General features: G+C 67.4%; 57 protein-coding genes, 1 other RNA gene and 2 pseudogenes (1 of these 60 running past the window's edge). 32 read left to right on the forward strand and 28 right to left on the reverse strand.

Annotated features, from left to right (window positions below; all coding sequences use genetic code 11):
• Positions 1-163 precede the first annotated feature (163 nt).
• The 11 genes and pseudogenes from NM2_RS21820 to NM2_RS21865 form a co-directional block, all read left to right on the forward strand.
• A complete protein-coding gene (locus NM2_RS21820; RefSeq protein WP_067671886.1) occupies positions 164-5,536 on the forward strand; it encodes a phage tail family protein in 5,373 nt (1,790 codons plus the stop codon).
• Between the two features lie 10 nt (positions 5,537-5,546).
• Complete coding sequence (locus tag NM2_RS49225; protein ID WP_157121235.1) at positions 5,547-5,696, forward strand: hypothetical protein; 150 nt, start codon at positions 5,547-5,549, stop codon at positions 5,694-5,696.
• Positions 5,697-5,699: 3 nt separating this feature from the next.
• Positions 5,700-6,956, forward strand: a complete 1,257-nt coding sequence (locus NM2_RS21825; protein ID WP_067671889.1) for a hypothetical protein — start codon at positions 5,700-5,702, stop codon at positions 6,954-6,956.
• Positions 6,953-7,966 carry a hypothetical protein gene (locus tag NM2_RS21830; protein ID WP_084531406.1) on the forward strand — a complete coding sequence of 338 codons (1,014 nt, stop codon included), beginning with the start codon at positions 6,953-6,955 and terminating at the stop codon, positions 7,964-7,966. The genes NM2_RS21825 and NM2_RS21830 overlap by 4 nt, the downstream gene beginning before the upstream one ends.
• Entirely contained in the window at positions 7,963-8,631 is a 669-nt protein-coding gene (locus tag NM2_RS21835; RefSeq protein ID WP_067671892.1) for a hypothetical protein, read from the forward strand. Before NM2_RS21830 ends, NM2_RS21835 begins: the two co-directional genes overlap by 4 nt.
• A 1-nt stretch (position 8,632) precedes the next feature.
• Entirely contained in the window at positions 8,633-9,250 is a 618-nt protein-coding gene (locus NM2_RS21840) for a DUF7172 family protein (RefSeq protein ID WP_067671895.1), read from the forward strand.
• Positions 9,247-9,834 carry a DUF7172 family protein gene (locus NM2_RS21845; protein ID WP_084531407.1) on the forward strand — a complete coding sequence of 196 codons (588 nt, stop codon included), beginning with the start codon at positions 9,247-9,249 and terminating at the stop codon, positions 9,832-9,834. Before NM2_RS21840 ends, NM2_RS21845 begins: the two co-directional genes overlap by 4 nt.
• A complete protein-coding gene (locus tag NM2_RS21850; RefSeq protein ID WP_067671898.1) occupies positions 9,831-10,439 on the forward strand; it encodes a DUF7172 family protein in 609 nt (202 codons plus the stop codon). The genes NM2_RS21845 and NM2_RS21850 overlap by 4 nt, the downstream gene beginning before the upstream one ends.
• A 151-nt stretch (positions 10,440-10,590) precedes the next feature.
• Positions 10,591-11,187 (forward strand): hypothetical protein, encoded by a 597-nt coding sequence (locus NM2_RS21855; protein ID WP_157121236.1) that lies wholly within the window; start codon positions 10,591-10,593, stop codon positions 11,185-11,187.
• A 65-nt stretch (positions 11,188-11,252) separates the two neighbouring features.
• Positions 11,253-11,927: a hypothetical protein gene (locus tag NM2_RS21860; protein WP_067671904.1), complete on the forward strand. Its 675-nt coding sequence runs from the start codon at positions 11,253-11,255 to the stop codon at positions 11,925-11,927.
• 20 nt (positions 11,928-11,947) lie between these two features.
• Positions 11,948-12,217: pseudogene (locus NM2_RS21865) on the forward strand (DUF7240 domain-containing protein); the annotation flags it as partial.
• 7 nt (positions 12,218-12,224) lie between these two features.
• Here NM2_RS21865 and NM2_RS21870 read toward each other — a convergent pair.
• Positions 12,225-12,440: a helix-turn-helix transcriptional regulator gene (locus tag NM2_RS21870; RefSeq protein ID WP_067672058.1), complete on the reverse strand. Its 216-nt coding sequence runs from the start codon at positions 12,438-12,440 to the stop codon at positions 12,225-12,227.
• A 205-nt stretch (positions 12,441-12,645) separates the two neighbouring features.
• Between NM2_RS21870 and NM2_RS50945 the strand changes: the two genes are divergently transcribed.
• The gene (locus NM2_RS50945; protein WP_245718152.1) at positions 12,646-13,557 is read left to right on the forward strand and encodes a peptidoglycan recognition protein family protein; all 912 of its coding nucleotides are present in this window, start codon (positions 12,646-12,648) and stop codon (positions 13,555-13,557) included.
• Between the two features lie 326 nt (positions 13,558-13,883).
• On the opposite strand, the gene rnpB is transcribed toward NM2_RS50945, so the two are convergent.
• Positions 13,884-14,292, reverse strand: an RNA gene (gene rnpB, locus NM2_RS21880) — RNase P RNA component class A.
• Positions 14,293-14,429: 137 nt separating this feature from the next.
• Between rnpB and NM2_RS21885 the strand changes: the two genes are divergently transcribed.
• The 3 genes from NM2_RS21885 to NM2_RS21895 all read left to right on the forward strand — a co-directional run bounded on the left by NM2_RS21885 (position 14,430) and on the right by NM2_RS21895 (position 16,559).
• Positions 14,430-15,317, forward strand: coding sequence for an alpha/beta hydrolase (locus NM2_RS21885; protein ID WP_067671910.1), 888 nt, complete (start codon positions 14,430-14,432; stop codon positions 15,315-15,317).
• Between the two features lie 78 nt (positions 15,318-15,395).
• Positions 15,396-15,869 carry a GNAT family N-acetyltransferase gene (locus NM2_RS21890; RefSeq protein ID WP_067671915.1) on the forward strand — a complete coding sequence of 158 codons (474 nt, stop codon included), beginning with the start codon at positions 15,396-15,398 and terminating at the stop codon, positions 15,867-15,869.
• A gap of 171 nt (positions 15,870-16,040) precedes the next feature.
• Complete coding sequence (locus tag NM2_RS21895) at positions 16,041-16,559, forward strand: TrmH family RNA methyltransferase (protein WP_067671918.1); 519 nt, start codon at positions 16,041-16,043, stop codon at positions 16,557-16,559.
• An 18-nt stretch (positions 16,560-16,577) separates the two neighbouring features.
• Here NM2_RS21895 and NM2_RS21900 read toward each other — a convergent pair whose 3' ends face one another.
• The 9 genes and pseudogenes from NM2_RS21900 to NM2_RS21945 all read right to left on the reverse strand — a co-directional run bounded on the left by NM2_RS21900 (position 16,578) and on the right by NM2_RS21945 (position 25,443).
• Positions 16,578-17,765, reverse strand: a complete 1,188-nt coding sequence (locus tag NM2_RS21900; RefSeq protein WP_067671921.1) for a bifunctional RNase H/acid phosphatase — start codon at positions 17,763-17,765, stop codon at positions 16,578-16,580.
• A gap of 7 nt (positions 17,766-17,772) precedes the next feature.
• Entirely contained in the window at positions 17,773-18,510 is a 738-nt protein-coding gene (locus NM2_RS21905; protein WP_067671924.1) for a zinc ribbon domain-containing protein, read from the reverse strand.
• Positions 18,511-18,706: 196 nt separating this feature from the next.
• Positions 18,707-19,314, reverse strand: a pseudogene (locus NM2_RS21910) (ABC transporter permease); the annotation flags it as partial.
• Positions 19,315-19,390: 76 nt separating this feature from the next.
• The gene (locus NM2_RS21915; protein WP_067671927.1) at positions 19,391-20,542 is read right to left on the reverse strand and encodes a Nif3-like dinuclear metal center hexameric protein; all 1,152 of its coding nucleotides are present in this window, start codon (positions 20,540-20,542) and stop codon (positions 19,391-19,393) included.
• Between the two features lie 198 nt (positions 20,543-20,740).
• Entirely contained in the window at positions 20,741-21,850 is a 1,110-nt protein-coding gene (gene cobC / locus NM2_RS21925; RefSeq protein WP_084531418.1) for an Rv2231c family histidinol phosphate aminotransferase CobC, read from the reverse strand.
• A 109-nt stretch (positions 21,851-21,959) separates the two neighbouring features.
• Positions 21,960-22,424, reverse strand: a complete 465-nt coding sequence (locus NM2_RS21930; RefSeq protein ID WP_245718153.1) for a DUF7144 family membrane protein — start codon at positions 22,422-22,424, stop codon at positions 21,960-21,962.
• A gap of 205 nt (positions 22,425-22,629) precedes the next feature.
• Positions 22,630-23,643, reverse strand: a complete 1,014-nt coding sequence (dmpG, locus tag NM2_RS21935) for a 4-hydroxy-2-oxovalerate aldolase (protein WP_067671933.1) — start codon at positions 23,641-23,643, stop codon at positions 22,630-22,632.
• Positions 23,640-24,611, reverse strand: coding sequence for an acetaldehyde dehydrogenase (acetylating) (locus tag NM2_RS21940; protein WP_067671936.1), 972 nt, complete (start codon positions 24,609-24,611; stop codon positions 23,640-23,642). Before NM2_RS21940 ends, dmpG begins: the two co-directional genes overlap by 4 nt.
• On the reverse strand, positions 24,604-25,443 hold the full coding sequence (locus NM2_RS21945) for a 2-keto-4-pentenoate hydratase (protein WP_067671939.1): 840 nt from the start codon (positions 25,441-25,443) through the stop codon (positions 24,604-24,606). The genes NM2_RS21940 and NM2_RS21945 overlap by 8 nt, the downstream gene beginning before the upstream one ends.
• Before the next feature lie 153 nt (positions 25,444-25,596).
• Between NM2_RS21945 and NM2_RS21950 the strand changes: the two genes are divergently transcribed.
• Both NM2_RS21950 and NM2_RS21955 read left to right on the forward strand, forming a co-directional pair.
• On the forward strand, positions 25,597-26,319 hold the full coding sequence (locus NM2_RS21950; RefSeq protein ID WP_067672067.1) for an IclR family transcriptional regulator: 723 nt from the start codon (positions 25,597-25,599) through the stop codon (positions 26,317-26,319).
• 56 nt (positions 26,320-26,375) lie between these two features.
• Positions 26,376-26,822, forward strand: a complete 447-nt coding sequence (locus tag NM2_RS21955; protein WP_067671942.1) for a GNAT family N-acetyltransferase — start codon at positions 26,376-26,378, stop codon at positions 26,820-26,822.
• Between the two features lie 163 nt (positions 26,823-26,985).
• Here NM2_RS21955 and NM2_RS21960 read toward each other — a convergent pair whose 3' ends face one another.
• On the reverse strand, positions 26,986-27,945 hold the full coding sequence (locus NM2_RS21960) for an amidohydrolase family protein (RefSeq protein ID WP_067671945.1): 960 nt from the start codon (positions 27,943-27,945) through the stop codon (positions 26,986-26,988).
• Between the two features lie 118 nt (positions 27,946-28,063).
• On the opposite strand from NM2_RS21960, the gene NM2_RS21965 reads away from it, so the two are divergent.
• Positions 28,064-28,717, forward strand: coding sequence for a TetR/AcrR family transcriptional regulator (locus NM2_RS21965; RefSeq protein ID WP_245718154.1), 654 nt, complete (start codon positions 28,064-28,066; stop codon positions 28,715-28,717).
• 277 nt (positions 28,718-28,994) lie between these two features.
• Here NM2_RS21965 and mhpA read toward each other — a convergent pair whose 3' ends face one another.
• From mhpA to NM2_RS21980, 3 genes are read right to left on the reverse strand one after another with little or no spacing between them, the layout of a single operon-like run.
• Complete coding sequence (gene mhpA, locus NM2_RS21970) at positions 28,995-30,719, reverse strand: bifunctional 3-(3-hydroxy-phenyl)propionate/3-hydroxycinnamic acid hydroxylase MhpA (protein WP_067671952.1); 1,725 nt, start codon at positions 30,717-30,719, stop codon at positions 28,995-28,997.
• Complete coding sequence (locus tag NM2_RS21975) at positions 30,716-31,798, reverse strand: VOC family protein (protein WP_084531409.1); 1,083 nt, start codon at positions 31,796-31,798, stop codon at positions 30,716-30,718. Before NM2_RS21975 ends, mhpA begins: the two co-directional genes overlap by 4 nt.
• The gene (locus NM2_RS21980) at positions 31,795-32,655 is read right to left on the reverse strand and encodes an alpha/beta fold hydrolase (RefSeq protein ID WP_067671955.1); all 861 of its coding nucleotides are present in this window, start codon (positions 32,653-32,655) and stop codon (positions 31,795-31,797) included. The genes NM2_RS21975 and NM2_RS21980 overlap by 4 nt, the downstream gene beginning before the upstream one ends.
• Before the next feature lie 455 nt (positions 32,656-33,110).
• On the opposite strand from NM2_RS21980, the gene NM2_RS21990 reads away from it, so the two are divergent.
• The 3 genes from NM2_RS21990 (at position 33,111) to NM2_RS22005 (ending at position 36,593) form a co-directional block, all read left to right on the forward strand.
• Complete coding sequence (locus tag NM2_RS21990; RefSeq protein ID WP_281182526.1) at positions 33,111-33,659, forward strand: low molecular weight protein-tyrosine-phosphatase; 549 nt, start codon at positions 33,111-33,113, stop codon at positions 33,657-33,659.
• A 5-nt stretch (positions 33,660-33,664) separates the two neighbouring features.
• Entirely contained in the window at positions 33,665-34,648 is a 984-nt protein-coding gene (locus tag NM2_RS21995; RefSeq protein ID WP_067672070.1) for an SURF1 family cytochrome oxidase biogenesis protein, read from the forward strand.
• A 454-nt stretch (positions 34,649-35,102) separates the two neighbouring features.
• Positions 35,103-36,593, forward strand: coding sequence for a cation:proton antiporter domain-containing protein (locus tag NM2_RS22005; RefSeq protein ID WP_067671967.1), 1,491 nt, complete (start codon positions 35,103-35,105; stop codon positions 36,591-36,593).
• Positions 36,594-36,601: 8 nt separating this feature from the next.
• On the opposite strand, the gene NM2_RS22010 is transcribed toward NM2_RS22005, so the two are convergent.
• Positions 36,602-37,543 carry a cobalamin biosynthesis protein gene (locus tag NM2_RS22010; protein WP_067671971.1) on the reverse strand — a complete coding sequence of 314 codons (942 nt, stop codon included), beginning with the start codon at positions 37,541-37,543 and terminating at the stop codon, positions 36,602-36,604.
• Between the two features lie 279 nt (positions 37,544-37,822).
• Between NM2_RS22010 and sigJ the strand changes: the two genes are divergently transcribed.
• A complete protein-coding gene (gene sigJ, locus NM2_RS22015) occupies positions 37,823-38,743 on the forward strand; it encodes an RNA polymerase sigma factor SigJ (protein ID WP_067671974.1) in 921 nt (306 codons plus the stop codon).
• 30 nt (positions 38,744-38,773) lie between these two features.
• Here the strand turns inward: sigJ and ald are convergent, their stop codons facing one another.
• From ald to NM2_RS22030, 3 genes are all read right to left on the reverse strand, one after another.
• A complete protein-coding gene (gene ald, locus NM2_RS22020) occupies positions 38,774-39,892 on the reverse strand; it encodes an alanine dehydrogenase (protein WP_067672074.1) in 1,119 nt (372 codons plus the stop codon).
• A gap of 201 nt (positions 39,893-40,093) precedes the next feature.
• The gene (locus NM2_RS22025) at positions 40,094-40,297 is read right to left on the reverse strand and encodes a hypothetical protein (protein WP_067672077.1); all 204 of its coding nucleotides are present in this window, start codon (positions 40,295-40,297) and stop codon (positions 40,094-40,096) included.
• Positions 40,294-40,611 (reverse strand): hypothetical protein, encoded by a 318-nt coding sequence (locus tag NM2_RS22030; protein ID WP_157121237.1) that lies wholly within the window; start codon positions 40,609-40,611, stop codon positions 40,294-40,296. Before NM2_RS22030 ends, NM2_RS22025 begins: the two co-directional genes overlap by 4 nt.
• A 139-nt stretch (positions 40,612-40,750) precedes the next feature.
• Between NM2_RS22030 and NM2_RS22035 the strand changes: the two genes are divergently transcribed.
• Positions 40,751-41,482, forward strand: a complete 732-nt coding sequence (locus NM2_RS22035) for a helix-turn-helix domain-containing protein (RefSeq protein WP_067671979.1) — start codon at positions 40,751-40,753, stop codon at positions 41,480-41,482.
• A gap of 10 nt (positions 41,483-41,492) precedes the next feature.
• Complete coding sequence (locus NM2_RS22040; protein WP_067671981.1) at positions 41,493-41,975, forward strand: NUDIX hydrolase; 483 nt, start codon at positions 41,493-41,495, stop codon at positions 41,973-41,975.
• On the opposite strand, the gene NM2_RS22045 is transcribed toward NM2_RS22040, so the two are convergent.
• Both NM2_RS22045 and NM2_RS22050 read right to left on the reverse strand, forming a co-directional pair.
• The gene (locus NM2_RS22045) at positions 41,951-42,478 is read right to left on the reverse strand and encodes an HD domain-containing protein (RefSeq protein WP_169816219.1); all 528 of its coding nucleotides are present in this window, start codon (positions 42,476-42,478) and stop codon (positions 41,951-41,953) included. The genes NM2_RS22040 and NM2_RS22045 overlap by 25 nt on opposite strands.
• Before the next feature lie 62 nt (positions 42,479-42,540).
• Positions 42,541-43,113: an LURP-one-related/scramblase family protein gene (locus NM2_RS22050; protein WP_218025963.1), complete on the reverse strand. Its 573-nt coding sequence runs from the start codon at positions 43,111-43,113 to the stop codon at positions 42,541-42,543.
• A gap of 129 nt (positions 43,114-43,242) precedes the next feature.
• Between NM2_RS22050 and NM2_RS22055 the strand changes: the two genes are divergently transcribed.
• From NM2_RS22055 to NM2_RS22065, 3 genes are all read left to right on the forward strand, one after another.
• The gene (locus NM2_RS22055; protein WP_067671988.1) at positions 43,243-43,758 is read left to right on the forward strand and encodes a gamma carbonic anhydrase family protein; all 516 of its coding nucleotides are present in this window, start codon (positions 43,243-43,245) and stop codon (positions 43,756-43,758) included.
• A gap of 152 nt (positions 43,759-43,910) precedes the next feature.
• On the forward strand, positions 43,911-44,090 hold the full coding sequence (locus NM2_RS22060) for a hypothetical protein (protein WP_067671991.1): 180 nt from the start codon (positions 43,911-43,913) through the stop codon (positions 44,088-44,090).
• Positions 44,091-44,174: 84 nt separating this feature from the next.
• Positions 44,175-44,795: a TetR/AcrR family transcriptional regulator gene (locus NM2_RS22065; protein ID WP_067671994.1), complete on the forward strand. Its 621-nt coding sequence runs from the start codon at positions 44,175-44,177 to the stop codon at positions 44,793-44,795.
• Positions 44,796-44,802: 7 nt separating this feature from the next.
• On the opposite strand, the gene NM2_RS51740 is transcribed toward NM2_RS22065, so the two are convergent.
• The 4 genes from NM2_RS51740 to NM2_RS22085 form a co-directional block, all read right to left on the reverse strand.
• A complete protein-coding gene (locus tag NM2_RS51740; RefSeq protein WP_245718160.1) occupies positions 44,803-47,019 on the reverse strand; it encodes an Eco57I restriction-modification methylase domain-containing protein in 2,217 nt (738 codons plus the stop codon).
• A gap of 162 nt (positions 47,020-47,181) precedes the next feature.
• A complete protein-coding gene (locus tag NM2_RS22075; RefSeq protein ID WP_067671997.1) occupies positions 47,182-48,030 on the reverse strand; it encodes an MspA family porin in 849 nt (282 codons plus the stop codon).
• A gap of 23 nt (positions 48,031-48,053) precedes the next feature.
• Entirely contained in the window at positions 48,054-48,653 is a 600-nt protein-coding gene (locus NM2_RS22080) for an MspA family porin (protein WP_245718155.1), read from the reverse strand.
• A 197-nt stretch (positions 48,654-48,850) separates the two neighbouring features.
• Positions 48,851-49,645: a nuclear transport factor 2 family protein gene (locus tag NM2_RS22085; RefSeq protein ID WP_067672003.1), complete on the reverse strand. Its 795-nt coding sequence runs from the start codon at positions 49,643-49,645 to the stop codon at positions 48,851-48,853.
• A 141-nt stretch (positions 49,646-49,786) separates the two neighbouring features.
• Here NM2_RS22085 and NM2_RS22090 point away from each other — a divergent pair, with 141 nt between their 5' ends.
• Positions 49,787-50,500, forward strand: coding sequence for a SanA/YdcF family protein (locus NM2_RS22090; RefSeq protein WP_084531413.1), 714 nt, complete (start codon positions 49,787-49,789; stop codon positions 50,498-50,500).
• Positions 50,501-50,574: 74 nt separating this feature from the next.
• Here the strand turns inward: NM2_RS22090 and NM2_RS22095 are convergent, their stop codons facing one another.
• Positions 50,575-51,129, reverse strand: coding sequence for a TetR/AcrR family transcriptional regulator (locus NM2_RS22095; protein ID WP_067672082.1), 555 nt, complete (start codon positions 51,127-51,129; stop codon positions 50,575-50,577).
• Between the two features lie 156 nt (positions 51,130-51,285).
• On the opposite strand from NM2_RS22095, the gene NM2_RS22100 reads away from it, so the two are divergent.
• On the forward strand, positions 51,286-52,128 hold the full coding sequence (locus tag NM2_RS22100; protein ID WP_067672085.1) for an oxidoreductase: 843 nt from the start codon (positions 51,286-51,288) through the stop codon (positions 52,126-52,128).
• Positions 52,129-52,216: 88 nt separating this feature from the next.
• Here NM2_RS22100 and NM2_RS22105 read toward each other — a convergent pair whose 3' ends face one another.
• A complete protein-coding gene (locus NM2_RS22105; protein ID WP_067672006.1) occupies positions 52,217-52,741 on the reverse strand; it encodes a hypothetical protein in 525 nt (174 codons plus the stop codon).
• A gap of 419 nt (positions 52,742-53,160) precedes the next feature.
• On the opposite strand from NM2_RS22105, the gene NM2_RS22110 reads away from it, so the two are divergent.
• Both NM2_RS22110 and NM2_RS22115 read left to right on the forward strand, forming a co-directional pair.
• A complete protein-coding gene (locus NM2_RS22110; RefSeq protein WP_245718156.1) occupies positions 53,161-54,147 on the forward strand; it encodes an ADP-ribosylglycohydrolase family protein in 987 nt (328 codons plus the stop codon).
• Between the two features lie 156 nt (positions 54,148-54,303).
• Positions 54,304-54,969, forward strand: a complete 666-nt coding sequence (locus NM2_RS22115; RefSeq protein ID WP_067672009.1) for a VC0807 family protein — start codon at positions 54,304-54,306, stop codon at positions 54,967-54,969.
• 4 nt (positions 54,970-54,973) lie between these two features.
• Here the strand turns inward: NM2_RS22115 and NM2_RS22120 are convergent, their stop codons facing one another.
• Positions 54,974-56,014: an NAD(P)-dependent alcohol dehydrogenase gene (locus NM2_RS22120; protein ID WP_067672090.1), complete on the reverse strand. Its 1,041-nt coding sequence runs from the start codon at positions 56,012-56,014 to the stop codon at positions 54,974-54,976.
• Positions 56,015-56,381: 367 nt separating this feature from the next.
• Between NM2_RS22120 and NM2_RS22125 the strand changes: the two genes are divergently transcribed.
• Positions 56,382-56,867: the 5' portion of an OsmC family protein gene (locus NM2_RS22125; protein WP_067672012.1), read on the forward strand. It continues 30 nt past the right edge of the window; only the first 486 of its 516 coding nucleotides appear in the window; it begins with the start codon at positions 56,382-56,384; the stop codon falls past the right edge of the window.

Raw genomic sequence — 56,867 nt, forward strand, 5'->3', positions numbered from 1 at the left:
CGCCCACCCCCATGGATTCCTACGCCGACCCACCAACTCCCATACCCACCCATAGCCCACCTATAGACCCGCCCATCCACGCTCGTCATCACCTTCGTGTGCGAAACACGGATGCCGGTGGAACCTAAAAAGGTGATGCACCCCGTTTTGCGACCGTGCGCGGGTGACAGCGCCCAGCGGAATCCGCATCCCGATCACTGCTGACGGCCGCGGGTTCGACGCCGAGCTGACCCGCGTCGTCATCGCGGCCATGCGGAACGTCCAAATCCGTTTGGACGCACAGCCGTTGAACATCGGCATCAACGTGGATCTGGACGCCGACGCGGCCACCGCTCACATGCGCACGCTGCGGGAACAGCTCGAACGCGAAGCGAAACCGATCACGCAAGAGATCAATGTCCGGGTGAATCTCGACCGTGCGGGCACTCCGGAGGAGTTGCGGGCGCTGCGAGAGGAGTTGCAGCGCGAGGCCCGTCCGATCGTCCAGCAGGTGCGGGTTCAGACGGACCGCACCGGTATAACGACGCCGAATGTCGACAGCAGCTCGACCTCCAGTGTCGAACGGCTCGCACGCAGCGCTGACAGCGCCGGGATGTCGTTCTCCAAGCTCTCCGGATCCATCGGGTCCGTTGCTGCGACTGCGGGCAAGCTCGGTCTGGTCACTGCCGCCGTGGCCGGAATCGGTGGCGCGGCCAGCGCGGCGGCCGGTCTCGTGGGCGGTTTGGTCGGTGCTCTGGCGGCGGTCGGTCCGGCGGCCGGTGCTATCGCCGCGACCGCTGTGGTGGGGCTGCACGGTCTGGCGGATGCGTTCAAGGCCGCGTCCACGTTGTCGGACAACGGGCCGAAGGAAGCGGCGGCCCAGACGAAAGCTGTTGCGGCAGCACAGGATCAGTTGGCGAATGCGGCTGACTCCGTGCAGTCGGCGCAACGGTCGCTGGCGTCGGCTCAGAAGGATGCCACGGTCGCGGCGAAGGCGGTCGGTGACGCCTATAAGCAGGCTGGACGTGATCTCGAGGACGCCCAGTTGCGGGCGCGGGGAGCGACGATCTCCCAGAAAGAGGCGGCCATCGACTTGCGCGAGGCCACCAAGGAGGCCAACGACACCGTTTTCGACCCGTCCGCGCACGAACAGGCCCTGGTCCGGCTCGAACGAGCACAGCTGAACTACGACCAGGCTGTCGAGTCCAACAAGCGGGCCACCGAGGACGCGACTACCGCCCAGGCCAAGGGCATCGAAGGCTCGGACGCAGTGGTGTCGGCGAAGGACCGCCAGCAGGCCGCCGAGGACCGGGTAACCGACGCCCAGCGCACCGCCGCCAAGGCTGCTGCCGATGTCGCGAAAGCCGCGCAGGCCGTCTCTGACGCCCAGAATCAGGCCACGCCCAGCGCGGAGAAGTTCGCGGAGGCGATGGGCAAGCTGTCCCCGAACGCCCAAGGGTTCGTCACCGCGGCCCTGGGGATCAAACCGGCGCTGACCGACGCCGGAAAGGCTGTCCAGGACGCCACGTTCGCGAACCTGGGCACGGAACTGACCGACGTGTCCACGCGGGTGATTCCGGTGCTGAAGACCGGGATGGCCGGTGTCGCGGGCGAGATCAACGGCGCGGCATCGAGTTTCCTGAACTTCCTGGGTACCGCGCAAGGACTGTCCGGGCTGCAATCGGTGTTCGCGGGCGCGACGAACCTGCTGCACGGATTGCGTTCCGGCACAGGCGATGCCACGCAGGGGATGTTGGATCTGGTCCACACGGCCGAGCCTGCGCTGGAGGGGATGGGCAAGGCGTTCGCTGGGATCGGTGACTCGATCGGGCAGGCGTTCTCGATCGCGTCCCGGACCGGGGCACTATCGAGCCTGTTCACCGGGCTCACTCAGGCGTTGCAGGGTGTGGGGCCGCTGCTGGGCGGCCTGGTAACGGCGCTGATCACCATCGGCAGCGACGTCCTGCCGACCTTGCAGCCGTTGTTCACTCAGCTCGGCGCGGCCCTGGTCGCGATCGCGCCTGCGTTGGGGCAGCTCGGCGCGGTGTTCGCGAACTCGCTGACGGCGCTGATGCCCACGCTGGCATCGTTCATCTCGGCCCTGGCCACGGGATTGACCCCGATCCTGCCGGTGCTCTCGACCCTGCTGACCGTCATCGGACAAGCCGTCACCCCGTTGATCGGGCCGTTGTCGCAGATCGCGACGACGATCGGGACCGCGCTGGCGGGCGCGATCCAGGCCCTCGCCCCCGCGCTGCCTCCAATCGCGCAAGCCTTCGCTTCGCTGGTGAACGCGCTGGCGCCGCTGATCCCGCTGATTGCCAACAACTTCTCCGCTGTCCTGCAAGCCCTCGCCCCGGCGCTGACGACGGTGTTCAACGCGTTGGGGCCGGTGATCGCGCAGTTCGCGCAGCAGATGACGCCGGTGATGCAGCAGATCGCGCCTGTCCTGGCCCAGGTCGCGCAGACGATCGGGCAGGCGCTGGCGAACGCGCTCACCCAGATCGCGCCGCTACTGCCGCAGTTGATCAGCGCGTTCGCGAATCTCGTGCTGGCCGTGGTGCCGCTGCTGCCCCAGCTGGTGAATCTCGCGGTCCAGGTGATGCCCACGGTGATCGACATCATGAAGGTGCTGATCCCGATCGTCACCCAGATCATCGAGGCCTTCACCCGGTTCGTCTTCGACATCCTGCAGAAGATCGTGATCCCGGCGATTCAGTGGCTGGTCGACCAGTGGAAGACCATGAACGACGCCCTGAGCAAGGGAGCCGACTTCCTGACGCAGACCGTGTTCCCGGCGATTGGCAGCGCAATCGACAAGGTCAAGGGCTGGTTCCGGGACGGCGTCGACGGCATCAAGACAATCTGGGACGGGCTGCGCGACGCCGCCGCGACCCCGGTCCGGTTCCTGGTCAACACGGTCTGGAACGACGGACTCCGCAAGGCGTGGAACGCGGTCGCGAAGTTCCTGCCCGGCGTCGGCGAACTCGATCCCGTCACGCTCGGATTCAAAACTGGCGGTTCGGTATACGGGCCGGGGACGGGCACCTCCGACAGCATCCTGGCGCGGCTGTCCACCGGTGAGCACGTCGTCACGGCCGCCGAAGTGCTCGCGGCCGGCGGGCAGAACATCCTCTACGCGATCCGCGACATGATCGCGCGCGGTATCCCGTTCACCTGGGACAACGGGCGGATCATCACCGATCTGGGGCGGGACAACCTCGACGCGTACGGGGCGGCCGTGGCGTCGAAGGGCATCGGCAACGTCTCGCCGGAGGGCCTGTTCGACCGGTTGCAGCCGCGGTTCGCGAACGGTGGTGCGGTGCTGCCGTGGATGCTCCAGTTGCAGAAGGGCCACGACTTCGCGAAGGCGCAGAGCGGGAAGGCGTATCAGTGGGCGGGGCCGCGGTTCACCGGCGACTCGTTCGACTGCTCGGGGTTCCAGGGCTCGATCATCGCGGCCATCCTCGGCCTGAACCCGTGGCAACGGTATTGGTCCACAAGCACTTTCGCCGGTTACCCACAGGTCGGCGCGCAGGGGTTGGTGAAGAACCTCACTAATGGTGTCGGGATGCTCGTCGGCATCACCGACGACCCGGGCGGCCCCGGCGGCGGGCACACTGCGGGCGAGCTGCGCCCTATCCCCGAACTCGGCTACCCGGCGGCGCGCGTGGAGTCCGGTGGAGCGCTGGGCAATGTCCACTACGGGACCGGTACCCCGGTCGGGAATTTCGCGTCCCTGTACGGGTTGCCGATCGGCGCGAACGGGTTCTTCCAGCCCAGCACCGGCGGCGGGTCGGTCGGTCCGTCCACCTCCGATCAGCACGGATTCCTGAACAGCCAGATCCGCAAGGCGTTCTCGGCGGTGCTCGATCCGATCCGGAAGCGGATCGATACCGAGGTGGGTCCGCCGCCGCCGGAGTTCCGGAAGATCCCCGGCGAGATGCTGACCACGTTCGAAGACGGGTCGGTGCACTACCTGTCCGGCCTGGCGGACGGGCTGACCGATCTGCTGCCTTCGGCGTGGTCCAAGGCAAAAGAGGTCGGCGGGGACGTGCTGAATGCGCTGAACCCGTTCGACTCTGGTGGTGTCGCGACCGGGACCGGGTTCCTGGCGAAGAACGTGGTGGATCCCGAACGCGTGCTGTCTCCGGAGCAGACTCGGTTGTTCGATGCGCTGGTGGTGTCCCTCCAGCAGCTCGCGGGCAGCGGCAGCACCGGCACCATGCCGGATCTGTTGACGAACTCGGTGTTCTCGCAGGGTGTGGATACGCTGTCGCAACTGCTGGGTGTGCAGGTCCCCACACGCAAGTCGCCGGAGGATCAGGCGCAGGAGCAGCGCACGCAGGCCGCGATCGATACGACCGGCCGCATGGTGGCCGATACGCGGGATCTGGTGCAGCGCACCGAGTCCAGCCAGGAGACGGTGACCGAGCAGCAGACCGAGCAGCTGCGCGCCGTGCTCACCGACATCTCCAACCGGCTAACCGGTGGCGTGCTGACCCCGATCATGCAGTCCGCGTTCGATGCGTCCCTCGGTGTGGTGAAGGACTGGCTGGGCAGCGGGTTCGGGCTCGTCACGGATGCGGCGAACAAGACCACGCAAGCAGTGAACAACCTGTCCGGGCAAGTCGCGACCACACCGGGCGGGAACAACCCGGGTGCGGGGGCGACATCGCCGTTCGGTGCGCCAGGGTCGGCATTCGACGCGACGGCCGAGATCAGCAAGGCTGTGCAGTCCGTGGCCCAGGCCGCGACCAGCGCGTTTCAGCAGGTCGCGCAGCAGGTGGCGAACGCTGCTCTTGCGCAACAGAATTCGACGGTCTCGAACTCGAAGGGCCAGCTGGGCAAGGACATCTCCGGCGGAGAGGTAGCCGACCTGATTGTTCGGTTGACCGGCGTGGAGATCGACATCCGGGACAACCTGATCAACACCACCGACGCGATCAAGAAAATGCGCGGTGATCAAACGAAGTCGTTCGATACGACGGGCCGGATCATCTCCGACACCGCAGACCTGATGCAGCGCAACCAATCCTCTGCGGAGCTGGTGGTGGCCGAGCAGAACCGCATCAACCAAGCCCTGGTCAAATCCGTTCTGCGGTACCTGATCACCAGCATCTTGATCCCGATCATCACCGCGATCCTGTCGGCGATGATCACGCTGGTGGTAACCGCGATCGGCGCGGCGATCGGTTCCATCATCCCCGGTGTCGGTACCGCGATCGGCGCGGCGATCGGCGCTGTCGTCGGCGCGGCCCTGGCGGGTGTGGCCGCTGTGGTGGTGTCCGGGCTGGCGGTCGGGGCCGCTGCCGCTATCGACTCGTTCGATTCCGGTGGTATCGCAGTCGGCAAGGGCTACATGCCCAAGGACATCGTGGAACCCGAACGCGTGCTGTCCCCTGGGCAGACCAAGTTGTTCGACCGCATGGTCGCCTCCCTCGAGCAGGGACAGCGAGGGAACCGGAACACGACGGTGAACGCGCCGATCCAGGTTGTCGGCGGCGGACCGGGCACCGGGGCCGCGGTGCAAAACCATCTGTTGGCGTTGCTGTGAGGAGACCGTGATGGATGCGCAATCTCTGGCGGAGCTGGGGCAAAGGACGGTGTCGGATCACGATGCGGTACCGGCCGACACCGAACCCCAGCCCGGCCCGTGGCTCGGCGTGATCGGTGCCGTGGAGCCCGGTTCGCCGTTCGTGGACGGCGGGGAGTAGCCGGTGTTCCGTGGCTGGCTCGCCCTCGCGGGCGAGGAACTGACCAACACGTCCCGGCTGGTCGCTACCGCCCGGCCGGGTGTGCCGTCCTCGATGGAGGAAGCGCTCGCACAGTGCCGGTGCGCCGGGCCGAGAGACTACGTGCGGTATGACGATTCGTGGCCCGGCCTGGCCGAGTTCCTCGGCGATGACCCGTACGTCCTGACGAACGCACCCTGGTACGACCCTGCCATCCCTCAATCCGCCGAGTTCCTGGGGATCTGGGTGACCAAAACCGATGGATTCGGTGCGGCTCCGGTCGACCGGAACATCAATGACGCGATCTGTGCGGGCGGGGTGACCGGCCCGCACCGCGACAAGGCCAGGGGGCTCACGTTCGAGGCGATCCTGGTGGGCTGCACCAACGCCGGGGTGACCTACGGGGCCGAGTGGTTGGCGTGCCAGCTGCGGGCCGCGACGGCGCTGTCGGGTGTGACGCTGGAATACCTTGCCGCGCACCCGGAGGACTCCGCCGCCGACCCGGCGATGTTGCGGCGCATCATGTCCCGCGTCGTCCTCACGCGCGAGCTGCGGACGAATACCTCGTTCGGCACCCGGGGCGTGGAGAACCGGCAGGGCGCGGTGCAGACGGTCGATTGGGAGATGGGCGTCCTGGACCCGTACGTGTACGGTCCTGTTGTCTCCCAAACAATTTCGTGGGCCTCCAGCGTCACCGAACAGATCCAGTGGGCGCATCCACCGGACTGCGAGGACCCCGAATCATGTTCGGAGATACCGGTTTTAGCGTCGGCGACTTGTATCCCGAATATGGTGGATGTGTCGCCGGTGCAGCCGCCGGTCTGTGCGGGCTGTATTCCGGTGTGCCAGATGCAAACCCGGGTCGCGACGGTGCCGGGCGCGGCGGGGGTGATGTGCCGCGACCAGACCGTCACGCTGACCGTGACGGCCGGTGCGGAGCCGGTGTCGGTGAATTTCTGGTTCCGGCCGTGTGGCAGCACAGCGATGTGTGATCGGACCGGGTTCGTGTCCCTGGCTGGTCTGCCTGCTGGCGGGACGGTGGTGGCTGATTCGGTGGCCGGGCGGCCGTATGGGTTGGTGGACGGTCAGCAGGTGCGACAGGTCGGGATCGTGCACACCCCGTCCGGTGCGCCGTGGACACCGACCGTGCTCGACGCGGGCCAATGCTGGGAGCTGGTCGCCCAGCACGAACCAGGGATCGATTTCACGGTGCAGATCCAGGTTCGGGGGCGGCAGTCGTGAAGCTCGAACAGGCCGCGTTCGCCGTGCACTCCATCGCTGACGGTTCGATGGTCGGCGCGCTGGAGTGCCCCACCGGCTACACCTGGTCGCGGGAGTTGAACGAGGTCAGCCGGTGCCAGGTGCAGGCCCCGCTACAGGAGTTGTCGACCCTGGTGACGCCGTGGGTGCATTGGGTGTCTTGCTGGCATGGGCAGTCGTTGCAGTGGTTCGGGCCGATCCAGGACGCCACCCGCGACCGGACCGGGATGACCGTCGACGCACGGGATGTGTCGGTGCTGATGTGGCACACCCGCACTCAAACGACGAAGGCATGGGATCAGCTCAACGTGGCCCCGATCGCGGCCGACATGTGGCGAGACATGCTGCGATTCCACAGGATCGACGCCGAACCGGTCGTGATGCCCGCCCTCGCATCAGCGGCCCGCTACGACGTGTCGGTGACCGCCGATCTGCGGTACGTGCAACAGGACATGGCGGACCTGGCGAAGCTCGGGTTGCGGTGGACGGTGGTGCGGGGGCGGCCGATCCTGGGCACCCAGCCGACCGATATCGCCGCCGAGCTGTCGGACTGCGATCTGACCACCGGTGCCACAATCCACCGGTCCGGGTCGAAGACCGCGAACGACGTTCGGGTGCAGGGCAAGAACGGCGCGTACACGCAGCGGCAGGAACTCGCGGGCCTGCACCTGCAATCCATCGTCAGTCTCGATGATCTGTTCGGGGTGTCGAACATCCAGCGCGCCGCCGCCGAATACGTCGGACGTACGGCGGTAATCCGGGACGAGCTGGTGGTGCCGCAGAACGCCACACTCACCCCGGACGCACCGGTGGAGCTCGACATGCTGGTGCCGGGGATCAATATCACGGTGTCTGCGCTGGATCTGCGTACGATCCTGCGCCTGGACCAGGTCACCGTGACCGGGTCGCCAACCGGTATCGAGGTGGCGCTGTCGCTGTCCACGCCGGACAACCCGACTCAGCTCGAGAAGGCCGGAGGGACGGTGCAATGAGCGGAACCGCGGAGCCGGTACGGCGGGCCAAGACGGATGCGGAGTGGGCGCGCGACACCGATCGGCGCATCAACTCGGTGGAAAACCCGACCAGTCAGCGGGTCGGCCAGTGGGTGATATCCACGTCGCCGGACGGCAACCTGATCGCCTCCCACGTGGAGGGCGGGTCGGTCATTCTGGCGCGTAAGCCGGAGGGCGGGGAGAACGACCCGGACACCATCACCGACACGACCGCGCCCGCGTGCACGGTGACCCGGACCGCGAACCAGTCCATCACCAGTTCCGGGGCCGCGATCATGTTCGACGGCACAGCGATCGAGGTCGGCGGCAACTGGACCGGCGGGAAACGGAACCTGGACTCGGTGATCGTGCCGGTATCCGGCGTGTACAACCTCACCGCGACCGCGTTTTTCGACTCCGGCCGCGCCACGCTCAGCTGCGCGGTCATGGTCAACGGCAACCCGCAAATCGGTGGCCGCATCAACGACGGGTCCGGTGATGCGTGGATGGAAGCCAACTGCGCCGGGCAAGTCCGGCTCAACGCGGGCGACAACGTGAGCTTGGTCGCGGTCGCGACTGGTGTGACCCGCAATGTCGGTGCCGCAACGGTTTTCACCACACCGGTCCCGACGTCGATGTCCCTTTCCCTCATCGTAAGGACCTGAGATGGCACCGCAGGTATGCACGGATCGGAACCTTCGAATCACCAGCGGCACACTGGGGTTGGAGAAGTGGTCCGCGCCCCGGATGGTGTTGCAGGCGTCGGTGGCGTCGACCGCTGACGGCGCGATCACCGGGGCCGGGTTCACCACGATACCGGGCAAACTGCTGATCGACGCCTCGATGTCGTGGACATCGGATTCCCCGTTGCCGCTGATGATGCGGTTACAGGTGATCCGCTCGTATCGCACGATCATCTGCTCGAACCCGAACGCCATCCAGATCTGGGACTCGTGGACCACCGGTATCGACCAAGCCGCCCGCACCCCGGACACCTACAGCGTCGTCAACTCGCTGACCACGCTCGGGGTGGACATCGGCACCGACAACACCAGCCAGCCCTACTACGGGCGGATCCACCAGGACTATCCCGCGTGCTCCACGGAGGAATGGTGGGAGCTGCCAGCAGGTTCCGTGCTGAACATCAAATACCGGGCGTACGTGTGGACGCCACCGCCCTGGTCCAACAACGCGTCTGCGAACACGCCGCTGCATGAGGCGTGGGCGCGCGGGGTGAAACTGCGGCTGTGGGCGTTCCCCACCGGTGACACGGAGGTCCAGTGAGCATCACGATATGCACCTCGGAATGGATGTTCTCCTCCCCCAGGGGAACCGGGCTCTCTGACGGCTGGTTCCCCAGGATCGTCGCCGAGCGGTTCGTGTCCTCCACGAAGGACGGCGCGGTCGACCAGGCGCCGGACCCCGTCGCGTTCATCGACGCCGAGATGAGCTGGACGAACACCCTGGACACGGCGCAAGAGTGCTGGCTCAACACCCACCGGGCACCGCGCACCATCACCGCGGCCAACCCCAACACCTACGCCCTCGACGACGCGATCTCGTGGGACATCGGCCTATCCCCCAACGCACCCACCCCGTACGCGTCAGAGAACGGTATCGGTGCCCGGCTGCAAGGCACGCCGTTCGCGTCGAACCAGGTCGCCTACGCCAGGCTGTTCCGGGCGTGGGATGACAGCGTGCGATTCGACCTCCTCGGCACCGTCGCGCCCGGCGACACCGCGCACATCCGCTATCAAGCCCAGTTCTCCACACCGGGCACCTGGCGCGCACCAACCAACGCTCTGCAGATCGTCCGGGCGTACTGGGTGCGGTTGCAGCTGTGGGGGATCCCGGAGGTGACACCATGACGAACCCGTGCATCGACCCCAACGCCTACGACGTCATCGATGGCGCGATCTCCCCGAAACGGCACTGGCAGTTCCAGCACCGCGCCACCGCGCTCGGCGGCGGGGCCACCTTCACCCCGGCCAACAATTCGGCCGGCACCACCCTGTTCACGGTGCAGGCGCAGTGGACGAACAACACGCCGATCACGCAGAACGTGTACGCGCTGATGACGCAAGGCCCGGTGCGGTACGCGATCGACGGCATGAAGCACCTGGTCATCCGGTATCAGTGGGGTACGTCGTTCGGTGCGTCCCCGGCGGACCCGACATTGACCGAGGAGTCACGAGTACGCGGCTACCCGGATTTCGGCACCGCGGTGAACGCTGGTGTGACGATCGCTGTGTATGCCGAGTTGGAGGATCGGCAGCCGACGAACAGCGTCCCGATCGGTGACCTGGTCGCGCTGCCTGCTGGGCAGACGATGAAGGCCCGCGCGCAGGTGTCATGGCTGACCTCTGCATGGGGCGTGGACTGGTACTCGGGGTGGGGCGATCCGGCGACGCATCGGGTGGGCAAGGTCGGACCGGTGCAGATCGACCTGTTCAGCACGCCGCAAATCACCTGATAGCGGTTCCTGGTCCGTATCTTGATCATTCATGTTCGAGAAGTTGTCGCTGTGCAGGGGCAGCAGCATGAGAAATCGGATCGCTCGTGGGCTCTCCCGCCTTTCGCAGCTATCCCTCCGGGGGCGCGTAGGGATGATCTTCGGTACGGCCGTGACTGCGCTGGCCGTCCTGTTGTGCCTGAATCTGCTCGTCGGGATGAAGATGGAGTGGGGGGACGTCGCGACGTGGGCGAGTGCGTTCGCCTCCGCTGCGGTGGCCATCACACTCGCGGTGGTCACGCGAGCCAGCGCTGATCGAAACGCGATGACCCTTGCGCGAGTTCGTGCGATAGGCGTTCGTATCACCTTCCAGGGCTATAGGGGCACGGAGGTGTCCAACTGGAAGATCACCGTTGAAAACCGGACTGGTGGCGACATCTACCGTCTACAGGTCGGCAATCTAGGGGTGAGGTCTCCGAAGGGTGATGCCGTCCTGCTGCAATCCGGACAGATCGAACTATCTGAACCACAGGATGGAGAGTCGGTGCTCAGGGACGGTGCCGACTACACCTACACAGCGACGCCCACGAACTCCGGCCTGGTGGCAGATCACTGGCCGTTGCCAAGCGTGCAATGGACAGCCCCGACAGGTCATCGGTTCCGTAGCACCTATCGGCGACACAACAAAGTGGTCGACATTACCCCGGTGTGGGAGTGCATGGGCATGGACAAGGCTCTACATACGAACTCAGAGACGTTCCGGCCATAGGTGCACCCCGCCGCCCTACGGTGCGTGCCTGTACCCAGGGCAGCCCACGAGGGACGGAGCACATCATGACCACAGTCGAACCGCCGCACGGCGGCGAGGATCTGGCCGGGCAGGTCTCGGACATCGAGCACGAGCGCGACCAGCTGGCGCGCGAACGCGCCGAGTTCGCGCGGGACCAAGCACTGGTGCGGCAGCGCCGGTTCACCGAAGACCAGGCCGCGCATCACCCCGAGGTGTTCGACCCCGCCGAGCCGTATCCGCCGGTCGACGCGCCCGCCCCGTCGCGTGCTGCGCCTGCGGTGATCGATCCGGACGGCACCGAGTTCGAACTCACCGCGGCCGGTGTGCCGCAGTTGGACGGGCGGGGAAACCCGATCCCGGTGGGCGAGTACGACCGGGATGACGACGGCCTGGCGGTGCTCGACTCGGAAGGCAACCCGGTTCCGCCGTGGCCGTACGAAACGGTTGAACTGCATGGGCGGACGATCCAGGTTCGTAAGCCGAATGCGGCTGCGTTGCAGGCGTTTTCGATGGGTGTTTCGAAGTACACGCCGGACAAGATTCGTACGGAGATGGTGTCGTTGTTCGTGCAGCGTCACATCTCCGAGCGGTCGTACGGTGAGCTGTTGGTGAAGATGATGGACCCGGACGACCCGTTCACCATCGAGCATTTCGGCAACCTGATGGAGAAGATCGCGACGATAGGCTCGGCCCGCCCTACCGGGCCGTCGCGAGCCTAGCCGGGTTCGCGGCGCGTAACTGGCGCATGATCCGCGGCCGGTTGATCCTGTCGGGTATCGCCGATCCGCTGCGGATGCTGCCGGATCTGCACGCTGTCCTTGATGTGGCGGAGGTCCTGTGGACCGAGCACATGGACAGCGAGCAGCTGGACCAGTACAACCGGGACATGTACCGGCCGGACACCATCGACAAAGCCTCTGGGGAGCTGATCGTGGCACCGGCCGGGTTCGACGCGGAGGACGAGATGGCCGGGTTCGACGCATTCGAGAAGATGGCAGGCGGCGGGTAGATCCCGGTTACCGGTATTCGGGCGGGAGGTCCCAACGTTCCTCGCCGCGCGGGAGCTGCCCGCTGCCGGGCCGCCGCTCGTTCCAGTCATCGATGGTCTTTTCGAGCCATCCGCGCGTCTTGCCGATCATGGCGTCTGCGGGCGGGAGCTTGTATCGGTTCAGGGTGTCTCGTTTGACCCCGATGCGTTCGGCGACTTCGGTTTTGCCGAGGTAGCGGATCATGGTCCACATCCTTTCAACAGCCTCGAACAATACACGCTTACATGTGTATGTGGCGAGCCGTGCTGGTCGGACGCGCATGGTGCGCGACAATGTGTTTCGTCTCGCCGTGACTGGCAGCCGGACACGGGGCAGGGCTGATTGATTACCCGTGGTGGCGTGTATGGCTTCGGGGTGTTTGCACCCTGGGTATCTACCGTCCGGGCCTGTGAGCGAGTTCCAAGCGGACGTGACGATCCTGTCGCCGAACGACGGCGGCACGCGCGATCCGAGCAAGTGCCAGCTGATCGTCATCCACACCAACGAGGGGCCGCCTACAGGATCGGTCGCGGGCCTGTTGCAGTACCTCGCTAATCCGGCGGTGGAGGCGTCGTACACGGTTGCGGTCGGTGGGGACGGCACGATCGGCCGGTCGAATGACGACAACTATGTGCCGTGGGCGGCCGGATCTCCCGCGAACGAGCGCGGCCTGCACCTGTGCTTGCTGGGGTACGCGAGCCAGTCTCGCGCGGACTGGTTGTCCCGGCCCGCCCAGCTCGACGCGGCAGCCCGAGTGCTGCGGGACTGGCACGACCGATACGGCATCCCGCTGGTGAAGATCACCGGCGCGCAGATGGCCGCCGGTGTGCGCGGCGTCGGCGGGCACAAGGACACCGTGGACGCCTGGCACGCGACCAATCACACCGACCCCGGCAGCGGATTCCCGTATGACGTGCTGCTGGCGAAAGCTACTGGGGGCCAACCGGTCCCGGACACTTCTGGAGAGGACGACACCATGCCCAGCGCCGAAGACATCGCGACCGCCGTGTGGGGCCATCGGATCGCGAAGCCGGACGGCCAGAGCAACGAGACCGCGGGCAACCTGCTGTCCTGGGTGGACAAGCACGCGGCCGACCAGATCGCCCAGTCCGCAGGCCCGGAGTCGGAGGCGCAGCGCGGCCCGCTGGCTCCGACCGGTTGGGAGCAACTGGGCAAGAACGCGGACGGGTCGAGTCGGTCGCTGGTGGACGGGGTGGCGCACGCGATCGCGACGGCCGATGCGACGGCGGCGAAGGTCTCGGCGATGGGCAACAAGCTGGATCAGCTTCTGTCGCTGTTGGACGGGGCGAAGTCGTCGTGAGAGGTCTGGTGTCGGAGAACAGGATTGGGGGTGAAGGTAGATGGGTTCGGTTGAGTCGGTTCTGCATGGTCTGAGCGCGGCTGATGGCGTGAAAATTCTGGGTGCGTTGGTCACGATCATCGCGACGTTGGCGGGTGTGTAGGCGTCCCGGTTTTGTCCCGTCCGTGTCCCGTGTCCCGTCGTTGTCCCGTCGTTCTGGGCGTTGGATGGCGTTTCAGTCGCGCAAGTCGCTTCGGGACACGGGACGTCAGATTCCCTATCTGACCTGCACAAATAGTCGAATATAACGGATGATAATCCGACGCCAATCCGGCGAAAAAAGTTGGGGGACGAGTCGGTCTATAAGCCGGATCCTGTTCCCGGCTCGCGCCGGGAGGCGACCATCCATCTGGATGCACCGTTGCCGGGCACCTCGAGCGGTCCACCCACGGGCTCGGGCGAGCAGCCCTCGAACACCCGCGCAGCCGCACTCTCCGAGTGCGGCCTTCGACCTTGCTCCGGGCGGGGTTTACCTAGCCGCCCCGGTCACCCGGGGCGCTGGTGCGCTCTTACCGCACCGTTTCACCCTTACCGGCGCTGTGCGCGCCGGCGGTCTGTTCTCTGTGGCACTGTCCCGCGGGTCACCCCGGGTTGCCGTTAACAACCGCCCTGCTCTGTGGAGTCCGGACTTTCCTCGGCGCCGGGCGGCGGCACAAACGTGCCCGTTCCCGTCGCCGCAGTCGCCCGACCGACTCGTCCGAAAAGATTATGCCGCACGGGGAGTTCGGCGGTCCGGCCGGAGGGGCCCTCGGGACACCCGGCGATGAGATTTCCGGTCACGACCGGGGATCCAGCGCAGCGGACCCGAACCGGAACAAGTACCGTATTCGGCCATGGAGCGTGTCGAGGTGGGGTTCCCTTCGGGAAACGAACAGTGTGCAGCGTGGCTCTACCGGCCCGATGGCCCACCCAAACCGCGCCCGCTGGTCATCATGGGCCACGGGCTGGGGGCGAATCGGGAAATGGGCCTCGACCGGTACGCGCGCCGGTTCACCGCGGCCGGCATGGGATGCCTTGTCTTCGACTATCGCAACTTCGGGGCGAGCGGCGGCACGCCGCGTCAGCTGATCAGCATTCGCCGTCAACGTGAGGACTGGCGTTCCGCGATCCACTACGCACGCACCATCAAGGGTTTCGACGCGACGCGAATCGCGTTGTGGGGCAGCTCTTTCGGCGGCGGACACGTCCTGTCGATCGCGCACGAGGACGATTACCTCGCCGCGGTGGTCGCCCAGTGCCCGTTCACCAGCGGCTGGTCCTCGGCGAGGGCCAAGGGCCCGATCAGCCTCACCAAGACCGGCATCGTCGCGACGGCCGACCTGCTGCTCGGCCCGATCCTGCGCAAGCCCGTCAAGGTGCGACTGGCCGGACGCAAACGGTCGGCGGCACTGATGAGCGCCTCGGACGTGCCGGAGGGCTTCGGCCGCCTGGCCGAGGAGAGCGAGCAGTACCAGCCGAAGGTGGCCGCGCGCTTCGGACTCCAGGTGCTGTTCGACTCCCCGTGGCGGCGCACCAAGGCGATCAAGGTGCCGGTGCTGTACTCGCTGTGCGACAACGATTCGGTCGCGCCGATCAAGCCGACCCTCAAGGCCGCCGAGCGCACCAAGCACGCGATCGTCAAGCGTTACCCGATCGGGCACTTCGACATCTACTTCGACGACTGGTTCGAGAAGGCCGTCTACGACCAGACCGACTTCCTGGTCTCGGTGCTGCGCCCGTAACCGCTTGCCGCGCAACCGGGTCGCCGTCGCCCGCGTAATGCGATTGCCCGCGGCCCTGCCGCGAGGGATGATCTTCCGATGACCGTGCGACAGGTTCCCCCGCAGGAGTGGCAGACGATCCGCGCCGCGCGCCTGGCCGCCCTGGCCGGATCCACGCCCGGCACCTTCGCCACCCTGCTGGAGGAGGCGCAGGGCTGGAACGACGAGCAGTGGCGGCAGTGGTCCGCCCGCCGCAGCATGTTCGTGGCCGAGTCGGGTGCGGAGGTGATCGGTTGCGTGGGCGTCATCCGGGAGCACGGTGTTCCGGTCCTGGTGTCGATGTTCGTGGAACCGGCGGCACGCGGCAGCGGAGTCTCGCGTGAGCTGATCGAGGCGGTCGCCGAATGGACGCGGGCCGATGGACACGCCGAACTGCGACTCTGGGTGCTCGACGGCAACACACCGGCCGAGAAGCTCTATCGCAGAATGGGTTTCACCCCGACCGGAGTTACTCGCAACACCGGGGCGCACGCGCCGGACACCGAATACGAGATGTCCCTGGCACTGCGCTGAACTTCGCCGTCGCGAATTCGGCAGCGCCACACGTACAATCGATCCCATCCCGGTGGACGAGCACGTCATCCACCCCGACGATGGCCCCGGTGCGCCGACGAGCACCGTCTCGATGACACTGTTTTGTGTGAATACCGTTGTCCCGCACGGGAAGGCTCTTCCCGTTCGCCGATGAGCGCGGCGCGGGCCCGTACGCCCGCGGAGATCCGCCGCCAGCGCCGCACCCGTGCGCACACCTGCTGGAATCACCTCGTCGTGGCCCCGCTGTGGCCGAAGCACGGCGTCAACCTGGGCACCCTGCTGCGCACCTGCGATGCGGTCGGCGCATGTCTGGCCGTGCCGCGGTGGCCGTGGATTCCCGAGGCGCTCGAACGCGGAAACACCCTGCGGCACCGCACCTGTGTGCATTGGGTCGACGGCCGCCCCGACCGCTGGCTGGACCGGCAGCGGCGCGGCGGATCGTCGATCGTCGGGGTGGAGCTCACCGACGAATCGATCCGCCTGGCCGATCTGCCCGTCGCGCGCAAACGCACCGTGATCGTCCTGGGAAACGAGGGCTCGGGCATTCCGCCCGAGGGCCTCGAACGCCTGGATGTGGCCGTGGAGATCCCGATGGTCGGCACCGGGCACAGCCTCAATGTGGCGGTCGCGGGCTCGCTCGTGCTCTACAAGCTGGCCGGGCTGTGCTGATCAGGGTCGGGAGGCTGATCAGAGATAGGACGTCTCGTTGACCAGGCGAACCGAGGAGCCGCCGTCGGGGTAGAACTCGGCGATCGACAGCGACGCCAGATCCAGGTGCAGGCGGTACAGCAGCGACGGGCCGACGCCGAGGGCCAGTTGCAGCAGGGTCTTGATCGGCGTCACGTGACTGACCACCACGACGTTGCTTCCCGGATACAGGCCCACCAGATCCGCGCGCGCGGCCTCGATCCGCTCACGCACCGCGGCGAAGCTCTCACCGCCCGGCGGTGCCACCGTGGAGTCGCCCAACCAACGCGCGTGCAGCTCCGGATCGGCCTGCGCCGCTTCGGCGAACGTGAGCCCCTCCCAGTCGCCGAAGTCGGTTTCGATGAGCCGGTCCAGCACCCGCACCGGGGCGTTCAACGCCTCGCCGACCGCACCCGCGGTCTCCCGCGCACGACCCAGCGGAGAGGTCACGATCGCGGCGATATCCCCTTTGGCCGCAAGGTATTTCGCCGCCCGCGCGGCCTGCTCCCGACCGAGATCGGTGAGCGGCGGATTGCCGCGGCCCGAATACCGCCGTTCGACCGACAGTTCGGTCTGGCCGTGCCGCAACAGCAGCAGCCGGGTCGGGCGCCCGCGCGCGCCGGTCCAGCCGGGAGCGGTCTGGTCCGGCTTCTGCTGTGCCGCACGGGCATCGGCGACCTCGTCGATCCAACTCGGCAGGGTGCGCTCCACCCCGGCTGCCGAATCCTGCTGTGCCGCAGCGGTTTCCGAATTCCGCGACTCGCGAACCTCATCGATCAGCGAAGCGTCGTCCATGGCTTCGTTGGCGAGCCGGTCGGCGTGGGAATTCTGCGCGCGCGGAATCCAGGTGAAATCGACCCGATCGAATTGTGTGACCAGCGCTCGCGCACGCTCGTTGAGCGGAATCATGGCCGCGTGCTTGACCTTCCAGCGACCCGTCATCTGCTCGACGACCAGTTTGGAGTCCATCCGGACGGCGACCTCGCGCGCGCCCAGCTCCGCCGCGGCCGACAGACCCGCGATCAGCCCGCGGTATTCGGCCACATTGTTGGTGGTGACCCCGAGCGACTCCTTGCGCTCGGCGAGCACCCGCGTGTGGTCCGAATCCCAGACCACCGCACCGTATCCGGCCGGTCCGGGATTGCCCCGCGAACCGCCGTCCGCCTCGACGATCACGCTGTCGGTCACGGCCGCCTCACAACCCGGATTGCTTGGTGCGCACCATGATCGCGCCGCACTCCGGGCAGCGGACGACCACATCCGGGGCCGCCTTCGCGATGCGCGCGATCTCACCGCGATCGAGCTCGATCCGGCACGCGCCGCACCGGCGAGCCTGCAGCAGCGCCGCGCCCACACCGTGCAGGGCCCGCTGCTTGTCGTACACCGCCAGCAGTTCCGCCGAGAACTGGCCCCGCAACTGCTCGCGGTCGCCCGCGCAGCGCTGGGCGGCGACCTCGAGATCGGCCAGCGCCTCGTCCCGATGACGCTGCGCCTCGGCGAGCTCCTCCTCGGCTTTGGTCAGATTCGCCCCGGTGTGCTCGTGATCGGCGACCGCGGCCTCGCGCCGCTCCATCACCTCGAGCAGATCGTCCTCGAGCACCGAGCGGCGACGTTCCAGGCTGCCCAGCTCGTGCTGCAGTTCCGAGAGCTGCTTGGCCCCGACGGCACCGCCCTCGAGCATGCCGCGATCGCGCTGTTCGCGTTTGCTGACGCCGTCGATCTCGGTCTCCAGCTTGCGGATGTCGCGATCGAGGTCGTCGAGCCGGATCTCGACCTTCACCGCGGCGTCCTTACGGGAGGTGCGCTCACCCTCGAGCCGCTCCACTTCCTGTTGCTCGGGCAGGACCTTGCGCCGATGCGCGATGCGCGTCAGCTCCGCATCGACCGCGGCGAGGTCGAGCAACTTGGCCTGGATCGTCGGTTCGACATTCAACGCGGGACGTACTCCTCGACACTCTGGAACTATCCGACAGCGCGCCGGACGAGCCGACGCCGAAGTTCTAACCGTACTCCGCGCCCGCCCACGCACACCCCAACCCCGCCGTTTCGCGGGGCCGCGGCGACCGGACAGCGATCGAATCCCGGCGGCGGCCCCGCTCCCTCCCGGGATCGGGGCCGCCGCTGGCACGTCAGGAGATCTTGCGGCGATAGGCAGCCATCGCGCCGAAGTAGGCGACGACGAGGATGCCGACGCACCAGGCCAGCGCGGTCCAGACACCCGTGCCGACCGGTTGCCGAGCGAACAGATTGCGCAGCGTGTTGACGATGGAGGTAACCGGCTGATGTTCGGCGAAAGCGCGCACCGGTCCGGGCATCGTGTGGGTGGGCACGAACGCCGAGCTGAGGAACGGCAGGAAGATCAGCGGATAGGAGAACACGCTGGCCCCGTCCGGGGTGCTCGCCGGCCCGGGATGATCGCGATCCAGGTCAGCGCCAGGGTGAACAGGATCAGGATGCCGGCCACCGCGAGCCACGCCGAAACGCCTGCGCCGGAACGGAATCCCATCAGCAGCGCGACGGCCACGACCACCGCCGGCGAGATCACGTCGGCGACCAGTGCGGTCGGCACGTGCGCCCACAGCACCGCCGAGCGGGCGATCGGCATGGATTGCAGGCGCTCGACGATGCCGTTGCTCTTGTCCGGGAAGAGCCGGAACGCGGTGTAGGCGATGCCCGAGGCGACCGTCATCAGCAGGATGCCGGGCAGCAGGTATCTCACGTACGCGTGCGACCCGGTGGCCCTCGCGGGCATCGCGGCGCGCAGATCCGCGAGCGCGAGGTGTTCGCAGGCACCTCGCGGGAGTCTCGGTTACTCAGTCCTCGACGGCGCCGAGGGTCCAGGGGTCGGTGCGGACGGCGCTGACGCGGGTTTCGAGGTCGGGCAGTGCGGTGCGGACGACGCGCTCGGCCTGGGCGCACCAGGGGTATTCGGTGGCCCAGTGTGCCGCGTCGACGAGTGCGGGGCCGCCTGCGCGCAGATGTTCGTCGGCGGGGTGATGGCGCAGGTCGGCGGTCACGTAGGCGTCCACGCCGAGACGGGATACCTTGGCCAGGAAGGAATCTCCCGCGCCGCCGCATACCGCGACCGAGGCGATGCGTCGCTCGGGATCGCCCGCCGCGCGCACCCCCCAGGCGGTGGCGGGCAGTGCGGCGCGGACGCGAGCGGTGAACTCCCGCAACGTTTCCGGCTCCGGCAGCTCCCCGACGCGTCCCAAGCCCAGACCGGTGGGCAGGCCCGCCCGCTCGGTGACGAAATAGGCGGGCTCCTCGTACGGATGGGCGTGGCGCAGCGCCGCGAGGACCGCCGCACGGGCGGACGGCGGCGCGACGACCTCGATGCGGTCCTCCGCCACCTGTTCCAGCTCACCGATCCGGCCCAGCGCCGGATTCGCGCCCGCCAGCGGCCGGAACTGCCCGATACCCGGCACCTGCCAACAACATTCGCGGTAATTGCCCGACTCGCCCGCGCCGGCCGCGAACAGCGCGTCGAGCACCGCGGCGGAGTGCCCGCGCGGGATGTTGACCGTCCATTCGTCCAGGGCCGCAGTGGGTTTGGGATCGAGTGGACCGCTCACCCGCAGGCCCAAGGCGTCCGCGAGCGCGTCGGAGACGCCCGGCGCGGCGGAATCGGCGTTGGTGTGCGCGGTGAACAACGCACACCCGGCCCGAATCAGCCGATGCAGCAGCGCGCCCTTCGGCGTACTCGCCGCCACGGTGTCCACCCCGCGCAGCAACAGCGGATGGTGCACCACCAAAGCCTGTGCGCCCCAAGCGATCGCCTCGTCCACGACCGCTTCGGTGGCGTCCACTGCGAACAGCACCCGGGCCACGTCCTGCACCGGGTCCCCGCACACCAGCCCCACCGAATCCCACGACTCGGCCAGCCGCGGCGGATACGCCTCGTCCAATACCGCGACGAGCTCACTCACCTGCGCCACCCTCGAACCTCCTCCACTGGCGATCATCCCGCCGATCGTCCGCCGGCACTCACCCGACCGTGCCGCACCGTAGATATATCCCGACCGCCGCCTTCCCGCCGGTGTTCGCGCGTCACGATCCACCGAACGGGACTCGCGGCTGTCGCCGCGCCGGGCCGATCGGCAACCCGACGACCGTCCACACCTCGTATCACAACGCACGCACCACATCCGACGGATCGCCGATCACCGCCGCGGACCGGACGACGAGGTAGTGATCGTCGCCCGGACGAGACACCCGCTCTGCGGCGGTCGAATTCCGACCTCGCGCAGGGCGTCGACCAAGCGGTCCACCTCGGCCGCGGAACGGACCGCCAGACGCAGATGCCCTGGTCCGAGCCCCGGGAAGGTGTCGCCCCGACGGACCGCGACGCCCACTCCGGCGAGACGTTTGCGGAGCAGCTCGGCGTCAGGAACGCGGATCAGCAGGAACGGGCCGTGGGCGGGTTCGTGGACCTCGATGCCCAGAGCGCGCAGTCGCGGAATCATCGCGGCGCGCTCCGCGCCGATGCGTATCGCACGCGCCTGCGATTCGGCGACCGCGGCCGGATCACCGGTCGCCGCAATGGCTTCCAGTTGCAGAGCGCCCAGCGGCCAGTGCGCGCGACCGTGCCGCAGCCGCGCCAGGAGGTCCGGAGGTCCCAGGAAATATCCGCAGCGCAGGCCCGCCAGCGCCCAGGTCTTGGTGAGGCTGCGCAATATCAGGACATCTGGGAAAGGTTGTGCCGCAAGTGATTCCGGCTCACCGGGGATCGCATCGGCGAACGCCTCGTCCACCACGACCACCCGGCCAGGACGACGCAGCGCGCGAACGGTCTCGGCCGGATGCAGCACCGAGGTCGGATTGGTCGGATTGCCCAGCACCACCAGATCGGCGTCCTCGGGCACCAGCGCGGGATCGAGTGTGTAGGGCTCGCCCAGCACCACCCGGGTGACCGCCACCCCGGCCTCGCGCAATGCCAGCTCGGGTTCGGTGAACGAGGGGTGGATGACCGCGGCCAGGCGCGGAGCCAGCCGCGGCAACATCGCGAATCCCTCGGCCGCGCCCGCGAGCAACAGCACCTCGTCCGGGGTGCGGCCGTGCCGCGCCGCGACGATCTTCCGGGCCGCCAGATCCTCGTCCTCACCCGGATACCTGCCCAGATCGCGCAACCGCGCCGCCAGCCGCGCGCGCAACCACGGCGGCGGCCCGTCCCCCTGCACGTTCACCGCGAAGTCGAGCATCCCGGGACGCGCGTCCACATCGCCGTGATGGCGCAGCTTGGCCGCGTCCACCTCCCCGGCGCCGGACCGCAGACCTCGCACCGCCGCGGGCCCGGGTTCGGGCCTCGACGGGGGTTCCGGTTCACGATCGGCCGTGGCGTCCTCGAGCACAGCGACCACCCTACGTGGCCGCCCTCCGCGCTCAGGCGATAGCGGTACCGCGATCCCAGGTGGCGACCGCCCAGATCAGGAACGCGTCCAGCGCGATGACCAGAATCGACCACCACGGATTGTGCGGCAGCCAGAGGAAGTTCGCGACGATCGAGACCGAGGCGAAGACGATCGCGGTGACCCGCGCCCATGTCTGCCCGGCGAGCAGTGCGGCCGCGACCAGCACCAGCAGCGCGCCGATCACGATGTGGACCACGCCCCAGCCGGTGGTGCTCCACCGGTAGCTGTACTGCGGGCCGACCACGACGATATCGTCGGCCTCGACCGCGGAGATGCCCTCCAGAATCTGGACCACCCCGGCGACGATCAACAACGCCGCCGCCGCGACGGTTCCGATCGCAGCGGCCGGACGGCCGATCGACGGGCCATGGGCCTGATGGCGTCCTTCGGGCTCAGGTGCCTGCTGCGGGGTGACGGGTGCTATCGGATCGGACATTGCTGCTCCCTGAGTCGTACACTCCGGAAACCTCGATGACCTGAGAAAGTCTAGAACCCGGCCGCTGCGGCAATTACAGGATGCTACAAGTTAGCCATCGGATCGTTATATCCGAACTACGCCGTGTATCCGGCATGCGGGTTGGGTGCGGAATCCGCATCCGGCGGCCGTCCACAGCAAACAGCGGCCACCGGATGCGGGCAGTTCATGCGACGTTTTCGTCGACCATGGTGAGCGCGATATCCACGATCATGTCCTCCTGACCGCCGACGAGTCGCCGACGGCCGGCCTCCATGAGCAGGGTGCGCACATCGATCCCGTAACGCTCGCTCGCGGCCTCGGCGTGCCGCAGGAAGCTGGAGTAGACCCCGGCATAACCGAGGGTCAGCGTCTCCCGATCGACCCGGACGGGACGGTCCTGAAGCGGGCGCACGAGATCGTCCGCGGCGTCCTGGAGAGCGAACACATCGCAGCCGTGTTTCCACTCGAGCAGATCCGCCACGGCGATGAACGCCTCGATCGGGGTATTGCCCGCACCGGCCCCGTGCCCGGCGAGCGAGGCGTCCACGCGGACGACCCCGTTCTCCACGGCGACAACGGAATTGGCCACCGACAACGACAGGTTCTCGTGCGCGTGGATACCGATCTCGGTGGTCTCGTCGAGGATGTCGCGGTAGGCGCGGATCCGGTCGCGCACACCGTCCATGGTGAGCCGCCCACCCGAGTCGGTGACGTAAACACAGTGCGCCCCATAGCTTTCCATCAGCTTCGCCTGCGCGGCGAGTTCGGCGGCGGGTGCCATATGACTCATCATCAGGAATCCGGAGACGTCCATGCCGATCTCGCGCGCGGTCGCGATGTGCTGTGCCGAGACGTCCGCCTCGGTGCAGTGCGTGGCGACCCGGACCGACCGGACGCCCAGATCGTAAGCGCGCCGGAGATCTTGGACCGTGCCCACACCGGGCAGCAGCAACGTCGTGAGCCTGGCGCGGCTCAGGTTCGCCGCGGCCGCCTCGATCCATGTCCAGTCGCTGTGGGAGCCGGGACCGTAGTTGACCGAGCCGCCCGCGAGCCCGTCGCCGTGGGCGACCTCGATGGCGTCGACGCCGGCCGCGTCCAGCGCGGCCACGATCCGGCCCACGTTCTCCGGGGTGATCCGGTGCCGGATCGCGTGCATGCCGTCACGCAGCGTGACGTCCTGAATGAACAGCGTGGTCATCGGGCGTTCTCCTTCTGCTGGACGTCCTGCGCGATCCGCTCCCCGACCTGCAGCGCGGCCGAGGTCATGATGTCGAGGTTTCCGGCGTAGGCGGGCAGGTAGTGCGCCGCGCCCTCGACCTCGAGGAATACCGACACCCGATGCGTCGGGACCGTGGCGGCATCGTCGGCCAGCAGCGTGTGCACCGGCTGGTCGGCGGGGATCGGGTCGATCTGGACCTGCTGTTTGAGCCGGTATCCGGGCACGTACGCGGCCACATCGCCGACCATCTTGGTCACCGAGGCGCGGATCCGCTCGTGTGTGTCCGAGTCGGCGGCGTCGACCAGGCAGAACACCGTGTCGCGCATGATCAGCGGCGGTTCGGCCGGATTGAGGATGATCACCGCCTTGCCGCGCGCGGCCCCGCCCACGGCCTGGATCGCCTGCGAGGTGGTCTCGGTGAATTCGTCGATATTGGCGCGCGTGCCCGGCCCCGCGGACTTCGACGCGATCGAGGCGACGATCTCCGCGTAGGCCACCGGCACGACCCGCGCGACCGCCGCGACGATCGGGATCGTCGCCTGTCCGCCGCAGGTCACCATGTTCACGTTCGGTGCGTCGAGGTGGTCGGAGAAGTTGACCGCCGGGACGACGAAGGGGCCGATCGCCGCGGGCGTCAGGTCGATCATCCGTTTGCCCAAGGGCGCCAGGCGGGCGTGGTTGATCCGGTGCGCCTTGGCCGAGGTGGCATCGAAGACGATCTCGATCTCGTCGAAGCCCGGCATCGCCACCAGTCCCTCGACGCCCTCGTGGGTGGTCGGCACCTTCATCCGGGTCGCGCGCGCGAGCCCGTCGGAGTCCGGATCGATGCCGACCATGGCCGCCATCTCGAGGAAGCGGGAATGGCGCATGACCTTGATCATCAGGTCGGTGCCGATATTGCCCGACCCGATGATCGCCACCTTGGTGCGCGCGGTGTTCTCACTCATCACTAGCCTCCCGGTCATTGCTGAAGGATGCGGACACGGTGCCGAGGCCGTCGATGACGACCTCCACGACCGAGCCCGGACGCACCGGGCGCATGGGTCCGAGGGCGCCGGACAGGATCACCTGCCCGGCGCGCAGCGGGTCACCGAATTCGCGGGCGCGCAGGGCCAGCCACGACAGCGCGTTGAGCGGATCGCCGAGGCAGGCCGCGCCGTTACCGGTCGAGACGACCTCGCCGTCGATCCGCATGCTCATGGTGACCTCGACGGGCTCGAACTCCGCGAGCGTCCGGTGCTCGGTTCCGAGCACGAACACGCCGCTGGAAGCGTTGTCGGCCACCGTGTCCGCGAACGAGATGTCCCAGTCGGTGATCCGGCTGTCGACGACCTCCAGCGCCGCGACCGCATGGCCGACCGCGGCGCGGCACTGCGCCACGTCCAGCGGCCCCTCGGCGAGGTCGTCGGTGAGCACGAACGCGACCTCGGCCTCGGCCCGCGGCTGCAACAGCCTGCCCATCTCGATGACGTCGCCGTCGGCATAGGCCATATCGGCGAACAGGACACCGAAATCGGGCTGGTGCACACCCAGCTGGGTCTGCACGGCCTCGGATGTGGCGCCGATCTTGCGGCCCACCACGTTCACCTTCCCAGCGACGCGCAAGCCGTTGAATGCTTCCTGAATCCGATAGGCGGTGGCGACGTCGTCGGGGCCGATCAGATCTCGAATCGGTGTGCAGGGGCTGCCGGTCGCGGCGGCAGCGGCCAGGCGTTGCGCGGCCGCGGTCACGGTCGATTCGTCGACGGCTTCGGCGCGGCTGTCCGTTGTGGCGGACATGCCCACCTCCTTCCTCTCCTCGGGTGGTACGTCCTCGACGCCAGTGCACCCCACGCGACCAGTGCACGGACAGTAAAGTGGTCCACTGAGTGGACCGAGAGGAATGCCGTGAACGAACGACCGCTGCAGGACAGGTCGGTGCTGGGCCGGATCATGCGGATTCTCGATGCGTTCGACGTCGGGGATCAGGCCGTCGGCCTGTCCGAGCTGGCCCGCCGGACCGGTCTGGCGAAGCCGACCGTGCATCGGATCGCGCAGGATCTGGTGGCCGCGCGACTGCTCGCGGCGTCGCCGGGCGGCTATCGGCTCGGCCGGGGCCTGTTCGAATTGGGCATGCGCGCCGCCGCCGAGCGAACCCTGCTCGAGGTCGCCGTGCCGTTCCTGCAGGACCTGTTCGCCCGCACACAGGAAACCGTGCACCTGGGCGTGCTCGATGGCGACGAGGTCGTCTACATCAGCAAGATCGGCGGGCACCGGCAAGCTCGCTCACCGTCGCGGGTCGGCGGGCGAATGCCGTTGTACTGCACCGCGATCGGCAAGGCATTGCTGGCCAACTCGGACCAGGCCGCAATCGCCGGGATACTCGCCGGGCCGCTGCCCCGGCGAACGCCTCGTACGATCGTCGCGCCCGGCCTGTTGCGCGCCCACCTCGCGCAGGTCGTCGAGCAGGGCGTGGCGTACGAGTACGAGGAGTCCGCGCTCGGCATCGTGTGCGTCGCGGCGCCCATCCTCAACGCCGACGATCAGCCGCTCGCGGCGATCTCGGTCACCGGACCGGCGACCCGGTTCCGTCCCGACGCCCACGCCGCCTCGGTCCGAGCCGCCGCGGCCGGAGTGGCCTCCATCCTGGCCCGCCGGGCCACGACCGCCCTGTAGCGCGAACCGATCACCGCGTACCCGACACGCCGAATACGACCCATCAGACTGCAAGGATGACAACGATTCGCCCCGCACGTCCGAGCGATGCCGCGCTGCTGTCGGAGTTGGCTCGCGCTGCCTACGCGCACTACGTCGAACGAATAGGCGCCGAACCAGCACCGATGCGGCAGGACTACACCACGCTCGTCAACGTCGGGCATGTGTGGGTCGCCGAACGCGACGACGCTGTGGTCGGCCTGCTCGTACTGAAGCTGGAGCCTGACCATCTGTTGCTCGACAACATCGCCGTCTCGCCGAATGCGCAGGGCACTGGTGTCGGGGCGCAGCTGTTGAACTTTGCCGAAGCCCGTGCACACGAGCACGGTCGTACCGAGGTCCGGCTCTACACCAACGAAGTCATGACGGAAAACATCGCCTACTACCCCCGCCATGGGTTCGTCGAAACACACCGCGCCACCGACCACGGCTACCGACGCGTGTTTTTCACCAAACATCTATGAACAAGTCCCAGTGGTCCATTCACGCACACCATGGCCCACGAGCGGGCGCACATCAACCGCCGGACCGTGGTCAGCCGAGGCGTGCACACGACTTCGAGCACCAGTCCGGCCGACTTCGCACATTGAGAGTCGTCTCGACGACCGGCTTGCCTCGGATGTTGCGTCAGAGCTTCAACCGAGGAAAGAGCGTCTCGCAGTTGCCGCGTTCGATGTTCGCGCGCACGGACTCGTCCAGCGGGTAGTTCTCGAACTCGTTGTCGATGAAGGCGACCGCCGCCGGCGGCGCGAACGGGAAATCACCGCCGTAGGTGATGTGGTCGGGTTCGGCGACCTCGAGCAGGCTCGGCAGCGCGGCGGGACCGGCCGACAGGGCGATGTCGTAGTAGAACTGCTTCAGCACCGCCTTGTGCCCCGCGATGGGGTCGTCCGATTCCACCTGCGGCACAGCGGTATTCGCGGCGAACATGGTCAGGAAGATTCGGTTCGCGATGTAGGGAACGAATCCGCCCGCGTGCGCGAGGATGAATTTGATATCCGGAAATTTCGCCATCGACCCCGACAGGATGAGGCTCAGCGCGGTGCGGGTGGTGTCGAGCAGGAAGTCGGCGGTGAAGGTCGGGATGCCCGGCACCGGCTCGGCGGGCAGCTCGCCGGGGTGGATGAACACCACGGCCGCACGCTGATGCAGGAATTGCAGCAGCGGTTCGAAGGCGGGATCGCCCAGGTAACGGCCATCGTTGTTGGCCAGCAGCACGATTCCGTCGGCGTGCAGCGTGTCCAGGGCGTATTCGGCCTCGATCAGCGCGCCTTCCACATCGGGCAGGGTGAGGGTGGCGAAGAGACCGAAGCGATCCGGCCGCCGCCGCACGAGGTCGGCGCTGTACTCGTTGATCTCGCGCGCCCAGCGCCGGGCCTGGGCCGCGTCGCCGAAATACACGCCCGGCGTGGACAGCGACAGAATCCCGGTCCCGATTCCGCGATCGTCCATGAACTCCACCGCCGCCTGCTCCGACCAGGACGGCAGGTCGACACCTCCGGGCCGAATCCCCTTGGCGCGCATCCAATCCGCGTACTTCGGGGGAACGATGTGCTGATGAGTATCAATACGCCGTGCACGGCTCATGTGGCCCTCTCTTTCCAGGTGCGGTTCGAGTCTGCGGGCTTACCGCCATCGATTCTGCTTCAGCCGGAGGTGTCATGTCTGATGTTTTTGTCAGATATGATTTGCGTAACGATTTCGAATGGAAGAAGGAGCCATGGCCGCGGAGCCCGCAGCACGCAACCGCATCGACCGGCGTCGTGAGCGCACGCGCAACGCGCTGCTCGGCGCGGCCCGAAAGTTCCTGTCGGAGGGGCGTTCCGCGGTCAGCATCCAGGAGATCACCGACGCCGCGGATGTCGGATTCGGCTCCTTCTACAACCACTTCGAGTCGAAGGATCAGCTGTTCGACGAGGCCGTTCGCTCGATTCTGCAGATATACAGCGAGATGCGCGACGGCATCGTCGCGCTCTACGAGGACCCTGCCGAGGTATTCGCGGTCAGCTTCCGCATGACCGGCCGCCTGCAACGACAGATCCCCGAAGGGGTCCGGGTGATCCTGCACTCCGGCATGTCGGTACTGCTGCGCGAGGAGGGCTTGGTCCCGCGCGCCCGCCGGGACATCATCGCCGCGCAGCAAGCGGGCCGGTTCGAGCCGATGGATCCGGACATGGCGATCATGGCCGCGGGCGGGGCGCTGCTCGGGCTGCTGCAACTGCTCGACGCCCGCCCGGACGCCAACGCGGGTGCGCTCACCGACGAGATGACCTTCCGGGTTCTGCGCATGTTCGGCATGAACAAGCGCGCGGCCCAGAAACTCACCTCGACCGAATTGCCGTCGCAGCCACAGCTGTAGCCGCCGCTCGAGGTACCGGAATGCACTCGGACCAGGAGGCACCCGGGATACATTGCCCCGCAGACGTTTTCGATGATTCTCGACCGGATACAGACGACGGCGCGCAGGCGTTCTCATCCGGCCCAGCCCCGGATATTGTCGGTACAGGAGACGCTGTTCATCGTGCGTCCTCGAGGCTTTCCGCCGAGTCGGGGTCCGGGCGGCGGTCCCGGAATGCGAGACCCGCGCGGTACGGTGCGCCTCGCCGAGCCGGGGGCCATGACCAGCGCCGATCCCGTCATGCGCCGAGAGTGTTTGCTGCTCTTGCGATCTCCGGTGAGGAGGTCGCGGACCAGGTGAGCTGGCGGAACAATTCGGCGATCAGCGCACCGCCGTCCTCGGGGGTCGCGGTGCCGAAGACGTATCGGTCCGGACGCAACAGCACCAGCCCGCCGATGCGGACACCCGCCCTGGCGAGCCAGCGGCCCAGCGTGCCGGTGTGGTCTTCGACGTCGAGGTGGTGGTCACCGCCGGTGCGGCCGTCACCCGGTCTGCCCTGCGGTCGCCCGCCCGCCGGGTAGACGGTGACGAACTCGGTTCCCAGCCGACGCAATGCGGCGACGTCGTCGGCGCCGAGCACGGCCCGTGGGTCGACGCCGTACCCGAGTACCGAAAACCCGAGGCCCAGAACATCATCGAGGCGGCAGTGGCGACCCTCGTAAGTGCGCACCTCCGGCTGCGGGGACAGTCGTCCCTCGGACCCGCGCAGTCCGCGCCGGGGCAGGCCGAGATAGGCGTTGCGGCGAAAGCGCGGCGCGGGTTTCATTTTCGCGGCGCGGATCCAACCGCCCAGCCCCGGTACCCGCAGCGCGGTGGCGATCGCCAGATCCCGGGCCGCCGCGAGCAGTCTGCTGTCGACGGACACGAGAGCCTTGTTGAACACCGAGAAGTCGATCATCGCCTTGGCATGCGGTGCGCGTTCGGATTGATAGCTGTCCAGAACCCGTTCGGACGCACCGTGTTCGATGATCGCGGCCAGTTTCCACGACAGGTTGTCCGCATCGCGGATGCCCGACCCCATGCCCTGGCCGACGAATTGCGGCGTCATGTGCGCGGCGTCGCCCGCGATCAGGATCCGCCCGTCCCGCCAGCGGTCGGCGATCACGGCGTTGAACGTGTAGACCAGCTTGCGCAGCACCCGCACCTCGTCCGGGTCGACGAATCGCGCGATGTGCCGACGGACCGTGTCCGGATCCTCCATCTCCTGTTTCGTCTGGGATTCGGTCAGCATGAACTCGAAGCGATGGTGCCGATCCGGTTGCGGGCAGGACACGACGGGCAATTCGGGATCGCAGACGAAATCGAAATACGGCAGATGCCGGAACGCGTCGACCCCGTCCCGCGCTTTCAGGTCCACCACCAGCCAGCGCTCGGGAAAGCTGGTGCCGGACATCTCGATACCGAGCCGGGTCCGCACGACACTGCGCCCGCCGTCGCAACCGACGAGAAATTTCGCGCGAACCCGTTCCGCCGTGCGCGGATCGGATTCCGCTGTGCGAGTGCCGTATCCGGTTCCCGGACAGTGCGCGTGCTCGACGCTCACCCCCGAGTCGTCCTGATCGAAATCCACCACCTCCCGGCCGCGGCGCACGGTCACGTGCGGATACCGATCCAGCGCGCGCTCGAGTGCACCCTCCAGGTACGGCTGATACAGGAAGTTCACCACCGGCCACCCCTGCGGCCGGTCGGTCTGATGGAACTGGATCACGACCCGGCCGTCGCCGCGCACCCACTGCACACTCGAATCGACATTCATATCCGCCGCGAGTTCATCTGCCACACCGGCGTTTTGGAAGATACGCATGCACTCGTCGTCGGTGTAGACCGCCCGCGCCCGGCCGTAGCATTCGGGCTCGCGCTCGAGGACGAGCACGCTGACCCCGCGCCGCCCCAGCAGATTCGCCAGGGTCAACCCGGTCGGGCCGAGACCGACGACCACCACGTCGTAGTCGGCAACGGTCATCGCAGATCTCCTCCGGGGCGTGATCGAAGTGAATGAACAACGGGTACAACGTGTCCCGCTCCAGCAGAAGCCTCAGCGAGTTGCGGAACGGTGATCTCGGGCGTAGTCACGGACCGCAGAGCCTGACGGAATTGCGCGAACTTCCCCAGCACCGTGTCCCCCACCGGGGTATGTCCCCAGATGCTGATGCCCCGGTATGTCGTCGGCTCCCAGGTGGATTCGCGCTCCGGCCCGATCACGACGGGATTCCAGCCGACCTCCAGTTCGAATCCGGACGGTGTCACGCTGTAGAAGGACAGCTCGCGATCGTTGGTGTGCTGGCCCACCGACCACGCCATCCGGAATCCCAGTTCGGTGACCCGCTCGAACGCGGCGAGCATATCGTCCAGGGTCGCGGACTGAATGTTGATGTGCTGCACCCGGGTTCGGATCGGATCGATCTTCATTCCGCGAATATTGGCGATCGCGACCGAGTGGTGGCGTTCGTTGACCCGCAGGAACCGGATCTTCATCCGCAGCCCCGAGATGTTCTCGTCGACGTAGTCCGACAGGCGGGAGTCGAAAACGGTCCGGTAGTAATCGCGCATCGCCTCCGGTTCGCGGGAGACGATCGCCACGTGCCCGAGCCCGGCCTCACCGGTCACCCACCCGGAACTGAGCATCCGCAACGGTTCGGGCGTAGTCAGCGGCACCGTGAAGATCTCCTGCGCAATAGCTTTCGGCCCCGGGAACCGCCACAGCCGCTCCACTCCCCGCAGCGCCGCCTCCGACGCGGTCCCCTCGACGATCGGCACGCCGCGATCGGCGACTCGGGCCACGATCCGCTCGAAGGTCTCGTGGTCGTCGACCTGCCATCCCAGTGTGGTCGCGTCCTCGGCGGGGCCGCGTTCGATCAGGAAGCGGCACGTTCGATCGTCGAGACGGAACCGCAGTGCGCCGCCGTCGAGTTCGTCGACGTGCAACCCGATCGCGTCGGCGCCGAAACGCCGCCAGTCGGATCTCCGATTCGATTGCACGACAACATATCCCAGATGCACCGCGCCGAATACCGAAGCGCCGGTTGGCGGCAGCTCGTTCATGCGGCCGCCAGAAACGACGCGGTCAGGGCGTTGAACAGTTCGGCGCGTTCCCACTGCACCCAGTGGCCGGTATCGGCGGCGAGGTACAGATCGCAGGCGGGCATCGCGTCGGCGAGCATGCGGCCGCCCTCGGGCCGGTTGACCTTGTCGGCCGCACCCCAGATCACCAGCGTGCGATGCGAAGCCCGGCGCAGGCGAGGGTCACGGGTGAAATCCATCCGCCACAGCGTGCGCAGCGCCAGCGGCCCGGACGGGCGGCGCAGCGGCGGATTCGCCACGACGTCCGGGTCGATACTGGCCCGGAAACGCCGCTCGATCATCTCGGTGTCCACCGTGCTGCCGTCGAAGACCAGATAGTCACGGATGAAGCGGGTGAGCTTCTCCCGGCTCGGGCCGCTGCCCCCGTAATACGACAGCAGCGCCCGCAGGCCCGCGGTGGGCAGCGCGCGAGTGGTGCCGACACCTCCGGGGCCCAGCAGGACCATCCGCCCCACCTTCTCGGGCCGGTCCATCGCCAGTCGCAACGCCGCCGCGCCGCCATAGGAGTTTCCGACCAGATGTGCTGTGGGAGCGCCGAGTTCATCGAGCAGCCCGCCGACCGCCCGCGCCAGATCACCGAACGGGTCGGACTGATCGATCCGCTTCTCCGAGCGCCCGTACCCAGGCAGATCCGGCACGATCACCCGGAACCGCTCGGCCAGCGCGTCGACGTTGCGCGAGTAGTTCGACAGACCGGACGCCCCGGGCCCGCCGCCGTGCAGCAGCACCACCGCTGGGCCGGAACCGGCCTCGGCGTAGAAGATCTCCCGATCACCGACCCGGACCGTGCGTCCGAGACCCTCGTCGATGCTTGTCATCGTCACCTCCGGAACCGTTATTGATCAAATCATCAGTTACGATGATCCTCCTTGTCAAGGCATTTCTGATGAAAATGTCAGAATCGATGCCGTTATCCAATGGGGACCTCTACCTGGTCCGCGCCCGGGATCGCCACGACCGTCGCAGTCAGGACGGATCCACCCCTCGGGCAACTCCCGCACGCCGCCCGCGACGACTCTCTGCCCTCCGACCAGGTCACCGAGAATCTGATGCGCATGCTCAGCACGAGAGGTCCGATCCGCGCCTCCGCGCACCGCGCAGACCGGCACGCTGCGCAGACCGGCACCGCTGCGGTGACCCCGGCGAGGTGAAGCGGCATCCGGGGCAGGCGATAGACTCGGCGAGCAGGCTCGGCGTGGCCGTGGAGCCGTCGTCGCCACGCACTGGGATACGAACGCGGCCGATATCGTAGGAGATTCGCAGGATGGACCCCGTGACCACGCAAACGTCCTGGTCACACGATATTTCCACGCCATCGGCGCTGCATGTGACATTCATCTGCACCGGGAATATCTGCCGGTCCCCGATGGCCGAGAAGATCTTCGTCGCGAACGTCGAGCGCGCCGGGCTCGCGGATCGGGTGCGGGTGAGCAGCGCCGGGACCACCCCGTGGCACGCCGGATCCGACGCCGACCCGCGCACCACGGCGGTCCTGGCTCGCCACGGCTACCCGACCGGCCACGTCGCCGCGATGATCGGGCCGGACCATCTGAGCGCCGATCTGGTCATCGCCCTCGACAGCCAGCACGATCGGGAACTGACCCGGCTCGGAGTGCCCACGGCCCGGCGTCGGCTGCTGCGCAGTTTCGATCCGCACGCCCCCGCGCCCGACGTCTCCGATCCCTACTACGGCGACGACCACGACTTCGAGATCGTCCGCGAGAAGATCGAAGCGGCCATACCCGGACTGCTCGACTGGGTGCACGATCAGCTCGCCGCGGACCCCACCGGCGGCGCGCGCGGACACGGCGATCCGCTGTGAACGTGATGCGACGGCTGTCCTTCCTGCTCCGGCCGAGCTGGGCGATTCTGGCCGTGGTGGTCGTCGCGTTCGCGTACCTGTGCTTCACGGTGCTCGCGCCCTGGCAGCTGGGTAAGAACATCTCGACCTCACACCGGAACAATCTGATCGCCGACTCGGTCGACGCCGCACCCGTCCCGGTCGGGCAGTTCCTGGCCGACCCGAAGGCCGAAGACACCGAATGGCGGCGGGTCACGGCCACCGGCAGCTATGTGCCCGGCTCGACGGTGCTCGAACGGCTACAGCGGTTGAACGACAAGCCCGCCTACGGCGTCCTGTCCGAATTCCGCCTCGACGACGGCCGCGCCCTGCTGGTCGACCGCGGCCTCGTCGGCGCACCCGACGGCTCCCAGCTGCCGTCCATCGCCGAACCACCGGCCGGACAGCAGCACATCGAGGGACGGGTGCGGAAATCCGAGGGCGTCATTCCCGGCAAGGAGCCGATGACGCAGGACGGCTACCGGCAGGTGTACTCCATCGACACCACCCAGCTCTCCACCGTGCTCGGCGCCCCGCTGACCACGATCCCGACCGGCGGCGCGGGCGGTTACCTGCAATTGAGCGACGACCAGCCCGGCGCGTTCACTCCTCAGCCCCTGCCGCAGCTCGACGCGGGCCCCTACCTGTCCTACGGCCTGCAATGGATCGCCTTCGGCGTCATGGCCCCGCTCGGCCTCGGCTATTTCGTGTACGCCGAGATCCGCGAGCGTCGCCGCGAGCGCGCCACGGCATCGAGCGATTCCGCCCCCGCTCCCACCGAACCGGATACTGCGGCAACCACTTCCGCCGCACCCGCGGCCGAACCCGCCGGCCCGCCTCCCACCGAGACGACCGACGACACCCCGAAACCGGCCCAATCCGCCCCCACCGCAACCGAACCGGCGTCCACTCCGCGCGTTCGTTCCAACTCCGAACGTCTCGCCGACCGCTACGGCGGCATGCGCCGCTGAACGATCGCCCCGAGCAGGACGCCTCGAAGTGTCGGCGTCATGTGGGCCCGACCAGCTCGCCTCCGCAACCGCGGTGCCCGTCGTCATCGACGTCCGCATAGTTCGATCCGACGGGTAATGATCACTGATACAGGCGAAGTGATCCAGCGGGCGCATCGACCTCAGGCCGCCGAATTCGGACGCCTGCCGATCAGAGAGCCGGTCGAAGATCAGCGGTGTGCCGCCGAGGATTCCGGGGCCCGGTCCGCGGTGAGCGAACCGGCGCGATCCGGGCAATTCGGACAGCGCGATGCAGGTTGCGGATCAATGAACCGTTAAGGTTGTACGCAGGTGTGTCGGGAAGTCTGGTCGACAGGATTCGTCAGCGGATTCGAGAAAGGACCTCCGTGCGCACACCACATCGCAGCACCACCCGGCGATCTCGTTCCGGGAGCGTTCCCGAGGAACGGTGGCGATGAACGATGTGACGCCGTTCGCGGTCGCGCTGTTGGTCGCCTCGCTCGTGGGTCTGGCGGCGGTGCTGTCCAATCGCCTCGGCGAGTGGTTTCCGGTTCCCGCGCCCGCGTTGTTCCTGGTCGGCGCCGCGGCGGCCTCGGACATCTGGCCCGGCCTGGAGAAGATCCCGATCACGCTGGTCGAACAGATCGTCACCGTCGCGCTGCTGGTGATCCTGTTCGACGGCGGCATGCAGATCGGCTGGCGGCGTTTCCGGGCCAATGCGGGGGCCATCACCTGGATCGGAGTGGCCGGAACACTGGTGACGGCCGCCGCGGTGGCGCTGGCCGCGCATATGCTCTTCGGGCTCGACTGGCGTATCGCGCTACTGCTCGGGACGGCGTTGTCGCCGACCGACCCGGCGGTGGTGTTCTCGGTGCTGGGACGCCGGCAGATCGGCGGGCGCGGCGGGGTCGTGCTGCAGGGCGAATCGGGGGCCAACGATCCGGTCGGCATCGCCCTGCTGGTGGTGCTGCTCGGCGCGAGCCGGATCGATATGCACTCGATCGGCTCGGTGCTGGGCGAATTCGCGGTGCAGATCGTCGTCGGCGCGGTGGCCGGACTGGTCGGCGGGCTGGGGCTGCTGTGGTTCATGCGGCGGGTGCCGCTTCCGGCAGCGGGACTGTATTCGCTGCGGGTACTGATGTGCGTGATCGCCATCTACGGCGCGACGACCCTCGCGCACGGTTCCGGATTCCTGGCCGTCCTGGTGGCGGGCGTGGTCATCGGCGGGCAGCGCGCGCCCTACCGCGCCGATATCGAGCGATTCCATTCGGCGCTGGCCAGTCTGGGCGAGATCGTGGCGTTCGTCATGCTCGGATTCACCATTCGAGTCACCGGCCCGCACGGCGTGGTCGCCGGCGGCGCGTGGTGGATCGGACTGCTGCTCGCGATGCTGCTGACCCTCGTGATCCGGCCGCTACTGGTCGGCGCGCTGATCTGGCGGATGCGTCTGGCCCGCGGTGAGCGGCTGTTCGTGCTGTGGACCGGCCTCAAGGGCGCGGTGCCGATTCTGCTGGGCACCTACATTCTGCGAGCCGAGGTTCCCGACGCCCAGCGGGCCTACGAGATCATCTTCGTTGTGGTGGCGTTCTCGGTCATCGTGCAGGGCAGCGTGGTTCCGATTCTGGCCCGGCGACTGGGAATTCCGTTGCAGACGGTAAATCCGCGCCCGTGGACGATGAACGCCCGTTTCGAGGAGGAACCGGACAGCCTGCACCGCTTCACCGTCGCCGCCGGTTCGTTCGCCGACGGGACCACCGTCGCCGAACTCCCCTCGGACGACCTGTGGATCAGCGTCATCATCCGGCGCGGCCGCCTGGTCACCGTCACCCCGGAAACCCTGCTGCACAGCGGTGACGAGGTGCTGATCCTCGCCGAACCAGATTCTCGCGCAACGATTTCGGATCTGTTCAGTTCAGATACTATTGGCCCACAGCAGCTTTCGTGAGATCGTGATCAAAGCAGTCGAGCGAGGGCAGCGGTGAGCGCCGCGGCGAACTGGACCGCCTCCGAAAGGCGCACGGCGCGACGCAGATCCGCGACGCGGGGCGCGGGACCGTCACCGAGGGTGGGGCGCAGTTCCGTGCCGTGGCGGTACTGGGTGCGCCCGCCCAGACGTACGCCAAGGGCACCGGCCATCGCGGATTCGGCGACGCCCGCATTCGGGCTCGGATGTTTCGCGGCATCACGGCGCCAGGCGCCCAGCGCGGCGGCGGGACGTCCGCCGACCAGCGGGGACAGGGCCGCGGTGAGCACGCCGCTCACCCGCGCCGGGAACAGGTTGGCCAGATCGTCGGTACGGGCGGCGGCCCAGCCGAACTTCCGGTAACGATCGTTTCGGTAGCCGACCATCGCGTCCAGGGTGTTCACCGCGCGGTAGGCCAGCAGCCCCGGGATTCCGGCCAGCGCACCCCACACCAGCGGCGCCACGGTCGCGTCCGAGGTGTTCTCGGCAATGGATTCGACTGCGGCACGGGCCAATCCGTCCGCATCGAGCACCTTCGGATCGCGCCCGCACAGCGACGGCAGCAGCGCGCGAGCCCCGTCCACATCCCCCGCCTCCAGCCGATCGGCCATCGCCCGCCCGGTCCGCGCCAGCGTCGTGCCACCCAGAACGGTCCAGGTCGTCAGCGCGGTCAGCCCCGCGCCCACCGCGAACCGTCCGACCGTCCGCTCTCCCCGCGTCAGCCGGTCGGCCGCCACACCCAGTACCGCGGTCCCCCCGACGAGAAGGACCTCGTGCACCACCCCGGCCACCCGGCCGTCCCGATAGGTCACCGACTCCAATGCCGCGGCCGCCGAACCGAATCCGGCCACCGGATGCCACCGCCGCGGATCCCCCAACGCCCGGTCCAGCCCGAACCCCAGCACCAACCCCGCCGCCGTCGACATCCGCATAACCACCGACCGAGACTAACGCGGCAAGTCACCGCGCATCACCGGCCGGGTTCCCGCCCAGCCCACACCGCATCGCCCGTGTCGTTCGCCGTCGTCGCGGGGTCTGCCGCAAGGAACCCCGTCGCCGGACTTCACATTGTCAGGCGCGGCCGTGAAAGATGGCTCGGGTGAGTTCGCGGCCCGGGGATATTGTCGTGTCACACATCCGGCGGCGATTTCGTCCACCTGTCGACGGATGGGCTCGCGCCACGAGGCGCGGGACGGCAGTGAGGATGCACAGTGACGACCGACGACATCGACAGGGCCGAGCTGGCTCGGCAGTTCGAGGAGCATCGGCAGTATCTGCGGCGGCTGGCCTACAGCACGCTGGGCAGTCTCAGCGACGCCGATGACGTGGTGCAGGAGGCGTGGCTGCGGTTGCAGCGCTGGCACGAGAATCGCGCGCCGGGTGAGCGGATCGACAATCTGCGGGCCTGGCTGTCCACCGTCACCGGGCGGCTGGCGCTCGATCAGCTGGGGTCGGCGCGCGCCCGCCGCGAACAGTACGTCGGCGAGTGGCTGCCGGAGCCGCAGGTGAGCACGGATGACGACCCCGCCGACCGCGTCACCCAGGATGAACGCGTCACCACCGCGCTGCTGGTCGTGCTGGAGTCGCTCACCCCCGCCGAACGCACCGCATTCGTGCTGCAGGAGGTATTCGGCATGACGGGCCCCGAGGTGGCCGAGGTCGTCGGCCGTACCCCGGCGGCGGTACGGCAACTGGCCTCCCGCGCCCGCAAGCACGTCGAGGAGGGCACTCCGCGCTTCCCGGCGAGCGCCGACGAGCACGGCAAGGTGGTCTCCGCCTTCGCCCTGGCCTGGCGAACCGGGGATATGAGCGCACTGCTGGGCGTGCTGGACCGGAACGTGGTGCTCACCGCCGACGGCGGCGGCAAGGTCCCGGCGGTCCGCCGGCCGGTGCGCGGATCCGAACTGATAGCCAAGCTGTTCCTCGGCTGGTATCGGGGGGCGACATCGGGGGCGTGGGGCCGGGAAGTCCGGGTCAACGGCGAACCCGGACTGCTGGTCTTCGACGGCACCTACCCCGGGGTGATGTCCTTCACCGTCGAACGGGGTGTCATCACGGCCATCCACGTCGTCCGCAATCCCGACAAACTGCGTCACCTGCCCGAGGAGCCGGAGCCCGACTGGTACCTGTAGGTATCGGGCCGACGTCGCTGAGCATCGGTTTCACGCCTCATCACTGGGCAGGTAGACGACCGCGACCAGACCGTGCGCATTGGCCACTTCGGCCGAAAACAGTTGTCCCGCATCGGCTGTCAGTCCTTGACCGAGCCCCGGATCGGCTCGGCAGGCGTCCCGCCACCCGTGACTCGCTATCGCTCGCACATACGGCAGTGTGGCGTTGGTCAGCGCGACGGTCGCGGTGTGCGGGACCGCACCGGGCATATTCGCCACGCAGTAGAACAGTGAATCGGCTACCCGGAAGGTCGGGTCGGCATGTGTTGTGGGATGGGAGCTTTCGAAGCAGCCGCCCTGATCGATCGCGATGTCGACCAGCACCGAACCGGGCCGCATCCGGGCCACCAGTGTGTCCGGAACCAGTTGCGGCGCACGGGCTCCCGGCACCAGGACCGAGCCGATCACCAGATCCGCGCCGATCACGGCCCGGTCGACCTCGGCGGTATTGGATCCGATGGTGGCGAGCCTGCCGCCGAAACGAGCGTCGAGCTCGCGTAATCGCACCGGATTCGTATCGAGCACCGTGACGTGCGCGCCCATACCCACTGCGACGACCGCGGCATTGGAACCGGCCACACCGCCGCCCAGCACCGTCACCTCGGCCGGGCGCACCCCCGGCACACCACCCAGCAATACTCCAGCACCGCCGTTGGGCGACGTCAGGTGCTGCGCGCCGACCTGCGCACCGAGCCTGCCCGCGACCTCGCTCATCGGCGCGAGCAGTGGCAGCGATCCCCCGGGCCCGCGCACCGTCTCGTAGGCGATTGCGGTGATCCCGGAACGCAGAATCGCCTCTGTGCACTCCCGTGAAGCGGCCAGATGCAGAAAGGCGAACAACACCTGCCCCGCCCGCATTCGCGAATACTCCTGTGCAACAGGCTCTTTCACCTTCAAAACCAGATCCGCGGCACCCCACACCGCCTCCCCCGACCCCACGATCCGCGCCCCCGCCTCCCGATACCCCGCATCCGAGAACCCCGACCCCACCCCCGCACCCGCCTCCACGAGCACCTCATGCCCATCCCGCCCCAACTCCCCCGCCCCCGCCGGAGTCAACGCCACCCGCGCCTCCTGCGGCTTGACCTCCCGCGGAATCCCGATTCTCATAACGCCATCGTCACCCACCACCACCCCCGACACCACGACCCAACCGCCGCGATTCACAGATTGGCAATCATCCGGCAACTGAACGTCGCGATTCTCCGCACCCCGACCAGCGGCGAGCGCGTCGCATGATCCGACTCCGAGCTGGCGCTCGGGCCGTTTCGAGCGCACTCCATCAGGGGCAACACCACTGGGACGGAGTATTCACAGAGCCTCGTCGGCAGCCAACAACAATGCCGCCTCCAGGTGGACGACGCATTCATCCGGAGGATGGTGCCGATGGATCAACCTCAGCTGTCGAGCACGCTCGGCTGTCAACTCGATCAGATGCGCCTGACACATGAACTCGGCCAGCAGACCATCCGCGTGGACGAACGTCCGATGCCCCAGCGGCTCCGGAAGCGTCACGGACACACCCGGGCCCAGAAATCGCCTTGCACCCTGTCCCACAACCAATCCCACGCCGCATGACGCTCCCGAGCAGCCACCAGATCGGTGCCGACCGGAAACACCGCCTCCTCCGCATCGCCGAACATATTGCGCACCAACATGATCTCGATTGCCCCCGCCTGGTCTCGGGTGACCCGCCAGACGACTTCCACCCCGTTCGCCTCGGTCCGATACACGGCATCCACACCGTGCGTCAGCCGCCGAACAGTCTCCGACTCGGGCACCGCGGATGCGTGTCCGCTCCGAATTCCGTAGGTATCCAACGAATTCACAGAAACTCCCTGTCCTACTTCTTATTTCAAGGTCACTCGACTCCCGCAACCTCTGGCAGATCAAGAGTCTCGCGACATACAGGGACGAATTAACCCGAAAATCAGGACACTTGGGGACACTTCTTCATAGGCTGACAGCATGACCAACGAGCGACTCAGGGGAGCAATGGCAGCCGCTAACCTCACCAAACATGCTCTGGCCGAACGGCTCGATGTCAGCACCAAGACTGTCGAGCGATGGATCACCCAGGATCGCTGTCCACATCCGAGCCTCCGACTGGAAGTTTCCCGCGTACTGGGCCGCGACGAGACGTACCTGTGGCCCCAACTGCTTGCGGGCAGCCGATCGGCCGCCGCATCTCTGTCGGAGTTGGTTCAGATCTGGCCGACTCGGCCCGAAGTGCCACATGAGGTTTGGCGAACTGTCATGCGGCAGGCCGGGGAAGAGATCGATGTCCTGGTATACGCGGGAGGGTTCCTGGTCGAGTCTCTCGACTTCGCCAACGTCATTCGTATCAAGGCGAATGCCGGGGTGCGGATTCGTATTCTGCTGGGAGAGAGCGATTCGCCGGAAGTCCTCGCCCGTAGCCGTGAAGAGGGTTTGCCGTCACTTCCGCAGCGATGTCTGTCGACATTGGAATACCTCCGCGAAACGATGGATCTGCCGATGGTCGACATCCGAACTCATCGAACTCCGCTGTACAACAGCATCTATCGATTCGATGATTCGATGCTCGTCAACACTCACAGTTTCGGCGCCTACGCTGCGAAGTCTCCGGTCCAGCATCTTCAGAACGTGCCTGGCGGTCGTCTCTTCTCCTACTACCGCGACTCCTTCGAGGCGGTCTGGAGGACAGGGCGTCCCGCGTAGTCTGGCGGCTATGGGACGCCGAATCGACTATCACCAGGACCCTGCCGCACCCGCCGCGAACAGCGTGCGGCCCAGTGCGGCCGCGTTCGTCCGCCGAGCCGACGCAGTCCTACTGATATGCCGATCGGACAACGGGAACTGGTCGATGCCCGGAGGAGCACATGATCCGGGAGAGTCTCTGACGCACACAGCGGTCCGCGAGACGTTGGAGGAGACGGGCGTCAACATCCATGTGACCGGCGTCGTCGGAATCTTCACGGATCCGACCCACGTTATCCACTACACCAGCAACGACGAGGTTCGACAGGAATTCACAGTCGTATACCGAGCTGAACCTATCGGCGGGCACCCCACGACGAGCGAGGAAAGCACCCGGGTCGAATGGGTGCCGATCGAACAGATCCCCTCTTTGACAATGGACGGAAGCCAGCGCAAACGCATCGAATGGGCACTGGACGAGAGCCAGCCCTACATCGACCCCGAAACTCGCTGAAATGCTTGCCGCAGTTGCGGTTCCGCTCGAGTGATCGCGGTATGGACGGTGCTCCCCGGCTCATATCGGCGGAGAATTTCGGTCAACCGCTCGTCCAGAGTGAACTCTTCGCCTTTCGGTCCCGTGGAGAGGTCGGCCCACCAGAGAAAATCATCAGCGGCATCGATTCCGTCCATCTCGGACGACCGGAACTCGTCGAAGATCTGCACGTCCAAGCCACGCACCGCCGCCTCGACCTGCGCGGCGGTATGGAACGCCACCATGTGGCACACGACAGGCGAATAGCCGCGAGAGCGCAACAGCCGCGCACCGTCGATCGGATGAAACCCGAGATCCGGATAGCCGTAGCCCACGTCGTGCAAATAAGCCGCGGTAACCGCGTCGGCGCGAAGCTCGGTGGGCAGGTAGCTCGCGACTTTCTCCACCCGTCGCCCGACCGCCAGTGAATGAGCGCGCCGCGACACCGTCAGCGGAGACAGCAATTCGGCCACAGCCTCGTTCACCGCAGCCATGCTACGCGCCGGCAGCACACGGTCGGCTCGGGCTCGTGCGGCGACGAACTGTCCTAATCGCTTTCGCGGTCGGCGGCGACAAGCTCGTCGACGCAGACGACGATCGCCAAGGCCAGGGGGACGTCGGGGTGGTAGATCTCGACGCCGTAGCTGTCGCGGATGCGGAACCACTTGCGGGAGGTCTCGGCGACGATGCCCTGCGGGCCCTCGAGGGTGTAGTTCTTCTCGATGAGGTCGCCGTGCGCGGTCCATCGCTCACCGTCGGCCAGCGTGATGGTGAAACTGTGCCGCAGTGGGCTGAACAGCTTCTTGCGGACGGTGGCCGCATGCCTGCCGCCGGTGCTCACGACCATGGCGTTGCGCAGCGCGAACACCTTTTTCCGACCGACCGCGTACACCTCCCCCTGCGGCCCCCGCAGCTGGAAGGTCCGGCGGAATGCCAGGACCTTGCCGTCGACGAGAAACGCCTTGTTCCCCGACTCGTCGGACACCCAGTAATCCTGCCCGAAGCCCAGCACACGCTGCCGCATCACATATCGCACATCTCCAGTCTGCCCGAACATCGCCTGCCGGAACCCTCTCTCCGGCAGGACAACTGCCGCGACACCGCCCCCGGGCTCGGTCACGGTCCACGCCCCCACCCACTCCAACAAGGGCGGCGACTCGGCCGCGCATGCCCTGCCCCGTCAGGCCGCGAGTGCGCATAAGGGGTCACACAGCGAGCCCTCACCAACCCGGCCGGTAGGTTGGCGATCATGATGATCAAGCTGGGTGAGCATGCGCCGCAAGTCGCGGACACCGCGTGGGTGGCGCCGAACGCGACGGTGATCGGACGAGTGCGGCTGGGCGCGGAGGTCGGCATCTGGTACTCGGCGGTACTGCGCGGCGACCTGGAGGACATCACCGTCGGCGCGCGGACCAATATCCAGGACGGCTGTGTGCTGCACGCGGATCCGGGCTTCCCACTCACGGTTGGCGATGGCGTCTCGGTAGGGCACAACGCGATCCTGCACGGCTGCACGATCGGCGACAACGTCCTGGTCGGCATGGGCGCGACCGTGCTGAACGGCGCCGTGATCGGCGAGGGCAGCCTGATCGCGGCCAACGCGCTGATTCCGGAGGGCGCGCGGATTCCGCCCGGATCACTGGTGGCCGGGGTGCCCGGGAAGGTGCGCCGCGAACTCGGCAAGGCGGAGGTCGAACGGATCAGCCTGAACGCCACTGTGTATCTGCACAATCTGGCCATACACCGGGACGCCACCGAGGTGTGACTCATCACATAGAGCTCGAATCGGGGTTGCCGAGTCTTGCTAGCATCGTGGCAGCGTGCTCGAACTCCGGGTCGTGCGGCCGAGACGGCTGGCAGCACAAGGGATATCACCCTGGCGACAGGCACGCTGGCGTTGGGCAAGGAGGTTTCACGGTGTCGTGCGAGCAGTCCGGTATGCACCGATCCAGCGAGCGAATCAGTGTGGCCGATATCGCGGCCCAGCCGGGGGGCGTCGAGGCGTTGCAGCGCCGGGTTCACGAATTACGTTCCAGCGGAATCCACTTCGCCGCGAACGCGATCGAGCGGGAGATGGACGCACTGAATCTGCGGTGAGCGCGGGCGCCCCTCGGCGGCGATGAGACAATGAGAGGCGTCCGCCCGCAGCGACGCGGTATCCGCCGACCCACTGGAGGCTCGATGCCCACCGTTCACGCGATCCTGGCCCGCATCCTGGAAAAGCCTCGGGCCGAAGGTGAGCATCTGCTCGAAAGCGCGTTGTCGGCATTCCTGGACTTCGGTATCAAACGCACCAGTATGGGCGAGGTCGCGCGCCGCGCCGGGATCAGCCCGGCCACCCTCTATCGGCGATACGAGTCGAAGAACGATCTGGTGCAGGCCGTTGGCGTGCGGGAGGCGCAGCGATTCGTCGCCGACATCGACGACCGCGTACAGGCCATCACCGACGCTGAGGACCAGTTGGCGGAGATCTTCGTCGCCTTCATCACCTCACTGGCCCGCAACGAACTGCTGCAACGCCTGCTGCGTACCGAACCGGATCTGATCCTGCCGCGCCTGACCACCCAGGCCGGACCGATACTCGCCGTCGGACGCGCCTACCTGGCCGGCAAACTGCGCGCACTCCACAGGAACGACACCGAACCGGATTTCGACGCCGACCTGGTCGCGGAGATCATGGCGCGCCTGGCGCAGTCCCTGGCGCTGACCCCTGACGGGCTGATCCCCCTGAGCGACGAGGCGGCCGCACGGGAATTCGCCCGCCGAACCCTGCTACCGATGCTCGGCGGACATCGCCACTGAACCAGCGCTATCCCAGGGCATTCGGGGTGTCGAACATCGGTGCGGGCGAACATGATTCGTCCTCGAGATGCTCCGTCCCCAACCCGAACGCAGCCGCAACCCATTCGTCCAATGCCCGCGGATCCGGCGCGACGTCTTCATCCACCACGGCACGAACTCCGCTGACGAGTGCGGCCGCCGCCGCGGTCGACGGATCCGGAACCGGAAGGCGCGCAACGTACTGCGTGATCCACCGCCGCCGCGCGGCATAGAGCCGATTACCGCACACCGCATCGTAGAAACGCAGTCCCAGCGCCGAATTCGCCACTCCCATCAGCAAATACGCCAAATCATCGCTGCCGATATCGGGCATCGAGATCCAGTAGCAGTCACCGTTGACGATCGCACCGCTGCGATCGAGCGCGAAACGCGGCGCAACACTGATATCGGGAAAGACCAGCTTCGGGTGCCGCCACAGATGCGGACGCTGCGGCACCCAGATCTCGAACCATTCCCGCCCGGTCGCGGTGAGATAGTCCCGCGCGGCCAGCACATCCTTGTGTTCGGCGAGATAGGCTGCCGCGGCAGGGAATCCGGCCAGGTCCACCGGCGTGCGCCGCGAGCAGCTCACATCGTACGGATACAGCACCCTCCTCGGCCGCTCCCGGGAGATCCGCCACGGCGCCAGATCGTGATGGGTGATCAGATCGAACAGCAGCTCCGGCTCCGGCGGCGACTGCCGATGCTCCCACCGATCGGAGATGAACACCCGGTCCGCCGTCGTCTTTATCCCCACCCGAATCCGCGCCACCTCACCGAAGGTCCGCCACGTCCCGCCCCGCACCCGCCGCAGCCACTCGTCCACACTCGGCCGCGACATCCGCCACGGCGTCGCCACATCCACCACGGCAGGCGCGCTCCGCAGGTGGCTGCTCGTATACCCCGAATCATCTTGCACCACAAGAACATCGAGATCCGCCGACCTCGTCCCATCGCGATTCACGGCAGTGACACCCGATGACCTCGACCGCACAGAATCGCGCGAATCGTCGACCCGCGCAGCGGAACTCGATACCGCATCCGGACCCGCCGACGACGTGGACGCCCCCGCTCCCATCACCCCAGCCACATCGCGGTATACGGCGGTAATACCCATCGGGACCGATCCCGCAGAATCGCCCGAATCATCCACCTGCGCAGCAGAACCTGATATCGATCCAGGACCGTCCGGCGACGCGCCCATCGCACCAGCCCGCTCGCGTCCCCGAACATCGGGACCCGCCGCCGTGATCCCGGCGTCCAGGGCCCCGCTGGAGGCGCCCGGCTCCCGGCACACCGCTCCGGCTTCCCGAGGAGTAGATCCAGCCGAATCTCCCTGCCGTGCAGCGCTACCCGGGTCCAAGGTGCCCGCTTCGATCGCGATGTGGCGGCCGTCGTGACGCAGGGAGCATTCGCGGGCGGCTGCCAGGGCGGCGAAAAGGTCCAGGGTGCTGGTGGATTCGCCGTCGGGGATCTCGTAGGCCGAAACGTAGCGGCAGGGAGTCGCGACCGAGGCGCGCACCGCGACGGTGACGGCCGGTAGCACCGCGGCCTCGAAGAGTTTGGTGTCGCCCAGGTCGTAGAGTTCGACCGGAGTGAGTTCGGCGCGCAACAGCGCGCGCAGGTTCGCGCCCGCCTTGGTGGTGAGAAAGCGGTTGGCGCACAACAAGCCCAGGACGCCCCCGGGCCGCAGTAATCGGGGCACGCTGGCGACGAACGGGTGGGTCAGATCGATCCGGCCGCGCAGTCCGAAGCGCACGCTCAGCAGGCGCGCGGTCGCCCCGCCCAGCTGCTGGGTCCGGACATAGGGCGGATTGGTGATCACCGCGTCGAAACTGCCCTCCGCCAATTCCTCGGCGGCACAGAGGAAGTCACCCACACACCAGGTGACCGGGAGCCCCGCGGCACGCTCCCGCGCGAGCGCGATGGCCGCGGCATCCAGGTCGAAGCCGGTGAGCTGAACCGAGATTCCGGGAAAACGCCGCACCGCCGCCCGGTGCACCGCCAGCAGCAGTTCCCCGTCTCCGCACGCGGGGTCCAGAATTCGCAAACTCCCCTGCGGCACAACATGTTCCAGCAGACGCTCGGCCAGGAACTCGGCCAGCCGGACCGGTGTGTAGTGCCGCCCGTGCCGTTTGCGCACCCCTGCCCCGGCGGTCGTCCTCGTCCGCCGGTCCGCCGCTGCCCGCCCGCCCCGGCTGTCCATACCGGCCCATTCTGCCCGGGTGAACCGGCAAATATCGGGTGACGAGCCGATCAACTCGATCGAATTCACCGTCGGGAACACCCGCACACGACAGTGGGCTCGCGGGGACGCCGTCCCTGCGAGCCCACTCGACTCGTTCGCAGCTCACCGATCCGGGAAGACTCAGCCGAGGCTGAAAGGCTTGCCCCATACCGTCTCGGTGGAATCCATGACGTTGTCGTGCAGTACGACCGTGGTGTACGCGCGAGCCTCGGCGTATCCGGCGCAGCCGTCCACCGAGATCGTGTGGTTGACGTACTGGGTCGTACCGGAGGTGCCGGTGAAGTTGTAGACCTGGATCATCTTGCTGGCGACCTTGCCCGGCTTGAGCGTTATCGACATCGACGGATCGGTGTACGGCGTGATGCCCGAGCTGCCGAGGCTCGCACCGCTGTCACCGGGAGAGACGGAGAGACCGCCGCCGCCACCGCCGCCTCCCCCACCGCCGCCACCGCCGCCACCGCTGCCGCCGCCGGAGTTCTCACCTCCCGAGTCGTCACCGCCGCCGTTCTCGTCCGGCTTGTTCCCGCCGTTGTTGCCGGACTGGGAATTGTTCTGATCGGCGGTGTTCCCGCTGCCGTTGGCGTGCACGCCGCTGCCCAGATCTACCTGGCAACCCACCAGGTAGCCGGTCTCGATCCGCCCGCCGGTGATCTTCACCGAGCCGGGAGCCGTGGCCTGCACCGAGGCCACCGCCGAGACCATCGCGTTGCGCGAGAGCGGGCTCGAGGCCATCGATCCGGAGATCGTGGCGCTCTCGCCGGTGCGATCGACGTGGACGGTGACGCCGTCGTGCGTGGTGTAGGAGGCGTGGCCATTCGGCAGCGGCACATGGGTGTCCGCACCGGCCGACCCGCCGACCCCCAGCACGAGCGGTACGCACACACCCGCCACGATCGTGCTGCCCAGCACGCCTCGCACGGCGCGATTGCACTGCGGCGCGACGAATGTCGTTGTGGCACCGGTATTCATCGAAGATTTCGACCTCATCGCCCTCATCCGATGCTGAACGGTTTGCCGTACAGGGTGACCTCGGCGGTGCCGCGGCTGTTGGTGACCGTCAGCGTGCTGAACGCGCGGGCCTGCGCATATCCGGCGCAGCCGTCGACCTGCACGCCGCGGTCGTGGTACTCGACGCCGATCGCGCCGGCTTTCGGATCCATCTTCTTGGTGCCGAATTTCACCTGCGTCACGCCGCCGGGCACCAGATTGATACTGGGGACGATCTCCGGATATGCCGAATCGGGCTGGACGTAGACGTCGCCGCCGAGCGAGAGCCCTCCGGACAGGTCCACCTGGCATCCGACCAGATAGCCGGTCACCAGCGTGCCGCCGGTCGCTCCCGGTGCCGTCGCGAAGACCGTGGCCGACATGGTGGCGGTGCGCGAAAGACCATTGTAAGCAAGTGATGGGGAGATGACGGCCTTCTCACCGGTACGACTCAGATCGACCGCGATACCGGTCGCGGTGGTGAAGGTCTGCCGGCCATTTGGCAGCGGAACAACCGTATCTGCTTGCGCCACACCACATCCGAGCATCACGACGGCGAGCCCCACCCCACCGCGGACGAGCCAGCGACCGGCTCCTGAAACCACTCTCATATTTCCTTCATCGTTTGTTCGGGCAAGCGCAGCCAACAGTTCTCGATCTAGGTAAAAATCAGCTGTGAGCCGACGGGGAGTTTGCCGGGAAACACTGTGCCACGGCACAAATACGGCGGTCCCGCTCGCGGTGTCCAGAGACAGTACTCCTGCGTACTGGACGGTCGGACGCGATATGTCCCCGGTCCGGATCAGCCGGACACGTAGACCCGGACCGCCGATACGCGTCCCCCGCGCGCCACGACGATCTCGGTGATCCCGCGTCCGGCGGTCGTCGCCACCGACGCGGTCACATACCGCCCGGCCACTATCGGCTTGCTGATCTCGGTTCCGGCGGCCTGCGCGACGAAGGCGGCCGGGTCCACCGCGATTCCCGCGGGCCATTCGAGCACCGCGTCCGGGGTCAGCGCCGCTCGCACCCGGTCGACGTCCCCGCGCGCGGCGTCCTCGATCAGTCCCGTCGCAGCCCGCTTACCGGCCGCACCGACCCGCACGAAGCCTCGCGCGAAGCCCAGCGCCCCACCGATTCCCTGATTGCCCAGCAGTTGCGGCGCCAACCGCACCGCCGCCGCGAGTCCCCGCACACCGGCGGCCAGCAACTGCACGATCATCACCGGCAGTTCCCAATGAGCGTGCAGCTCACGGATTCTCAGCGCGTCGTCCACCCGCTCGAGGTCGTAGCGCAGATGCATGGGCACCCGCAGCGTGACGCCCGTGGACATGGTGGTCTCGATCACCAGATCCCGGAAAACCGTTGTGCCGCATACCACGTCGTGCTCGACCCGGAAGGCGATGCCATTGGGCGCGATGAACGTGTCGTAGAAGCGCTCGATCGCCGCGCGCCCGATGTGCGGACGCGATCCGACCGGATCCTCGACCCGGGCCCCGGAGGCGAACAACCCGACCCAGGCCGCGCGGTCGTGCACGGCGACCGCCCGCGGTGATGCCTCGACGGCGGCCAGCAGTTCCGATCCGGTTTCGGACATCTTTTCCCTTCGCGACGTGGGGCGATGACCCCACCACTAAGCTATGACCCCAGCCCTAATCTATAACGTGTTCTACTTCATGTCACGAGTGCGAGAAAATGGATTCCGGATCGACCGCCCCACCGGGCAGACTCTCCGAACATGAGTCCGCGTGATACGCCCTCGGGGGTGGGAGCTCTCATCAGGCCCTGGCTGCGGCCGAAAGTTCTGCTCCGGGTAGCGGCGGTGGCCGCGCTCACGGCGATGGTGCTGGTCGGCGTCTGCATCGGCGTCGTCCGATGGCGCGCGAGCGGTCTGGAGTATTCCGAAACCTCGGTGCCGCCCGCCGACGTCGCCCTGGTACCGGGTGCGGAGATCTATCCGAACGGCCAGCCCTCCCCCTACGTCGCCGGTCGGCTCGACCTGGCACGCACACTGCTGAATACGGGCAGGGTCAAAGCGCTGCTGCTGACCGGTGACTTCGGCACGCCGACCTACGACGAACCCGATGCGATGCGCAAGTACCTGATCGGCAAGGGTGTGCCCGCGAACAGGATCGCCCTGGATTACGCGGGTTTCGACACCTATCAGTCCTGCGCTCGCGCCTACCGCATCTTCGGGGTGCGCAACGCGATCGTGGTCACCCAGGATTTCAGCGTCCCGCGCAGCATCGCCCTGTGCCGGTCGGTGGGCATCCGGACCAACGCGGTCGGCGATCACAGCCAGGCGCACAACGCGACCTACGACAAGTGCTGGCTGCGTGATCAAATCGCCGCGGTCAAGGCGGTGTATTCGATGGTGGTGCAGCCCGATCCGAAATTCCTCGGCCGCCAGGAGACCTCGGTCCGCGACGCCATGGCCGCGAACCCGCGCTGATCCGATCGGCGGCTCGGCATTTCACGCGGCTCCGTCGATTACCTTCTACCGCAGTAGAATTCGACAGATCAACATCAGCGGTCCCGCTTGCCGGCGCCCAATCCGCGCAGCAGGGTGTCCACAACCACATCGGCGGCCTGTGCGGCGCTGAGCTCCGGCAGATCCTCCGCGGCCCGCAACAGCAGGGACGGCAGCAGCGCACCGATCCAGCCCGGCGGCAGATCCTCGCGGAGCAGCCCCTCGTCGAGGGCGCGTCGCAGGAAGTGATCGACCTCATCGATGAACCGCGCACGGCGGTCGCGAATCGTGTTCTCGGACAACATGCGGAACGTCTCGACGGGCCAGCGGCGGTTCACCTCGATGATCCCCTCCACATAGCGGTGCAGCGCGACGGCGACGGGCGCCTCCCGCAATCTCGCCGCGGCGATCACCTCCTCGACCGCGTCATAGCGCGCGCGGTACACCGCGGCGAGCAGGTCCTCCCGCGAGGCGAAGCGGCGGTAGACGGTTCGCCGGTCCACCCCGGCGGCAGCGGCGATGGCGGTGATACTCGCCGAGGGATCGTCGGCGAGCAGTCGCGCGCCGGTGCGCAGGACGAGTTCCAGATTGTGTGCCGCATCCGCTCTCACCACCCCACGGTATCCGGCGTTGCGACCGATCAACGAACATCGGTCACTTCGATGTGGAATAAATTTCTCTAACTGCTACGTTCCTGTGACAGTTAGATACGTACGGATGGCTCGCCCACCCGACGCGGACGTGGAATCGGAATGGAGAAACGGCTCATGGCCAGAACATGGTTGATCACCGGAGCGGCTCGCGGCTTCGGCCGTCACCTCACCGAAGCGGTGCTCGCGGCCGGAGACCGGGTCGTCGCCACCGCGCGACGCCCCGAACAGTTGCAGGACCTGGTGGCCGATCACGGCGAGCGGATCCGGGCCGTGGCGCTGGACGTCACCGACTCGGCCGCCGCCGAACGTGCGGTCCGGCAGGGGATCAACGCCTTCGGCAGTCTCGACGTCGTGGTCAACAACGCCGGCTACGCGAACAGCGCGCCCATCGAGGAGATGACGGAGGAGGACTTCCGCGCCCAGATCGAGACCAATCTGTTCGGCGTCGTCAACGTCACCAGGGCCGCGCTGCCGGTGCTGCGTGGACAGCGGTCCGGCATATTCGTCCAGTTCTCCTCGATCGGTGGAAGGGTCGGCGGCACACCGGGAATGGGCGCGTATCAGACCGCCAAATTCGCGGTGGAGGGATTCTCCGAAGTGCTCGCGAACGAGGTCGCGCCCTTCGGGGTGAAGGTCGTCATCGTCGAACCGGGCGCCTTCCGCACAGACTGGCAGGGCTCATCGATGACCCTGCACTCGGTCGGCGCGGACTACGAGCAGACCGTGGGTGCGATCAACCGGTACCGCGAGGAGAGCCACGGCACCCAGCCCGGAGATCCGGCCCGCGCGGCACAGGTCATCATCGACGTCATCGGCCACGAGAATCCGCCCCGCAGACTGCTTTTGGGCAGCGACGCCCTCGCCATGGCACGCAAGGGCGGCGCGAGCCGCACGGCCGAAACCGAGCAGTGGGCAGCGGTCAGCAGCTCCACCGACTTCCCTGCCGACGACCGATAACGATTGCGGTTCAAGACATTCCGCCTCGAAGCAGGCAGCCCCGCACCCGGGCGCTACCTGGATGCGAAGCTGCCGCCGACGCGACGCGTCACCGGCCCGGCATGAGCATCGGAACCGGTTCGCGCACGGTCACCAGCACGACGACGTCACCGTAAGGAGCCGCACCCCGCGCCACGCGATGGGCCACGCGCGCCACCGAAGTTCGCCACCGGTACTTGGCATCGATCTCCGATTGCACGAACGGCAACAGGGTGCCACCGGTCACGACCTGGGCCTGCCCGTGCCACTGATGTGAACCGAGGGCCGGATTGCCGCGCCAGTCACCGGGTTGCACGATCACCCGTCCGTCGCGGGCGAGCTGATCGGCCTCCTCGGCGTAGGAGGAGACGCGGAATGCCAACTGGTTGTGCCCGATCGGGACGACCAGCCGGGGCACCGTCACCAGTTGCTGCGGACCGGCGACGCGGGTGACCAGGACCGTCTTCGCCGACTGCCACATCGCCGCCAGCGGGGAGCGTTCGGAACGAGCCGGTACCCGCGCCGAGCCCGCCGCGGGATCCGGCTGAGCGATCTGCCGGTAGGTGGTAGGGACATCCACCAGGGTTCCTGCCATAACATTCGTCCTCTCCGGTGACACATTCCAACGCTGATTCGGTGTCGGATCCACCGGCCCGCCCGCTCCGGCGGCCCGTCCGCCGCCCTGTGATCGCTCGCCGATCCGGAAGCATTACGGACCGACCAGTTCGGCTCTACCGAGTGAGCGTGCGAACCCCTTCCCGCCCGGATTCATTCGTACCTCCGGCCGAGCACGAGCCCGACATGCCGGGCATCCTCGGCCGACCACCTTCGATAGTCCATTCCCCGCGTCAGGATGGCAACGATGCAGGTCACATCTGTCTCAGACGCGCACTGTGGCCGATGCGCGCCCGGCCGGCATCGGCGGGTTCGCGACCGCCCGCCCGCCACGGGTGCGGGCGGGGGCGCAGTCGCGAGTCCGGACTCGACACAGGTGGTCGATTAGACTCGGCCGCAATGTACGTCGAAATGATGTTCGACTCGCTCGAGGGCCTGTCGGTGGGGGATGCGCTCGGCCAGCAATTCCCCGTTATGCGCACGTCGGTCGATGCGCTGCGCGCGGGAGCCGCCCCGGGCGGGCAGTGGCGGTGGACCGACGACACCGAAATGGCCTGCAGCGTGGTCGCCGAACTGTGCACGCGCGATGCGATCGATCGGGATCACCTCGCCGCGGCCTTCGCACGACGTTGCGATCCGGGTCGCGACTACGGCTTCTCCACCGTCGGGAACCTGAGCCGTATCCGCAAGGGTGCGCCGTGGCGCGAGGTGTCCGCCGCGGCATTCGATCATCAGGGATCGTGCGGCAACGGCGCGGCCATGCGGGTGGCACCGCTCGGCGCCTGCTACGCCAGCGATCCGGACATGATTGTCACCCAAGCGATTCGGTCCGCCCAGGTGACACATATGCATCCCGAAGGGATAAGCGGCGCGGTCGCGGTGGCGCTCGCGGCCGGGCAGGCCGCCCGGGCTCGGCTCGACGGAATCCGGCCCACGCCCGAACAATTCATCACCACCGTGCTCGATCGTCTCGACGACGGCGAGACGAGTCGCGGAATCCGCCGCGCCCGAACACTACTCGGAGCCTCCGTCCACCAGGTCGCCGGCGAACTCGGCAACGGCTCCCGTGTCACCGCCCAGGACACGGTGCCGCTCACCCTGTGGATCGCGGCGACGCATCTGCACGACTACCCGACCGCGATCACCACATGCCTTGTCGCCGGGGGGGATATCGACACCACCGCCGCGATCGCGGGCGGTATCGTCGCCGCCCACACCGGGCCCGAGGCGATCCCCCGCGAATGGCTGGTCGCGCGAGAACCATTGCCCGCCTGGCTGGATCGAGCTCGTCCACCGAAACCCGGCCGTCTCCGCCGATGGCTCACCGGCAGCCCGCGACGCCGACAGCCCGCCCGGGGAATCTCGAAACCCTCACCCACGCAATGACATCGACCGAGCCGCGCCGGGTACGGTCGGATGCCGGGACAACCGGTGACCCATGACAACCGTCACGGTCGGTTCGTGACGAACGATCCGGGCGGTTCACCCGTGGTGGCCGTAGTTTGAAAGTCGACCCAGCAACCTCCGTTCACGGGAGTCCGAATGACCGCCGCCGACGCAGCGCCCATACCCAACCGGCGGGCGATCGCCCGCCAGATGCTTCGTGACATCGGAGCGCCGCTCATCACGTATTACGCACTGCACGCCCTCGGCGTGAGCAACCTGATCGCACTGGGTGCGGGCACCGTGGTCTCGGGCCTGTTCGTGCTGGTCGAGGTCGTGCGCAAGCGGAAGATCGACTTCTTCGCGGGAGTGATCCTGACGGGATTCGTGGTCGGGTTCGCGATCACCTTCATCTCCGGCGACGCGCGCTTCATGCTCGCCAAGGATTCCGTGGTCACGGGTCTGATCGGACTGGCCTTCCTGGTCAGCGCCGTGGTCGGCAAACCGCTGGTCTACCTCGCCGCGCGCAGCGGGGCGTCCGGGTCCGATCCGGCCAAGGCGGCCGCGTTCGAGGAGCGTTACCGGACGCGGCCGACCATGCGGCGGGCGTTCAGCCGGCTCAGCGCGATGTGGGGCGCGGGGCTGCTCGCCGAGGCCGCGCTGCGCGTGGTTCTGGTCTACCAACTGCCCGTCTCGACCATGGTGTGGTTGTCGACGGTCATGATGGTGGTGACCTTCGCCCTGCTGATGGGGATCAGCCTGGCGCTGGGCCGCCGGTGGAAGGCGGCCGCGGAGCGTGCCGACGCTGCCGCACTCGCCGCCTGACGCGTCAGCCGTTCGGCAGAATCACCGCGCGGCCGTTGATCTTTCCGCTGTGCAACCGCTCGTAGGCAAGCGGCGCGTCCTGCATCGCGAAGGTTTCCACGTGCACTTCGATCGAACCGGCGCGCGCCAGATCGAGCACCTCGTGCAGCTCACCCCGGCTGCCCCAGTACGGCGCGGTGACATTCACCTCGAAAGGCAGCACCCCGAAACCGACCGGCACCACGCCGCCGCCGATGCCGACGATCGTGATATCCCCTTCCATCGCAACGCATCCGGCGGCCGTCGCGGTCGTCGGCGCCGCCCCGACGAAGTCGAATACCGCGGTCGCGCCGCGGCCGCCGGTCAGCTCCCGCACCCGATCGGCCGCTTCGGCGTCGGAGATCACGGTCTCGTGCGCGCCGACCGTGCGCGCGAGGTCGAGCTTGTCCTCGCTCACGTCCAGCGCGATAACCCGCGCCGGGCTCAGCGCGCGCAGCAGCTGAATGGCCACGTGCCCCAGACCACCGGCGCCGATCACCACGGCCGTCGATCCGGGAACGAGTTTCGGCAACGATTGTTTGATCGCGTGATACGGGGTCAGTCCGGCGTCGGTCAGCGGAACGGTCTCGATCGGATCGAGGCCGCCGAGGGGTTCCAGATGACGCGCATCGTCCACGATCATGTACTCGGCGATCGCACCCGGCGCACCGAGCCCCGGCGGGAAGATGTTCAGCTCACCGGCCCGCAGGCAGTAGTTCTCCCGGCCACCGGCACACGGCGGACAGGCGCCGCATCCCCACGGGCCGTAGACGGCGACCGAGTCGCCCACGGAGAATCCGGTCACCCCCTCGCCCAGCGCCGCGATCGTCCCGGCCCCCTCGTGCCCCAGCGTGAGCGGCAGCGGATACGGGAAATCCTTTTCCGGCCAGGACATCACGGCGATATCCGAATGGCACACCCCCGCCGCCGACACCTTCAACAACACCTGCCCGGGCCCGGGTTCCGGATCGGGCACGGTCACCAATTCCGGTGCGGCGCCGATGGTTCGATATTGCAGAGCCTTCATCGCGTTACCTCCGCGGTCGAGTTCACGGTCGGACACGCCGCACCACGCCTCGAACTCCAGCGAACGATCCGCAAACAACCAGGCGCGCCGCGACACCCGGCCTCGAACATCGACGGCGACGTTTTACCGCAACCACAGAGGCCTGGGAACATCTCCCTGATCATACGACCGAGCCGAGCACCCTCAGCGTCTTCGCCGATATCTCCGGCAATCAATCAGCGAACACTTCTGGATAGCGCAACGAATTGCGTGGTGTTCGAACTACTCTCCGCGAATCGGACGAATCACCTCCCGTCGTGCGCGAGCATTCCATTCATGCCGACCACAACCCTCCCTCTGCGGCCGGACCCGGGATAGCTTCGGCTGCATGACAACCGATGTGGGCGCGCCGCTCAATGCCATCACCCAGGCCACCGCGCGGGCCGTCGCCGACGATCCGGCGAACGCACTGGCCGTCTTCCGCGCCTCCGGTGTCGCGGAAGGCGCCGTTGCCACCGTGGTCGAGACCCGCACGCACACGGTTCGAGTGGACGAGCCACCGGCGCTGGGCGGTGCGGACACCGCCGCCAATCCGGTCGAGGTGTACCTCGCCGCGCTGATCGCCTGCGAGGTGGTGACCTATCGGTTCGTGGCCCAGCAGCGCGGAATCGTGGTGCAGGATTTGCGTATCGACGCCGAGGGCGACCTGGATGTGCGGGGATTCTTCGGGCTGGACGAATCGGTGCGGCCGGGCTTCCAGGCCGTGCGGTTGACCGTCCACATCCGCGGTCCCGAATCGCCCGAGCGCTATGCCGAATTGCAGCGCGAAGTCGAAACTCGTTGCCCGGTACTCGATCTCACCACCGATCCGACT

Source organism: Nocardia miyunensis NBRC 108239, from assembly GCF_001613065.1.
Classification (GTDB): Bacteria; Actinomycetota; Actinomycetes; order Mycobacteriales; family Mycobacteriaceae; genus Nocardia; species Nocardia miyunensis.

Bases quoted from the DNA above. Each gene is read 5' to 3' on its own strand.
- NM2_RS49225 (WP_157121235.1), top strand. From the start codon at position 5,547: ATGGATGCGCAATCTCTGGCGGAGCTGGGGCAAAGGACGGTGTCGGAT.
- NM2_RS21835 (WP_067671892.1), top strand. From the start codon at position 7,963: ATGAGCGGAACCGCGGAGCCGGTACGGCGGGCCAAGACGGATGCGGAG.
- NM2_RS21840 (WP_067671895.1), top strand. From the start codon at position 8,633: ATGGCACCGCAGGTATGCACGGATCGGAACCTTCGAATCACCAGCGGC.
- NM2_RS21850 (WP_067671898.1), top strand. From the start codon at position 9,831: ATGACGAACCCGTGCATCGACCCCAACGCCTACGACGTCATCGATGGC.
- NM2_RS21860 (WP_067671904.1), top strand. From the start codon at position 11,253: ATGACCACAGTCGAACCGCCGCACGGCGGCGAGGATCTGGCCGGGCAG.
- NM2_RS21870 (WP_067672058.1), bottom strand. From the start codon at position 12,440: ATGATCCGCTACCTCGGCAAAACCGAAGTCGCCGAACGCATCGGGGTC.
- NM2_RS21885 (WP_067671910.1), top strand. From the start codon at position 14,430: ATGGAGCGTGTCGAGGTGGGGTTCCCTTCGGGAAACGAACAGTGTGCA.
- NM2_RS21890 (WP_067671915.1), top strand. From the start codon at position 15,396: ATGACCGTGCGACAGGTTCCCCCGCAGGAGTGGCAGACGATCCGCGCC.
- NM2_RS21895 (WP_067671918.1), top strand. From the start codon at position 16,041: ATGAGCGCGGCGCGGGCCCGTACGCCCGCGGAGATCCGCCGCCAGCGC.
- NM2_RS21915 (WP_067671927.1), bottom strand. From the start codon at position 20,542: ATGATCGCCAGTGGAGGAGGTTCGAGGGTGGCGCAGGTGAGTGAGCTC.
- NM2_RS21930 (WP_245718153.1), bottom strand. From the start codon at position 22,424: ATGTCCGATCCGATAGCACCCGTCACCCCGCAGCAGGCACCTGAGCCC.
- dmpG (WP_067671933.1), bottom strand. From the start codon at position 23,643: ATGACCACGCTGTTCATTCAGGACGTCACGCTGCGTGACGGCATGCAC.
- NM2_RS21940 (WP_067671936.1), bottom strand. From the start codon at position 24,611: ATGAGTGAGAACACCGCGCGCACCAAGGTGGCGATCATCGGGTCGGGC.
- NM2_RS21945 (WP_067671939.1), bottom strand. From the start codon at position 25,443: ATGTCCGCCACAACGGACAGCCGCGCCGAAGCCGTCGACGAATCGACC.
- NM2_RS21950 (WP_067672067.1), top strand. From the start codon at position 25,597: ATGCGGATTCTCGATGCGTTCGACGTCGGGGATCAGGCCGTCGGCCTG.
- NM2_RS21955 (WP_067671942.1), top strand. From the start codon at position 26,376: ATGACAACGATTCGCCCCGCACGTCCGAGCGATGCCGCGCTGCTGTCG.
- NM2_RS21960 (WP_067671945.1), bottom strand. From the start codon at position 27,945: ATGAGCCGTGCACGGCGTATTGATACTCATCAGCACATCGTTCCCCCG.
- NM2_RS21965 (WP_245718154.1), top strand. From the start codon at position 28,064: ATGGAAGAAGGAGCCATGGCCGCGGAGCCCGCAGCACGCAACCGCATC.
- mhpA (WP_067671952.1), bottom strand. From the start codon at position 30,719: ATGACCGTTGCCGACTACGACGTGGTGGTCGTCGGTCTCGGCCCGACC.
- NM2_RS21975 (WP_084531409.1), bottom strand. From the start codon at position 31,798: ATGAACGAGCTGCCGCCAACCGGCGCTTCGGTATTCGGCGCGGTGCAT.
- NM2_RS21980 (WP_067671955.1), bottom strand. From the start codon at position 32,655: ATGACAAGCATCGACGAGGGTCTCGGACGCACGGTCCGGGTCGGTGAT.
- NM2_RS21995 (WP_067672070.1), top strand. From the start codon at position 33,665: ATGCGACGGCTGTCCTTCCTGCTCCGGCCGAGCTGGGCGATTCTGGCC.
- NM2_RS22005 (WP_067671967.1), top strand. From the start codon at position 35,103: ATGAACGATGTGACGCCGTTCGCGGTCGCGCTGTTGGTCGCCTCGCTC.
- NM2_RS22010 (WP_067671971.1), bottom strand. From the start codon at position 37,543: ATGCGGATGTCGACGGCGGCGGGGTTGGTGCTGGGGTTCGGGCTGGAC.
- ald (WP_067672074.1), bottom strand. From the start codon at position 39,892: ATGAGAATCGGGATTCCGCGGGAGGTCAAGCCGCAGGAGGCGCGGGTG.
- NM2_RS22035 (WP_067671979.1), top strand. From the start codon at position 40,751: ATGACCAACGAGCGACTCAGGGGAGCAATGGCAGCCGCTAACCTCACC.
- NM2_RS22040 (WP_067671981.1), top strand. From the start codon at position 41,493: ATGGGACGCCGAATCGACTATCACCAGGACCCTGCCGCACCCGCCGCG.
- NM2_RS22055 (WP_067671988.1), top strand. From the start codon at position 43,243: ATGATGATCAAGCTGGGTGAGCATGCGCCGCAAGTCGCGGACACCGCG.
- NM2_RS22065 (WP_067671994.1), top strand. From the start codon at position 44,175: ATGCCCACCGTTCACGCGATCCTGGCCCGCATCCTGGAAAAGCCTCGG.
- NM2_RS51740 (WP_245718160.1), bottom strand. From the start codon at position 47,019: ATGGACAGCCGGGGCGGGCGGGCAGCGGCGGACCGGCGGACGAGGACG.
- NM2_RS22075 (WP_067671997.1), bottom strand. From the start codon at position 48,030: ATGAATACCGGTGCCACAACGACATTCGTCGCGCCGCAGTGCAATCGC.
- NM2_RS22085 (WP_067672003.1), bottom strand. From the start codon at position 49,645: ATGTCCGAAACCGGATCGGAACTGCTGGCCGCCGTCGAGGCATCACCG.
- NM2_RS22090 (WP_084531413.1), top strand. From the start codon at position 49,787: ATGAGTCCGCGTGATACGCCCTCGGGGGTGGGAGCTCTCATCAGGCCC.
- NM2_RS22100 (WP_067672085.1), top strand. From the start codon at position 51,286: ATGGCCAGAACATGGTTGATCACCGGAGCGGCTCGCGGCTTCGGCCGT.
- NM2_RS22105 (WP_067672006.1), bottom strand. From the start codon at position 52,741: ATGGCAGGAACCCTGGTGGATGTCCCTACCACCTACCGGCAGATCGCT.
- NM2_RS22110 (WP_245718156.1), top strand. From the start codon at position 53,161: ATGTACGTCGAAATGATGTTCGACTCGCTCGAGGGCCTGTCGGTGGGG.
- NM2_RS22115 (WP_067672009.1), top strand. From the start codon at position 54,304: ATGACCGCCGCCGACGCAGCGCCCATACCCAACCGGCGGGCGATCGCC.
- NM2_RS22120 (WP_067672090.1), bottom strand. From the start codon at position 56,014: ATGAAGGCTCTGCAATATCGAACCATCGGCGCCGCACCGGAATTGGTG.